Source organism: uncultured Roseobacter sp. (genome assembly GCF_947499265.1).
Classification (GTDB): Bacteria; Pseudomonadota; Alphaproteobacteria; order Rhodobacterales; family Rhodobacteraceae; genus Roseobacter.
In genome coordinates, this window is sequence record NZ_CANMNK010000010.1 from 1 (window position 1) to 56,695 (window position 56,695).

General features: G+C 61.8%; 55 protein-coding genes (1 of these 55 cut by a window edge). 16 read left to right on the plus strand and 39 right to left on the minus strand.

The features are described 5' to 3' along the window. From dxs to Q1A63_RS22495, 14 genes are all read right to left on the minus strand, one after another. Window positions 1-1,520: 1-deoxy-D-xylulose-5-phosphate synthase (dxs, locus tag Q1A63_RS22430; protein ID WP_299632504.1), on the minus strand; the 1,520-nt coding region annotated here is incomplete at its 3' end. Window positions 1,521-1,748: 228 nt separating this feature from the next. Then, window positions 1,749-2,864, minus strand: a complete 1,116-nt coding sequence (gene pufC, locus Q1A63_RS22435) for a photosynthetic reaction center cytochrome PufC (RefSeq protein WP_298975299.1) — start codon at window positions 2,862-2,864, stop codon at window positions 1,749-1,751. A gap of 3 nt (window positions 2,865-2,867) precedes the next feature. Then, complete coding sequence (gene pufM, locus Q1A63_RS22440) at window positions 2,868-3,860, minus strand: photosynthetic reaction center subunit M (RefSeq protein ID WP_298975300.1); 993 nt, start codon at window positions 3,858-3,860, stop codon at window positions 2,868-2,870. A gap of 2 nt (window positions 3,861-3,862) precedes the next feature. Next, on the minus strand, window positions 3,863-4,711 hold the full coding sequence (gene pufL / locus Q1A63_RS22445) for a photosynthetic reaction center subunit L (RefSeq protein ID WP_298975301.1): 849 nt from the start codon (window positions 4,709-4,711) through the stop codon (window positions 3,863-3,865). Between the two features lie 260 nt (window positions 4,712-4,971). After that, entirely contained in the window at window positions 4,972-5,130 is a 159-nt protein-coding gene (gene pufA / locus Q1A63_RS22450; protein ID WP_013984575.1) for a light-harvesting antenna LH1, alpha subunit, read from the minus strand. A gap of 12 nt (window positions 5,131-5,142) precedes the next feature. Further along, window positions 5,143-5,295 (minus strand): light-harvesting antenna LH1, beta subunit, encoded by a 153-nt coding sequence (gene pufB, locus Q1A63_RS22455; RefSeq protein WP_195822146.1) that lies wholly within the window; start codon window positions 5,293-5,295, stop codon window positions 5,143-5,145. A gap of 182 nt (window positions 5,296-5,477) precedes the next feature. Continuing rightward, a complete protein-coding gene (gene pufQ / locus Q1A63_RS22460; RefSeq protein ID WP_366142092.1) occupies window positions 5,478-5,723 on the minus strand; it encodes a cytochrome PufQ in 246 nt (81 codons plus the stop codon). After that, window positions 5,720-7,195: a chlorophyllide a reductase subunit Z gene (gene bchZ / locus Q1A63_RS22465; protein ID WP_298975302.1), complete on the minus strand. Its 1,476-nt coding sequence runs from the start codon at window positions 7,193-7,195 to the stop codon at window positions 5,720-5,722. Before bchZ ends, pufQ begins: the two co-directional genes overlap by 4 nt. 193 nt (window positions 7,196-7,388) lie before the next feature. Next, window positions 7,389-8,969: a chlorophyllide a reductase subunit Y gene (bchY, locus tag Q1A63_RS22470; RefSeq protein ID WP_298975304.1), complete on the minus strand. Its 1,581-nt coding sequence runs from the start codon at window positions 8,967-8,969 to the stop codon at window positions 7,389-7,391. A gap of 72 nt (window positions 8,970-9,041) precedes the next feature. Then, entirely contained in the window at window positions 9,042-9,173 is a 132-nt protein-coding gene (locus Q1A63_RS22475; RefSeq protein WP_298975305.1) for a hypothetical protein, read from the minus strand. Between the two features lie 16 nt (window positions 9,174-9,189). Next, window positions 9,190-10,224: a chlorophyllide a reductase iron protein subunit X gene (locus Q1A63_RS22480; RefSeq protein ID WP_298975306.1), complete on the minus strand. Its 1,035-nt coding sequence runs from the start codon at window positions 10,222-10,224 to the stop codon at window positions 9,190-9,192. After that, on the minus strand, window positions 10,221-11,162 hold the full coding sequence (gene bchC / locus Q1A63_RS22485; protein ID WP_298975307.1) for a chlorophyll synthesis pathway protein BchC: 942 nt from the start codon (window positions 11,160-11,162) through the stop codon (window positions 10,221-10,223). Before bchC ends, Q1A63_RS22480 begins: the two co-directional genes overlap by 4 nt. A 133-nt stretch (window positions 11,163-11,295) precedes the next feature. After that, a complete protein-coding gene (locus tag Q1A63_RS22490; protein ID WP_298975308.1) occupies window positions 11,296-12,417 on the minus strand; it encodes a methyltransferase in 1,122 nt (373 codons plus the stop codon). Beyond that, window positions 12,410-13,294: a polyprenyl synthetase family protein gene (locus tag Q1A63_RS22495; RefSeq protein ID WP_298975309.1), complete on the minus strand. Its 885-nt coding sequence runs from the start codon at window positions 13,292-13,294 to the stop codon at window positions 12,410-12,412. The genes Q1A63_RS22490 and Q1A63_RS22495 overlap by 8 nt, the downstream gene beginning before the upstream one ends. Window positions 13,295-13,388: 94 nt before the next feature. Between Q1A63_RS22495 and crtD the strand changes: the two genes are divergently transcribed. Together crtD and crtC are read left to right on the plus strand one after the other, a co-directional pair. Further along, window positions 13,389-14,939: a 1-hydroxycarotenoid 3,4-desaturase CrtD gene (crtD, locus tag Q1A63_RS22500; protein WP_298975311.1), complete on the plus strand. Its 1,551-nt coding sequence runs from the start codon at window positions 13,389-13,391 to the stop codon at window positions 14,937-14,939. Further along, window positions 14,936-15,808 carry a carotenoid 1,2-hydratase gene (gene crtC / locus Q1A63_RS22505; protein ID WP_298975455.1) on the plus strand — a complete coding sequence of 291 codons (873 nt, stop codon included), beginning with the start codon at window positions 14,936-14,938 and terminating at the stop codon, window positions 15,806-15,808. The genes crtD and crtC overlap by 4 nt, the downstream gene beginning before the upstream one ends. 1 nt (window position 15,809) lies before the next feature. On the opposite strand, the gene Q1A63_RS22510 is transcribed toward crtC, so the two are convergent. Genes Q1A63_RS22510 through Q1A63_RS22520 form a run of 3 tightly spaced genes read right to left on the minus strand, consistent with a single transcriptional unit; the run spans window position 15,810 to window position 18,876 of the window. Next, window positions 15,810-16,298, minus strand: coding sequence for a TspO/MBR family protein (locus tag Q1A63_RS22510; RefSeq protein WP_298975457.1), 489 nt, complete (start codon window positions 16,296-16,298; stop codon window positions 15,810-15,812). Next, window positions 16,298-17,335: a 15-cis-phytoene synthase gene (gene crtB / locus Q1A63_RS22515; RefSeq protein ID WP_298975313.1), complete on the minus strand. Its 1,038-nt coding sequence runs from the start codon at window positions 17,333-17,335 to the stop codon at window positions 16,298-16,300. The genes Q1A63_RS22510 and crtB overlap by 1 nt, the downstream gene beginning before the upstream one ends. Continuing rightward, on the minus strand, window positions 17,332-18,876 hold the full coding sequence (locus Q1A63_RS22520) for a phytoene desaturase (protein ID WP_299632559.1): 1,545 nt from the start codon (window positions 18,874-18,876) through the stop codon (window positions 17,332-17,334). Before Q1A63_RS22520 ends, crtB begins: the two co-directional genes overlap by 4 nt. A 106-nt stretch (window positions 18,877-18,982) precedes the next feature. Between Q1A63_RS22520 and crtA the strand changes: the two genes are divergently transcribed. Genes crtA through bchO form a run of 4 tightly spaced genes read left to right on the plus strand, consistent with a single transcriptional unit; the run spans window position 18,983 to window position 23,218 of the window. Further along, complete coding sequence (gene crtA, locus Q1A63_RS22525) at window positions 18,983-19,699, plus strand: spheroidene monooxygenase (RefSeq protein ID WP_298975314.1); 717 nt, start codon at window positions 18,983-18,985, stop codon at window positions 19,697-19,699. Then, window positions 19,696-20,700, plus strand: coding sequence for a magnesium chelatase ATPase subunit I (bchI, locus tag Q1A63_RS22530; protein ID WP_298975315.1), 1,005 nt, complete (start codon window positions 19,696-19,698; stop codon window positions 20,698-20,700). Before crtA ends, bchI begins: the two co-directional genes overlap by 4 nt. Further along, the gene (locus tag Q1A63_RS22535; protein WP_298975316.1) at window positions 20,697-22,349 is read left to right on the plus strand and encodes a magnesium chelatase subunit D; all 1,653 of its coding nucleotides are present in this window, start codon (window positions 20,697-20,699) and stop codon (window positions 22,347-22,349) included. Before bchI ends, Q1A63_RS22535 begins: the two co-directional genes overlap by 4 nt. A gap of 5 nt (window positions 22,350-22,354) precedes the next feature. Beyond that, window positions 22,355-23,218 (plus strand): alpha/beta fold hydrolase BchO, encoded by an 864-nt coding sequence (gene bchO / locus Q1A63_RS22540; RefSeq protein WP_298975317.1) that lies wholly within the window; start codon window positions 22,355-22,357, stop codon window positions 23,216-23,218. Here bchO and Q1A63_RS22545 read toward each other — a convergent pair. Together Q1A63_RS22545 and Q1A63_RS22550 are read right to left on the minus strand one after the other, a co-directional pair. Further along, a complete protein-coding gene (locus Q1A63_RS22545) occupies window positions 23,215-24,273 on the minus strand; it encodes a ParB N-terminal domain-containing protein (protein WP_298975318.1) in 1,059 nt (352 codons plus the stop codon). The genes bchO and Q1A63_RS22545 overlap by 4 nt on opposite strands. After that, window positions 24,270-25,574, minus strand: coding sequence for an AAA family ATPase (locus Q1A63_RS22550; RefSeq protein WP_298975319.1), 1,305 nt, complete (start codon window positions 25,572-25,574; stop codon window positions 24,270-24,272). The genes Q1A63_RS22545 and Q1A63_RS22550 overlap by 4 nt, the downstream gene beginning before the upstream one ends. Window positions 25,575-26,090: 516 nt before the next feature. Between Q1A63_RS22550 and Q1A63_RS22555 the strand changes: the two genes are divergently transcribed. Continuing rightward, entirely contained in the window at window positions 26,091-26,771 is a 681-nt protein-coding gene (locus tag Q1A63_RS22555) for a hypothetical protein (protein WP_298975321.1), read from the plus strand. A gap of 255 nt (window positions 26,772-27,026) precedes the next feature. Next, the gene (locus Q1A63_RS22560) at window positions 27,027-27,485 is read left to right on the plus strand and encodes a type II toxin-antitoxin system death-on-curing family toxin (RefSeq protein ID WP_299632506.1); all 459 of its coding nucleotides are present in this window, start codon (window positions 27,027-27,029) and stop codon (window positions 27,483-27,485) included. 167 nt (window positions 27,486-27,652) lie between these two features. Here the strand turns inward: Q1A63_RS22560 and Q1A63_RS22565 are convergent, their stop codons facing one another. The 15 genes from Q1A63_RS22565 to bchF all read right to left on the minus strand — a co-directional run bounded on the left by Q1A63_RS22565 (window position 27,653) and on the right by bchF (window position 43,742). Next, a complete protein-coding gene (locus Q1A63_RS22565) occupies window positions 27,653-28,066 on the minus strand; it encodes a c-type cytochrome (RefSeq protein ID WP_298975325.1) in 414 nt (137 codons plus the stop codon). 73 nt (window positions 28,067-28,139) lie between these two features. Further along, entirely contained in the window at window positions 28,140-29,354 is a 1,215-nt protein-coding gene (gene hemA / locus Q1A63_RS22570; protein WP_298975327.1) for a 5-aminolevulinate synthase, read from the minus strand. After that, window positions 29,344-30,165 (minus strand): putative photosynthetic complex assembly protein PuhE, encoded by an 822-nt coding sequence (puhE, locus tag Q1A63_RS22575; protein WP_298975329.1) that lies wholly within the window; start codon window positions 30,163-30,165, stop codon window positions 29,344-29,346. The genes hemA and puhE overlap by 11 nt, the downstream gene beginning before the upstream one ends. After that, window positions 30,165-31,313, minus strand: a complete 1,149-nt coding sequence (gene acsF / locus Q1A63_RS22580) for a magnesium-protoporphyrin IX monomethyl ester (oxidative) cyclase (protein WP_298975330.1) — start codon at window positions 31,311-31,313, stop codon at window positions 30,165-30,167. The genes puhE and acsF overlap by 1 nt, the downstream gene beginning before the upstream one ends. After that, window positions 31,310-31,606: a hypothetical protein gene (locus Q1A63_RS22585; protein ID WP_298975331.1), complete on the minus strand. Its 297-nt coding sequence runs from the start codon at window positions 31,604-31,606 to the stop codon at window positions 31,310-31,312. Before Q1A63_RS22585 ends, acsF begins: the two co-directional genes overlap by 4 nt. 19 nt (window positions 31,607-31,625) lie before the next feature. Then, the gene (gene puhC, locus Q1A63_RS22590; RefSeq protein ID WP_298975332.1) at window positions 31,626-32,093 is read right to left on the minus strand and encodes a photosynthetic complex assembly protein PuhC; all 468 of its coding nucleotides are present in this window, start codon (window positions 32,091-32,093) and stop codon (window positions 31,626-31,628) included. A gap of 6 nt (window positions 32,094-32,099) precedes the next feature. Next, window positions 32,100-32,786, minus strand: a complete 687-nt coding sequence (gene puhB / locus Q1A63_RS22595; protein ID WP_299632507.1) for a photosynthetic complex putative assembly protein PuhB — start codon at window positions 32,784-32,786, stop codon at window positions 32,100-32,102. A 73-nt stretch (window positions 32,787-32,859) separates the two neighbouring features. Continuing rightward, the gene (gene puhA, locus Q1A63_RS22600) at window positions 32,860-33,627 is read right to left on the minus strand and encodes a photosynthetic reaction center subunit H (RefSeq protein ID WP_298975335.1); all 768 of its coding nucleotides are present in this window, start codon (window positions 33,625-33,627) and stop codon (window positions 32,860-32,862) included. Between the two features lie 22 nt (window positions 33,628-33,649). Next, window positions 33,650-35,092, minus strand: a complete 1,443-nt coding sequence (locus Q1A63_RS22605; protein WP_298975337.1) for a PucC family protein — start codon at window positions 35,090-35,092, stop codon at window positions 33,650-33,652. Further along, a complete protein-coding gene (gene bchM / locus Q1A63_RS22610) occupies window positions 35,089-35,832 on the minus strand; it encodes a magnesium protoporphyrin IX methyltransferase (RefSeq protein WP_298975339.1) in 744 nt (247 codons plus the stop codon). The genes Q1A63_RS22605 and bchM overlap by 4 nt, the downstream gene beginning before the upstream one ends. Next, window positions 35,832-36,731 carry a ferredoxin:protochlorophyllide reductase (ATP-dependent) iron-sulfur ATP-binding protein gene (bchL, locus tag Q1A63_RS22615; protein ID WP_298975341.1) on the minus strand — a complete coding sequence of 300 codons (900 nt, stop codon included), beginning with the start codon at window positions 36,729-36,731 and terminating at the stop codon, window positions 35,832-35,834. Before bchL ends, bchM begins: the two co-directional genes overlap by 1 nt. Before the next feature lie 94 nt (window positions 36,732-36,825). Beyond that, window positions 36,826-40,398 carry a magnesium chelatase subunit H gene (locus Q1A63_RS22620; protein WP_298975343.1) on the minus strand — a complete coding sequence of 1,191 codons (3,573 nt, stop codon included), beginning with the start codon at window positions 40,396-40,398 and terminating at the stop codon, window positions 36,826-36,828. Next, entirely contained in the window at window positions 40,388-41,950 is a 1,563-nt protein-coding gene (gene bchB / locus Q1A63_RS22625) for a ferredoxin:protochlorophyllide reductase (ATP-dependent) subunit B (protein WP_298975344.1), read from the minus strand. The genes Q1A63_RS22620 and bchB overlap by 11 nt, the downstream gene beginning before the upstream one ends. After that, window positions 41,947-43,233, minus strand: a complete 1,287-nt coding sequence (locus Q1A63_RS22630; RefSeq protein WP_299632509.1) for a ferredoxin:protochlorophyllide reductase (ATP-dependent) subunit N — start codon at window positions 43,231-43,233, stop codon at window positions 41,947-41,949. Before Q1A63_RS22630 ends, bchB begins: the two co-directional genes overlap by 4 nt. After that, window positions 43,230-43,742 carry a 2-vinyl bacteriochlorophyllide hydratase gene (bchF, locus tag Q1A63_RS22635; protein ID WP_299632510.1) on the minus strand — a complete coding sequence of 171 codons (513 nt, stop codon included), beginning with the start codon at window positions 43,740-43,742 and terminating at the stop codon, window positions 43,230-43,232. Before bchF ends, Q1A63_RS22630 begins: the two co-directional genes overlap by 4 nt. Before the next feature lie 315 nt (window positions 43,743-44,057). Here bchF and Q1A63_RS22640 point away from each other — a divergent pair, with 315 nt between their 5' ends. The 7 genes from Q1A63_RS22640 (at window position 44,058) to Q1A63_RS22670 (ending at window position 50,847) form a co-directional block, all read left to right on the plus strand. Beyond that, window positions 44,058-44,837, plus strand: a complete 780-nt coding sequence (locus tag Q1A63_RS22640; RefSeq protein ID WP_299632511.1) for a B12-binding domain-containing protein — start codon at window positions 44,058-44,060, stop codon at window positions 44,835-44,837. 59 nt (window positions 44,838-44,896) lie between these two features. Continuing rightward, on the plus strand, window positions 44,897-46,255 hold the full coding sequence (ppsR, locus tag Q1A63_RS22645; RefSeq protein ID WP_298975349.1) for a transcriptional regulator PpsR: 1,359 nt from the start codon (window positions 44,897-44,899) through the stop codon (window positions 46,253-46,255). Between the two features lie 63 nt (window positions 46,256-46,318). Next, window positions 46,319-47,227: a chlorophyll synthase ChlG gene (chlG, locus tag Q1A63_RS22650; protein WP_299410093.1), complete on the plus strand. Its 909-nt coding sequence runs from the start codon at window positions 46,319-46,321 to the stop codon at window positions 47,225-47,227. Beyond that, the gene (locus Q1A63_RS22655) at window positions 47,224-48,513 is read left to right on the plus strand and encodes a BCD family MFS transporter (protein WP_299632512.1); all 1,290 of its coding nucleotides are present in this window, start codon (window positions 47,224-47,226) and stop codon (window positions 48,511-48,513) included. Before chlG ends, Q1A63_RS22655 begins: the two co-directional genes overlap by 4 nt. 3 nt (window positions 48,514-48,516) lie before the next feature. Then, window positions 48,517-49,695 (plus strand): geranylgeranyl diphosphate reductase, encoded by a 1,179-nt coding sequence (locus Q1A63_RS22660; protein WP_298975353.1) that lies wholly within the window; start codon window positions 48,517-48,519, stop codon window positions 49,693-49,695. Continuing rightward, complete coding sequence (gene idi, locus Q1A63_RS22665; RefSeq protein WP_298975354.1) at window positions 49,692-50,231, plus strand: isopentenyl-diphosphate Delta-isomerase; 540 nt, start codon at window positions 49,692-49,694, stop codon at window positions 50,229-50,231. The genes Q1A63_RS22660 and idi overlap by 4 nt, the downstream gene beginning before the upstream one ends. Window positions 50,232-50,547: 316 nt before the next feature. Beyond that, the gene (locus Q1A63_RS22670) at window positions 50,548-50,847 is read left to right on the plus strand and encodes a chaperone modulator CbpM (protein WP_298975356.1); all 300 of its coding nucleotides are present in this window, start codon (window positions 50,548-50,550) and stop codon (window positions 50,845-50,847) included. Between the two features lie 14 nt (window positions 50,848-50,861). Here the strand turns inward: Q1A63_RS22670 and arcC are convergent, their stop codons facing one another. The 5 genes from arcC to Q1A63_RS22695 all read right to left on the minus strand — a co-directional run bounded on the left by arcC (window position 50,862) and on the right by Q1A63_RS22695 (window position 56,232). Continuing rightward, complete coding sequence (arcC, locus tag Q1A63_RS22675; protein WP_298975358.1) at window positions 50,862-51,806, minus strand: carbamate kinase; 945 nt, start codon at window positions 51,804-51,806, stop codon at window positions 50,862-50,864. Further along, on the minus strand, window positions 51,807-52,808 hold the full coding sequence (argF, locus tag Q1A63_RS22680; protein WP_298975359.1) for an ornithine carbamoyltransferase: 1,002 nt from the start codon (window positions 52,806-52,808) through the stop codon (window positions 51,807-51,809). It lies immediately after the preceding gene. Between the two features lie 4 nt (window positions 52,809-52,812). Beyond that, window positions 52,813-54,036, minus strand: coding sequence for an arginine deiminase (locus tag Q1A63_RS22685; protein WP_298975361.1), 1,224 nt, complete (start codon window positions 54,034-54,036; stop codon window positions 52,813-52,815). Beyond that, a complete protein-coding gene (locus tag Q1A63_RS22690) occupies window positions 54,033-55,475 on the minus strand; it encodes a YfcC family protein (RefSeq protein WP_298975363.1) in 1,443 nt (480 codons plus the stop codon). The genes Q1A63_RS22685 and Q1A63_RS22690 overlap by 4 nt, the downstream gene beginning before the upstream one ends. A 100-nt stretch (window positions 55,476-55,575) precedes the next feature. Continuing rightward, window positions 55,576-56,232 carry a hypothetical protein gene (locus Q1A63_RS22695; RefSeq protein WP_299632513.1) on the minus strand — a complete coding sequence of 219 codons (657 nt, stop codon included), beginning with the start codon at window positions 56,230-56,232 and terminating at the stop codon, window positions 55,576-55,578. Window positions 56,233-56,285: 53 nt separating this feature from the next. Between Q1A63_RS22695 and Q1A63_RS22700 the strand changes: the two genes are divergently transcribed. Beyond that, window positions 56,286-56,695: the 5' portion of an endonuclease/exonuclease/phosphatase family protein gene (locus Q1A63_RS22700; protein WP_298975365.1), read on the plus strand. The gene runs 301 nt beyond the window's last position; 410 of the gene's 711 nt are visible here — the first part of the coding sequence; it begins with the start codon at window positions 56,286-56,288; its stop codon lies off the right edge, out of view.

A 56,695-nucleotide genomic window follows, 5' to 3' on the forward strand; every position in this document is an offset into this window, starting at 1 on the left:
CCTTCGCGAATGATCCGGCCCTTGCCGATCTCCAACACCTCGCCGCGCTCGGGCAAGGCCACGCCTGTGCCATTGCCGCGCGGGTAGCGGAAGGCAATCGGACCGGTGTCATGCGCCGCTGCCGTAGCGACCATATGCACTAGTTCCGCCTCATCCGCTGCGGCCATCACCACCATGCCCGGTAGGGCGCTCAGATAGCCAATGTCGAAGGCCCCGGCATGGGTGGCCCCATCGGCCCCCACCAGACCGGCCCGGTCGATGGCAAAGCGTACGGGCAGCCCTTGCAGCGCCACATCATGCACCACCTGATCGTAGCCGCGCTGCAGGAAGGTCGAATAGATCGCGCAGAAGGGTTTGAGCCCGCTGGCCGCCATCCCGGCGGCAAAGGTCACGCCGTGCTGTTCGGCAATGCCCACATCGAAGACGCGAGACGGGAACCGTTTGGCCATGCGGTCCACGCCCGTCCCGCTGGGCATCGCGGCAGTGACCGCAACGATATTGGGGTCTTCGGCAGCCAGCGCCGTCAGCGCATCGCCAAAAACGCCCGTGTAGGAGGGGGCATTCGCCTTGGCCTTGGCCTGCACCCCGGTGCCGACGTCAAACTTGCTGACCCCGTGGTACTTGTCGGCGGAGCCTTCGGCGGGCGCATAGCCCTTGCCCTTGACCGTACAGCAATGGATCAGCACCGGGCCGGTGGCCCGTGTCCGCGCGCTGCGCAAGACGCTGAGCAATTGGCCCATGTCGTGACCGTCGATGGGGCCGATGTAGTCAAACCCAAGCTCTTCGAAGAAGGTGCCCTTGCTTTCCAGCCCGGTGACCATCTCACGCGCCCGGCGCGCCCCTTCGCGCACCGGTTTTGGGGCCAGCTGTTCCATGCCCTCGGCAACTGCTGCCAGACCGCCAAACGGCCCGATGCGCGATAGATCGGCCAAGCCGGAGAGATAGGACGACATCGCGCCTACCGGAGGGGCAATCGACATCTCGTTATCATTGAGAATGACAAAGAGACGCCGCCCTTCGGCGCCGGCGTTGTTCATCGCCTCATAGGCCATGCCCGCGCTGATCGATCCGTCGCCGATCACCGCGACAGCATCGCCCGTGGGCCGCCCCATATCGCGCCCGACGGTGAACCCCAGGGCGGCGGAGATGGAGGTGCTGGAATGTGCCGCGCCAAAAGGATCGAATTCGGATTCGCTGCGTTTGGTAAAGCCGCTGAGGCCCCCACCCTGTCGCAGAGTGTGCATCCGGTTACGACGGCCGGTCAGGATCTTGTGCGGGTAACACTGGTGCCCCACATCCCAGATCAGCTTGTCTCGGGGCGTGTCAAAAACCGCGTGAATGGCAACCGACAGCTCCACCACCCCAAGCGAGGATCCCAGATGCCCCCCGGTCTGGCTGACGGCTTCGATCACTTCCGCGCGCAGCTCATCGGCAACGGAGCAAAGCTCCCGGTCGGACATCTCTCGCAGGTCCGCAGGTCCTGCCACGCGGTCAAGGGTCGGGGTCACTGGTTTGGTCATGGCGCACATCTCCGATTTGTCGAAGGGTGCGAAGCTCTTGCCAAAACCTCGGGATCACCCCCCGGAAAAAGAAAGGCGTCGCATCCGGCCTGAACCGGTTGCGACGCCAGGTTCCTGTAGCCAACAGGAAGGGAACCGGGGTGCCTAAGACCCCGCTGCCCGGATCAAGGAAGCCAATGATCCGTGCACGGCTGTGCCTTAGGGCAACGCATCACGCTGCCCAAAGGCTCATTCATAGACCGGCGCCTCAGTCGTCGCGAGCTCAGGCCAGTCTGCGATCACATTCAGACCCTGCATCGGCTGCTGGTATCCTTTGTGACAGGTCTTGCATGCTGCTTTCGGCGCATCGGCATAGATCGGGCCGAGACGTTCAGCAGGATAGGTATCTTTGAGCGGCACCAGATAGTCGGTGTTCAGCTCTTGTACCATCAGGATGCCCAGCGAGGCGGTGCCCCACTGCGGTGTGTTCTCCGTGCCGTCATAAAAGGCGCGGCTGTTGTGACAGAAGACACAGTTCACCCCGAGGCTGTTGGCGAAGTAGTTCATCAGCGAATAGGTGCGCTCGGTATCCTGGATGGAGGCGTAATCCTCGCCGCCCGGCACCCCCGCCTCGCGGCTTTCCAGCGAGTGCACAGCGATTGTTTCGCCGTCCAGCAGGTATTTTTCAAGCGCGTCCGATGGCAGGGAAGTGGATTGGCTCAGCGAGGTGACGCGGTTCTGATTGGATGACCAACCCGCTGATGCCTGGTTTACCGGGCTGATCTTGAACCAGACCTCGGAAGGCACATGTTCGCCGCGGTGGCAGGTATAGCAATTCACGCCGACCTGCTTTTCAGCGTTCACATGGCCGTCCCAGTTTTCGTTGATGTTCTGGGTCATCTGGATCATCCGGCGCGCGACCACTTTGGTATAAAGCGTGTCTTCACCGTAGGTCTCAAGGTCACCCTCGCCGTGGCAGTAAACGCAACCTTCCTCGGGCGAAACCCATTGGGTCATGGCGTTCATCACCCGGTTGAAGTTGTCTTCGGTCAGATCGCCCAGCACCTGGACATTTTCGTAGATGTCCTTGGCCAGATCCTCGCCCCCTTCGGGCACATAGGGCTCCTCGGTGTAGTAATCCTCAATTGTTGGGTCGGGCACCGTGCGCACAACGTCGAACTCGGGCACCGACATGCCGGTGCCCCGCGGCCCGGTCTGCAGCGAGGTCGTTTGCGCCGGGTTGCCCGCGGTCACGATCAGCGCAGCGGCAAAGACCGCCCCGCCGATGGCGCCAACCAGGATCGCCGGGCCAAAGATATTGGTCGGGTTATCCGCATTCCATTTGTCAAACCACTTGGGAAACATGGGTTACTCCTCCTTCCCAATAAAGGCTTCGTAGGAACCGTAATCCGCGTAGCCATATGATCCATCATACATCGGCGCGAAGTTGTGCTCCTGTGCCCAGATGAACCAGTTGTCGACCACGGTGCCGGTCAGCAGAATTCCGATGCCGCCCGTGATCGGGGTCAGCACCGCGAACCACCAGGCCCATCGGTGGATGCCCTCCATCGTGGCGTTAAAGCCCATGGTCCAGCGCCAGAAGAGCGCGGCGCGTTCCGTGGCGGTGCCGCGGTCATAGATCTGTTCCAGCTCGCGGTCGCCGCCGTAACGGGTGACCGCCAGGATGGTGCCGCCATGCATACAGAAGAGCAGCACAGAACCATAAAGGAACACGATCGAGAGACAGTGGAAGGGGTTGTAGTAGAGATTGCCGTAGCGGATCGAAAACGCCGTGGTCCAGTCAAGGTGCGGGAAGATGCCATAGGGCACCGCTTCTGACCACGATCCCATCAGGATCGGGCGGAAAAGACCCAGCACCAGGAACAACCAGACGGCGGCAGCAAAGCCCCAGAAGATATGCTTGCCCATCTTGTGCTGCTGCGCCAGCAGGTAGGCGCGCAGGAGCCATGTCAGCACCGACACCAGCAGAAAGAAACTGGCGATGATGTACCAGCCGCCGTCGTTCAGCGGCGGCATGGTCAGCCCGTATTCCGGCGAGGGCGGCTCCAGCGCCAACCAGAAGAGTTGCCGGATGAACTGCGGGATCGACCAGCCGACCTGCGCCAGCATGTTGAAACCCACGATCACGAACCACGCGATCCCGGTGGCAAAGGCGACCATGCTGGTCCAGCCCCAGTAGTAGGGGCCGATCTGACCATTGCCCACCAGACCGGCAAGCGTGTTGAAGAAGGGCTTGCCGACACGCTCGTCGATCATGTTGTTTTCGTTGTCCATGCCCCATTCAGGCGTGCCCTGGACCTGCACTTGGGTGAAGATGTTCTGATACTCAGGTGTCCACATGATCACATCCCTCCCACGGCGATGGGTTCACCCCAGATCGGCAGGTCAAGCCACCAGTTCCACCATTCGGGCCAGCCCGCCGTCCAGACCGGACCGGAGATGATGATGCAGACGGCAGAGAAGAAGACCGCGTTGATCGCCAACAGATACCCCAGACGGTGAATGCCCAGCGTCCCGATGGAATAGCCGATGAAATCGCGAAAGAATGTGTCTTCGTCGTCCGGCGTCTTGGCCTCTTCGCCTTTCTCGGGATTGGCCGCCGACAGGATCAGCCCGCCGTGCAACGCCAGCGCCAGCGTGGTGGTGAAAAAGAGCGTCACCGCCAGCATATGGGCCGGGTTGTAGTGGAAGTGCAGATAGGCGTAGCCGGTGTTGCTGACCCAATCGAGGTGGCTGAAGATCCCATACGGGAACCCATGCCCCCAGGCCCCCATCAGCAGCGGGCGGAAAATGACCAGCGTCACGTAAGCCAGAATCGCAAAGGCAAAACCGACGGGCACGTGATAGCCCATGCCCAGCTTGCGGCAGATCTCAACCTCGCGCAGCGCCCAGGAGATGAACGCGCCCGTCGCGCAGATCGTGATGATCTGCCACAGGCCACCCTCCAGCAGCGGTGCGAGGCCAAGCCCATAGCTCAGGTCCGGCGGGGCGATGTTGATCAGCCAGGGATTGAAGGTTCCCTGCTGGCTGGCGCCCCAGAATATCAGAATTGTCCCTAACAGGGCGAAGAACGCTGTCGTGACACCGAAGAAGCCGACGTAAAAAGGCCCCACCCAGAAGTCGAACAGATCGCCCCCAACCAGCGTCCCTCCGCGGACGCGATATTTTCTTTCGAAGCTGAGCAATGCCATCTTCATTCTCCGCGTATGTGCGGCGCACCCGTCATCGGGCGGCGGCCGTCAGATTTAAGCGTTTCTCGGAATATCTGATAAATCCATTGTCGCTTAACGTGTTGAAATCTTTGATTTCAGGCGACGTTAAGTGCTGCAGATCTTTCCGAAAACGCTATCCTTTGTTCTGGGTTCGCCGCGGGCAGGCACGCACATCTTTCCGCCCGCAGCCTTTTCTTCGTCGGTCTGCCAAAGACGCGCCTTGCCGCACGCCTTTTGGGTTATTGACCGCCAGCGGCAGCTGCCGCTTCGAACCAGTTCAGCCCGCTGCTCAGAACCACCAGGTGGATCATTGCAGCCAGCAGGAAGAGGAAAACGCCCTGCGCCACAAAAACGCGACGTGGGTCGAAGATCAGCCAGATCTTGTAGAACTTTGCCATCTCTATCTCTCCCTAACCGAACCAGGGACGCCAGATGTAAGTCGCCAAATGTGCGACCACAGCAACTGCCGAAAACAGCCAGAGGCCGCTCATGTAGACAGAATGCAGTTCTTGCGCCTGTTCGTCTGTAAGACCTGTGAAGGACAGGTCGGTGTTATCAGCCATAAATATTCCTCCGGAACGTTATGCTGACGCCGCGCACCCCGCGGCCGGGTCCTTTGGGGGTTGCCCCCCTCGGGGGTCTGTCCGCCTTTTTGAGGGGCGGTCAGTCTTTCACCTCGACAGGCGCACAACAGTCGAGAGGTCGGGTCGCACACTCGGCCTTGCCGCCTCATGTGCGATAGGGTTCATGCCGAGAAGATCATCGGGGTGATGATGCGGGCCTGGGTCCAGGCGCGGGCCATGGGGCCTTTCTCGGTAAAGCTGCGGGTCCGGATCGCCGACAGCGCCCAGGTCAGGGTCGCCAGCGGCAAAGTCGCCAGAAAGATGATCGCGAAATAGACCATGAACTCGGTCTTCACGGCCTTCCGGCTCGGGCCCTCGTGTGGTGTCTCCACCGCTGTTTCAATCATGTCAGATGTCATGTCGCTCATGTCTGATCCTCCTGGTTCATGCCGGCAATTGCCGGGTCCAGCGCGCGGATGGTATCCAGCACCACCCTCTCGTCGCCCGCAGCCAAAGCTGCTTTCTCTGCCGCGTCACGCAATGTTTTCGCGGCTGAAATTCGTGTCAGTATCGGATGTGTCTCGACAATCCGGTCGAGCATCGCCTGCGCATCTGCATCCCATGGGAAATCCCGGCGCAGCGGCGTCAGGGTCGCATCGGTCGCATCCATCTCCGTGCCCAGCGGCAAGATGTGGAAGAGCGCGTCAAAGAGCCCGTTGCAAATCTCCTGCACCAGATAGGTCGCCCCCGCATAGCCCATGAACGGCGTGCCGGTGTGCCTGCGGATCGCTGCACCCGGGAAGCTCGCCGGGATGAACGCAGGCGACGGCCCATGCCCACCCTTAAGTTCCGCGAGATACATTTTCTCGTTGATCGAGCCCATCACGATCAGGGGCCGCTTCTGCCCCATCAGGGCGCGCACTTCTTCGTTGTTGGTCTTCTTGCCCGCCACCCGCGCCACCGCAAAGGCGCAGGGCAGGCCCAGATCGTCTTCCAGGAAAAGGCGGATGCCGCGGGAATAGGTTTCATTCGCCACAATCGCAAAGCTGGCGGTAGCAAAGAAATCCTGCGTGACGGAGCGCCAGAGATCCCAGACCGGCTTGATGGTCGAGTGTTTCTCACGGCGGATAAAAGGTTCGGGATCGAGGCCCACCAAATTCCCCAGTGCGCGCAGGAATTTGGTCGTGCTCTCGATCCCTATCGGGGCTTGTAGATACGGCTTGGCAAGAAGCTCGCTCAACCCGCGCCCGAACTCGCGGTACATGCAGATGTTCACATCCGCATTTACCAGATTACGCATTTCGGCCACATGGGCACCCAGGGGCAGCACCATGTTGACCTCGCAGCCGATCCCTTCGACCAGCCTGCGGATCTCGGCCAGATCGGATGGCATGTTGAAAGTGCCATACATCGGACCGAGGATATTGACGCGAGGACGCGCACCTTCCTCGCGTTTCTTCTCGGGCGGCATCCGCCCTTTGGTCATGCCAAACTCGGTAAAGATCCAGGTCATCGCCCGGTCGGCGGCCTCCCACTGATCCTCATCAATCGTCCGTGGCAGGAACCGCTGAATATTCGTGCCCTGCGGCGTGACGCCCCCGCCGATCATCTCGGCAATGGATCCCGTCACAACCACCGCGGGCAGCGCCGGGTCGAGCGTATCCCACGCCCGCTTCATCGACTCTTCGGTGCCCGCGCCCATCTCGCCTTCGCCAAGGCCGGTCACCACAATCGGTAGCTCATGCGGCGGCAGCGCGTCGGTGTAATGCAGCACAGACGTTACTGGCAGGTTCTCGCAGCCCACCGGCCCGTCGATCACCACCTGCAAACCCTTCACCGCGCAGAAGGCATAGACCGCCCCCCAATAGCCGCCCGCGCGATCATGATCGGTGACTAGCATCAGCAGAACCCCCGCTGCTTCTTCTGGCCACAAATATCCCGGGGGGTGAGGGCCGTCTCGGAAACGCTCCGGCGGAGCGTTTCAGGCCCGAACGGGGCAGAGCCCCATGCCGCAGACAGCAACCGAGCGCGAACGCAGTTGGCTGTGCCAACCGCTGCCGCGCGCTGTGCGCACTTATGAAAATAAATGCGCACTATACCATCTGCGCGGCTTTCGCCGCCCTTGCTTGCTTTTCGAGTTTCTTCTGATGTTGCGCGCGGAAGTCGGGGCGCAGATTTGGACTGCCTTCCCAAACACCCGCGGTGTCGCCTTCACCCACATCTTCGAAGAAGGCTTTCATATGCGCCATGCGATCCTTGTTGCCGATGGCGGCATTGATCACCTCGGCCAGCGATCCCGCACCGGCAACACCCATCAGGGGCCGCGCTGAAATCAGGTTGGTGAAATAGAGGCCGGGAATGCCCAGCTCCTTAGCCTTCTGTACCACCGGGGTTGTGCCAATGGCCAGATCCGGCTGCACCGCTTCCATCGCCGCACAATCATCTTCCAATGAGGCTCTGAACTGCACCTTGGTGCCTTTTGCCGCCAGCCATTCTGCATCCGCTTCGGACCAGGGCGACTTCGCACAGGCTGTCCCCACATAGGGCACCGTTGCACCGCTTTCGATCAGCAGACGCGCCACCAGCAACTCGGAGCCCTCATAGCCCGAGAGCGTGATCGTGCCCGCGATGGGCTTGCCCGCAAGCGCGCCCTTGATGGCTGGCAGGACCGCGTTTTGCGCCGCTGCAATCTTCTCAGATGAAACACCGTAGGCCGCGCCGATCCCCGCCAACCAGTCCGCCGTTCCGTCATGCCCCACAGGGGCGGAGCCAACGACCGTCCGGCCCGCCGCCTGAAACTGGCGCACGGCATCGGTGTAGAAAGGATGGATCGCCGCCACGACGCCACAATCGAGCGCCGCGTAAAGCTCGCGCCACTCACGACACGGCACAACCGGTCCAGCAGCCAACCCCATGGGGGCCAGCATCTGGCCAATCATCATCGGATCCGCCGGGAACATCTCGCCCAGCATGGCAACCGTCGGGCGATCATGCTTGCCCCCCTGCGGCCGCGCCACAGGCCCGGCCTCGATCTCCTTGCGGGCGTATTCCAGCATCGCCCCGGCCAATACGTCCTTGGCCTCGGCATGGGTCGGCACACCGAACCCCGGCACGTCGATGCCGACAATGCGCACGCCGTTGATCTCTTCCGGCAGCAACCGCAGCGGCACGCCGGAGGCGGTCGGCACACAGAGGTTGGTGACCACAATCGCATCATAGCGATCCGGATCCGCCAACTCATGCACGCTTTCGCGAATATCCTCAAAGAGCTTGCCGGTGACCAGCGTCTCGGAATTGAACGGCACATAGCCCACCGACCGGCGCGCACCATAGAAATGCGACACGAAGGTCAGCCCATAGACGCAGCAGGCCGAGCCCGACAACATCGTCGCCACCCGCTTCATCCGCAGGCCCACCCGCAGGGAGCCAAAGGCCGGGCACATCGATTGGGGTTTGTCATGCGGACCCATCGGATAGTCGGCCTTGAACTTGTCGAGCAGGTCAGACCCGCCCGCAATGCGAGCCGCCTCCGCCATATCGCCGCCGGAATGACATCCCATGCCGTCCTGCGCGATATCGGGTACCTCGCCTGCCACACGTGACACGTCGCCATGGGGGTGACCCTTGATCACCTCCACCTCGGCGGCATCGTCATATGTGACTTCCTTGTTCACGCCGTCATGCTCCAGAAAAGCGCGCCACTGAAATGGCCGCGCTTGATCGCAGGTTGCGAGATGGCAAACGGATCAATGCTCTTCATTCGGATTCCCCACCGTGCTGGGCTCCGCCGTCCGCGGCAGGAAACCGATATCTTTCAGCAGCCGCTTGATCTGATCGGCCCGCGCCGTGCGCAATTTCTGATCGATCTCGCTTTTCAAGAAATGGTCCTGATGCTCATGCTTCATCGTAGACAACCTCCAGTGACGGCTTGGGCGCTGCATTCTTGCCGCGCATGTCCATGTCGGTCGCCGGTTCCAGCACGATGTCGCCCCCCGTCTCGGAGGCATCGAACAGACCCAGCAGACCATCCTGATCCAGCGGCGTGGGCCGCATCGGCGGCGCTTCCGCGACGTTCTCTCCCAGCTCGGCAAAGAGCGATCCCCATTGGGATTTGTCGGTGCCGACAATCTGATAGTTTGCGGATTTCTTGCGCAGGTCATCATCCTGCGGGATCGCCGCAAGGATCGGGATATCGACCGCCTTGGCAAAGGCTGCCGCCTCGCCGGTGCCGTCGTCCTTGTTGATGACCAGACCGGCCACGCCCACATTGCCGCCGAGCTTGCGGAAGTATTCCACCGCCGAGCAGACGTTGTTGGCCACATAGAGCGACTGCAAATCGTTGCTCGCCACAAGGATCACCTTCTGCGCCATGTCGCGGGCAATCGGCAGGCCAAACCCGCCGCAGACCACGTCGCCCAGGAAATCGAGCAGCACATAGTCGAAGTCCCAATCATGAAAGCCCAGCTTCTCCAGCAGCTCAAACCCGTGGATGATGCCACGTCCGCCACAGCCACGTCCGACCTCCGGCCCGCCAAGCTCCATTGCAAAGACTCCACCGCGTTTGAAACAGACATCGCCGATCTTCACCTCTTCGCCTGCAAGTTTCTTGCGGGTCGAGGTTTCGATGATCGTCGGGCAGGCCTTGCCGCCAAAGAGCAGCGAGGTGGTATCGGACTTCGGGTCGCAGCCGATCAGCAGCACGCGTTTGCCCTGCTCCGCCATCATGTGGCTGAGGTTGGCCAGCGTGAAAGATTTGCCGATCCCGCCCTTGCCGTAGATCGCGATGATCTGGGTCTTGGACGTGGGCTCGCCCTGCGGCACTTCCAGCGTCGGCTCCGCCGATGCCTCGTCGCGCAGGCGTTTGTCGAACTCCTTCAGATTTGGCACATCGCCCGACGCCGGGCGCTTTTCGTCAATACCATCTTTCACGCCGCGTCCTTCCAGTTCAGAATCATTTTCAGGCAGGCCGGATCAGAGAAGGCCTGCGCGTAGGCCGCCGGGGCCTCCGAGGCAGGAGAGGTATGGGTGATCAGCCCGTCCAGGCTGAGCGTGCCACTCTCCACCAGAGCGCGGGTCGCCGCGAGATCTTCGCGCGTCCATTCCGCGGCAACGCGGAACCGCGCCTCTTTCATGAAGGCGGGCGGAAAGGCGAAGCTGATCGGGGTCGTGTAGAAACCGGCCAGCACGATCTCGCCGCCCTTGCCGATACGTCCGACCAGATCATTCAACACCTCGACACTGCCGGAAGCGTCATAGATCGACATGTAGTCGCGCCGCGCGTCCTCCTCGGGGGACATCACCGTGTATCCTTGTGCGCCATCCCGGCGGGTCGGATCGATTTCCCAGACCGTGGGGGCGGGTGCGCCGGCGGCAATTGTCAGCCGCGCCAGCAGGCGCCCCAAGACGCCGTGACCGACGATGAGGTCTGGCATGCATTTGTTCAGACCGGCCATCGTGTGGCGCGCGGTTGCGGCCAGCGCCAGCAAGGCACCCTGCGCACCGAGGCCCGCATCGATTCGCGTGACCCGGTCCGGGGCTGTCACAACCCGGGAAGCCGCGCCGCCAAACAGTCCAAACGCGCCATCATAGCAATTCGCCCCGGGAACAAAGACATGATCGCCCGGGCGATAGCCTGATGTGGGTGCCGCTTCGATCACTTCGCCCACGGCTTCATAGCCGGGCACCAGCGGATATCCCATGCCGGGGAAGGGTGGCATTTCACCGGACCAGAAGAGTTTTTCGGTGCCCGTGGAAATCCCGGAATGCTGAATGTCGACCACCAGATCATCCGGCCCCGGCGCTGTCAGCGTGAGGCAATCTACGTCCAGATCACGCGGACCTTTCAGAAGAACTGCGGTGGTATCCAAGTCTCTCTCCTCACCTGCGCTGCGGACCCCGATCAGTGTCAGAGACTCATTACACAGACTGTTATCTCTCTGTCAGTTTAAGCTGACATATTTTTGTGTCAACTAGATTAGACACTTTTTGGAGGTCTGGAGATCAGGGCTTGCGCGCGGTCAGAACCCGCGTGACGTAATTGCGCGCGGGGGCCGGGCTTTGGATGCCTTCAAACCCAGCCGCCGCGCAGAGATTGCCAATCTCATCCGCCGACCGCGCGCGACCCGTCTGCATCGCCAGCGTGTAGAAGGCAAAGTAGACATCGCCGGCGGCATCCGGCCTGGCACCGCCGCCCATGGGTTCGGAAATGATCAGGCGTCCGCCCTTGGGCAATGCCGCGTAGACCGCGCTCAGCAGACCCGCCACGGTCTCATCCGCGTGATCATAAAGCACACGGATCAGGGAAATTGCATCGGCCCCCTCGGGCAGTGCATCATCGCGAAACGAGCCGGGGTGGATCGTCACGCGATCACCCATCCCCGCCGCCGCAAAACGTGCCTGCGCCGAGGGCGTAACTTGTGGCAAATCAAAAAGGGTCATGCGCAACCCCGGTGTCGCCCGGCCCACCGCCTCCAGAAACGCGCCGGTGCCGCCCCCGATGTCCATCAGCTGGTGCACATCCTTGAACGAGACTGCGCGCAGCGTATCTTCGGCCACCAACCGCTGGCTCTGCGCCATCAGGTCGGAATAGGTTTCCGCCACACCCGGATCAATCTCGCCGCGCGCGCCAAACACATAGGGCCAGAATTCAGAGAGTTCGGTCCGCGCCGGTCCGCGCAGCAATCCAACCGGATCAGCCAGATCCGCATAAAACGCGCGGTGATGCCGGATCATCGCCTCCAGCCCCGGCACACCCATCAAAGCGGCCCCCTTGCGCGCAAGGCCAAAGCGTCCCAAGCGGTCCCGCTTGAGGAGTTTCAGCGCCGCCGCCGCCTGCAGCAGGACCTGCATCCGCTCTGCCGGGACATCCGTGGCTCGCTCGAGTGTTTCCGCCGATTGAGGACCGGCCCGCAGGCGTCGGAAAATGTCGAGCTCGACCAAAGCCATCAGCACCTGGCTCTGCACGAAGCCCTGCACCACATCAAAAAGTGCGGCGCCATCCTTGCGGGCCTGACCGCGTGTGAGGGGGAATTTGCTGGCCCAGCTTTGGAAACCGGGGCGCGCGACCAACTGGTTCAGCCAGCCACCGCGCCATTTCGACACCTCGCTGGTGGCGTCAGACATTGCTGCGGGTCGCGCTGACATTTGGCGCAACGGGGGTCAGACGTTCGGCGTAGGTGCGCACCATCGCGGCGAGCTGTGCCTCGCCCGGACAGGACGGGATCGAGGCAATCGCGCCGCCCAGAATGTCCTTGAGCCGGGAAATCGCCCCCTGCACACCCAGCAGCGACACCGCATTGGGCCGCCCGTGCAGATCGTCCTGACCCACCGGCTTGCCCAGCGTTTCGGCGTCATAGAGCGCATCGCGCAGATCGTCGGCCACCTGAAAGGCCTCGCCAATGCGCGCGCCCAGTTCAAACCAAGGCTCGGCCTCCTGGCCCGCCGATACCGCGCCCATCTGCGTGGCGGCGATAAAGAGCGCGCCGGTCTTGGCCTGATGGTAGGCGGAAAGATCGATCTCCGTTTCGCTTTCCCAGCCTTGCCCGGCGCAGATCCCACCGGGCATGCCGGTGCGTTGCGCCAGAATCATAATCAGCTGCGCCACCCGCTCGGGTGCGATGGCGGAGTGCCGCGCCAGGGTTTCAAAGGCCAGCACAATCAGGCTGTCCCCCGTCAATACGGCCAATGGCTCAGAGTAAGCTCGGTGCACGGAAGGCTTGCCGCGCCTGATCTCGGCGTCGTCAAAACAGGGCAGATCGTCATGGACGAGGCTGGCGCAGTGGATCATCTCCAGCGCCGAGGCCGCCGCATCCGACAGCTTCGGCTGGTCATCACGGCACGCCATGGCGACCGACATCAGGATGGTGGGGCGAATGCGGGCACCGCCCGGGGCGGTTGCGTAACCCAGTGCCGAGGCCAGCCGCGGCGGCACAGCACCTCTGCCCTGCCCGACGGCCACTGCCGATGAAATTGCTGTCTCAATTCGGGTGCTCATGCCCATGCGAGGCTCCTTTCACCAGCAATGTGTCATTAATTTCCGACACCAAAGTGTAAATCATACTGGACAGTTTGCCGCTTCGAGTCAACAATCCCATATGGCGATTGCAAACCCTGCACATAGACCTCGGCGACCCTCCGCCATCGTGATTGGCGCAGGCATTGCCGGGCTGGCCGCTGCCCTGCGGTTGGCGCGGGGCGGTATGAAAGTGACCGTGCTGGAACGCCACGCCCACACCGGTGGCAAGATCAGAACCGTCGCCAGCCCAGCAGGACCAGTCGACGCGGGGCCGACCGTCCTGACCATGCGGCATGTTTTCGATGATCTCTTTGCAGCCGCCGGCGCGCGGCTCGACGATCATGTCACGTTGATCAAGCAGGACATTCTCGCGCGGCACTTCTGGTCTGAGGGCGGGCAACTGGACCTCTATGCAGATCTCGAGGCCAGCGTAGCGGCCATTTCCGATTTCGCCGGTAACAAAGCAGCGGATGAATTCCGCCAGTTCAACGCGCGCACAGATCGGTTGTTTCGCGCCTTTGACGCACCCATGATGCAGGCCGCAACGCCGCGGATGATGGAGCTGGTGGGCCATGTGCTGCGTCAGCCCGGCCTGATCCCCGCCATGGCCCCCCTCTCAACCCTGTCGCGCATGTTGGAACGGCAGTTCAGCGATCCCCGGCTGGCGCAGCTCTTTGGCCGCTATGCCACCTATGTCGGCGGGGCGCCTCACCTCAGCCCGGCACTCCTGTCGCTGATCTGGCAGGCCGAAGCCGCCGGGGTATGGGTGGTGAAGGGCGGGATGCATAAGCTGACCGAAGCGCTCACACAGCTCGCCATGGATCAGGGCGTTTCCCTGCGCACCAACACACATGTCGATAGGATCATCGTCAAAAATGGTACGGCGGCTGGTGTTGAGATGGACCATGGCACCACGATATCGGCGGATACGATCCTATATGCGGGCGATCCCTGCGCGCTGGCCACCGGCAGCATGGGCGACGATCTGAAGATCGTGGCACCGCAAACGGCGACGCTGCCCCGCTCGTTCTCCGCCCGCGTCCATAGCTTCGCAGCGACCCCATCCGGGCCGGAACTGGCGCATCACAACGTGTTTTTCGCTGATGCACAGCGCTCTGAATTCGACGATCTTGTGGCAGGTCGCATGCCGCGAGATCCCACCTTGTATCTTTGTGCCGAGGACCGCGGACAAGGCACCCCGACACCCAAACTGGAACGCTTCGAGATCATCTCGAACGCACCCCCAACCGAAACCCACACCCCCCCAATGGATTTGGACAGATGGCATCATCAGATCATGCAGAGGATGGCGGATTTCCGGGTGACTATGTCGCCGACCCCCACCCTCTCGACAATAACGACACCGCAACACTTCGCCGCGATGTTTCCCGAAACCCAGGGCGCGCTCTACGGCCAAAGCCCGCACGGGCTGACGGCCTCTCTCAAGCGGCCAACGGCGCGGACCCCGATAAAGGGCCTGTGGCTGGCGGGCGGCGGAACGCATCCGGGAGCGGGCGTGCCGATGGCGACCCTCTCCGCCCGGCACGCGGCAGAGGCGATCTTGAGCGGCCAAACTTCGACATCCACGTCGGCCCGAACGGCTATGCGTGGTGGTATGTCGACGGCCTGAGCGATTGCGGCACCCGCGCGGTTTCCGTCATCGGGTTCATCGGCTCAGTGTTCTCCCCCTGGTACCGCTGGTCCGGGCGCAAGAACCCGCAGGACCATGTGTGCATCAACGTGGCCACCTATGGCCCCGGCGGGCGGTTCACCATGACCGACCGGGGGGCCTCCGCGCTGCGCCAGACCAATTCGCGGTTTGAGGTCGGTCCTTCGATGATGCGATGGGACGGCGCAAATCTGATTGTCGACATCGACGAGGTGTCCGGGCCACCGCTGATCAACCGCATCCGGGGGCAGATCAGGGTCATCCCCTCCGCGCTGACCAATGTCGAACTGCCCCTGACCGAAGACAATGCGCATATCTGGCGCCCCTTCGCGCCGACCTCCCGGATCGAGGTCGCCATCGACCGGCCGGGATGGCAATGGGAGGGCACGGGCTATTTTGACGCCAATTTCGGCACGCGCGCGCTGGAAGAAGACTTCAGCTATTGGACCTGGGGGCGGTTTCATACCAAATCGGGCGCAACCTGTTTCTACGACGCCACGCGGCTGGATGGTTCGGAGCTTGCCGCGGCCTTCCAGTTTGACGCGCAGGGACATGCGCGTGCGATCCCCCTGCCCCCAAAGGCACGGCTGCCCCGCAGCCTCTGGGCGGTGAAGCGGGAAACGCGGGCTGATGCGGGCTTCAGGCCCCGCCAAAAGCTCAACATGCTGGACGCGCCATTCTATTCCAGGTCCGCGGTGGAAACTCAGTTGAACGGTGAAAAGGTCACCGGCGTGCACGAAGCATTGGACCTGCGCCGCTTCCGCAATCCGCTGTTGAAACCGATGTTGGCCGTGCGGGTGCCGCGGCGCAAGACCTGGCAATTCGACTGATCTAGGACGGTGCCGGGGGCGGGTGCCGCGCCACGTCGGGGTTCAACCACCAGACGCCCGCATTCAGCGCCGCCGCAATCGTGACCCAGAGCAGATAGGGCGCAAAGAGCAGGCCTGCGAGCCAGTCCAGCTGCCACATCGACAGCATTGCGCTGAGTACGGCGAGCCAGAGGAATGATACCACGGCCATGCCGAGCCGGATATTTTTCAGACCAAAGAAAACCGGGGTCCACAGGCCGTTCAGCGAAATCTGGAACGCCCAGAAGGCCATGGCGATGCCGTTGCCCGCCAGCATGGCAATCCGGGCCCCGGCGATGGACATGCATACGTAAAGCACCATCCATGTGACCGGAAACACCCAGTCCGGCGGCGTGAACCAGGGCTTGTTGAGCGCGCGGTACCAGGACCCCGGCGCGAAAAGGCCGCCCGTGACACCCGCCGCGAGGCAGGCGGCCAAAAACACACAGAATAAGAGCCAGAAAGTAGGCATCATGACATCTCCACGCGTTGCCCGGTGCGGTGTGCCCGCTGCGCCTGCCGCCGCTGCTCCAACGTGCTTAGAACCGAAATCAGCGCATCACTACGCGAGGATTTCACAGGGCCGGCAGCGGCGGCATCGACCAGAAACCGCACCTCCGCCAAGGGCTGCGCATAAAGGACCGCAGAGCGCGGCATGATCATGCTGGCCGCGCTCAGCAGCATCGATTGCCCCAGCCATCCGATCTTTTGCACCTTGCTGGTGCGCGCGCGGGCGGAAATGGAATCGTATCCCATCGCCGTCAGTTGCCCGCCAATCCCTGCATAAATGAAACGCGCGCCATAGATGCCGGGACGGCAGCGGCGCGGCAAGGCGCCGACACCGGCCTCGGACCGGATGTAAAGCCTATTGGCCTCCATCACCAGGCGTTTGACCATCATGCGGATGGCCTTGGCCGGTTTCGGATTATCCAGAAACGCCTCGACATCGATGCCTGCCGCCTCCAGCCAATCCGTCGGCAGATAGATGCGTTTTTCCAAGGCGTCCTCGCCGACATCCCGCGCAATATTGGTCAGCTGCATGGCAACCCCAAGATCACAGGCCCGCGCCAGCGCATCCGCATCGCGGACCCGCATCAGGACACACATCATCGCGCCCACCGCCGAGGCAACGCGCGCGGAATAATCCCGCACGCCTGAAAGCGTCTGATAGCGCCGCCCCTCGGCGTCCCAGGCGAGCCCCTCCAGCAAAGCATCCGGCAGGGCGCGGGGCATCTCGAAATCCTCGACAATGGCGGCAAAGGCCCGGTCTGGCGCCGCGTCATTGGGACGTCCGGCATAGACCGCATCCAGCCGGTCGCGCAGGCGCAGCACCGCCTCCGCCTTTTCGGCTTTCAGATCCACTTCGTCATCCGCCAGACGGCAAAATGCATAAAGCGCCAGCGCCGGGTCACGCACCCGCGCGGGCAGCAGCTTTGACGCCGCATGAAAGGACAGGGAGCCATGACGGATCGCCTCGCGGCAATGCTCCAGATCATCCGCGGCTATCATCTCACGCCCTCCACGTCCGGCACCAGCGTGCTCAGAACTTCCGCCGTTGAAATCACCCCCGGCACGCCCGCCCCGGGATGGGTGCCCGCCCCCACAAGATAAAGGCCCTTCGCCTCTTCGGAGACATTATGCGGCCGGAACCACGCACTTTGCAGAATGCGCGGTTCGATGGAAAATCCAGACCCATAGGGGCTAAGGTACCGGTCGCGGAAGGTTTCAGGCGTAAACACGACCTCGGTGCTGATTTTCTCGCCCAATCCGGGCAGCAGCTGATCCTCCAGCACCTGTAGCATCTTGGCTTTGTAGCGCGGCTCTTCCACCGCCCAATCGACCCCGTTGTCGTGACCCAGATGCGGCACCGGGCTCAGCACGTAGAAACTGTCATCCCCCGCCGGCGCGACGGAGGGGTCCGTGACGGAGGGCCGGTGCACATAGAGGCTCATATCGTCACACAGCTTGCCCTTGATGAAGATATCCTTGAGCAATCCGGTGTAGCGCGGCCCGTTCAGGATGGTGTGATGACCCACGTCCGGCCACTCGTGCGCTGTGCCCTTGGTGCCGAAATACCAGACAAAGAGACTCATCGAATACCGTGTGCGTGCCAGTCTTTTGGGCGTCCAGCGTCGCCGCTGGTGGTTGCGCAGCAGGGTGTTGTAGGTATGGCCCGAATCCGCATTGGACACGACCACATCCGCGCCCATCTCCAGACCGGAGGCCAGTTTTACACCGGTCACGGCCCCCTTATGCACGACGATTTCATCCACTTCCGTGTCCATCAAAAGCGCACCACCCTGATCCTCGATCACATCCGCCATCGCGCGCGCCATGCCGGCCAGACCGCCCATGGCGTAGTGCACGCCGAATTCCTTTTCGAGATAGGCGACCAGGATATACATCGAGGTCACGTGCAGCGGGTCACCGCCAATGAACAGCGGGTGAAAGCTCAGCGCCATCCGCAGTTTTTCGTCTTTCACACGGGCCGCGGCATGGGCATAGACCGACCGGTCCGCGCGCAGCATCGCAAAGGTCGGCAGCACCTTGATCAGCTCCCAGAGCTGATGCATTGACCGCCGCCCCAGATCCTCGAACCCGAACCAGTAGCGTTTGGCACTGTCGTCGAGGAACTTTTCAAAGCCCGCCACGTCGCCCGGCGCCAGCCTGGCCACCTCCGCGCGCAGTTTCTCGGTGTCCTGCTGGGCCACGAACCGCGTGCCATCCAGCCATCGGATTTCGTAGAAGGGATCAAGCGCTTTCAGCGTCACATCCGCATCAAAATCACGCCCGCAGGCGGCCCAAAGCTCCCGGTAAAGCTGCGGCACCGTCACAATTGTGGGCCCCAGATCGAAACGGTGGCCGTCCTGCCAGATGGCTGATCCCCGCCCGCCGGGCACGTCAAGCTTGTCGATCACGGTCACCCGGTAGCCCTTCACGCCCAGCCGCATCGCGGCCGCCAGACCCCCCAGCCCGGCGCCGATTACGATCGCCCGGTTGCGCGGCCCGTCGCCGGTGCCGACAGATTCGATAGGATCCACACGTGTCATCACTTTCGTACAGTAGATGTGTCCAGTTCACTTGACAATTGTGTTCTTTCCATTCGGTGATTTGCATGTCAGACTTAGTTGACACTTCAGAACACATCCGTGCGCAATGACCGAGACACCCGTTGTATCTTTGAGCTTTTTTCGCTTTGCCCGGCCCACGGCGCGGCTGTGGGCTTTGGCGATGATGGGCGCGGCGCGTTTCGCCCTGCCAAAGGTGCCCGGCATCGGCTTCTGGAAGCTTTGCGGCTCCGGCACGGGCGAGGGCTTCACCCCCCTGCCCAATACCGGCGTCTATGCGATCCTGGCAAGCTGGCCCGATGAACCAACGGCGCGACAGCAAACCACCCAGGCCAGCATATACAACCGCTACCGCGCGCGGGCCGTCGAAGATTGGACGATCTATCTGGAAACAACATCCGCACGCGGCAACTGGTCCGGGCGGATGCCTTTCCATGCCACCGACAAGTCACCGCAGGGGCCCCTCGCCGCCCTGACACGCGCGACGGTCAAACCATCCGTCACCGTCAAATTCTGGAAACGTGTGCCGGACATCAGCCGCATGATCGGATCGGATCGAAATGTGGCGTTCAAAATCGGCATCGGCGAGGTGCCCCTGCTGCACCAGATCACGTTTTCGATCTGGCCAAATGCCGCCGCGATGGCCGGATTTGCCCGCACCAACGGCCCGCATGCCGCCGCCATTCAGGCAGTGCGCGAGGGCAACTGGTTTTCCGAAGAACTCTACGCCCGTTTCGCCATTCTGGGAGAATCGGGATCCTGGGGCGGAAAGAGCCCCCTCGACGCATTGGATCTGACTGCATGAAGACCCCCTTCCCTTTCTCCGCCATCGTCGGTCAACACGCGATGAAGCAGGCGATGATCCTGACGGCTGTGGACCCCGGCATCGGTGGCGTTCTGGTCTTTGGCGATCGTGGCACGGGCAAATCCACCGCCGTGCGTGCGCTCGCCGCCCTGCTGCCGCCCATTCGCATGGTTGAAACCTGCCCGGTGAACTCCCCCAAAAGCACAGAATGCCCCGATTGGGCCGAGTTAGGCTCGAAAAAACTGGTCTCGCGCCCTACCCCGGTGATCGATCTGCCGCTGGGGGCGACCGAAGACCGGGTTGTGGGCGCTTTGGACATCGAACGCGCGCTGACACGGGGCGAAAAGGCGTTTGAGCCAGGGCTGCTGGCGCGCGCCAACCGCGGCTACCTCTACATCGATGAGGTCAACCTGCTGGAAGATCACATCGTAGATCTGCTGCTGGACGTCGCGCAATCCGGGGAAAATGTCGTGGAACGCGAGGGCCTCTCGATCCGGCACCCGGCGCGTTTTGTGCTGGTCGGTTCTGGCAACCCCGAAGAAGGCGAATTGCGCCCACAACTGCTCGACCGTTTCGGGCTTTCCGTGGAGGTGCGCTCGCCAAATGACGTGGCCGAGCGGGTCGAGGTGATCAAACGGCGCGATGCGTTCGAGAGCGATCACGCGGCCTTCATGGCGCATTATGAGGCCGAGGATACCAAGGTGCGGGAGACCATTCTGAAAGCCCGCAAGCGCCTGCCGAAAATCAGCACACCCGCTTCCATTCTGGAAGACTGCGCCACGCTCTGCATTGCGCTCGGCTCCGACGGATTGCGCGGCGAATTGACCCTGTTGCGCACCGCGCGCGCGCTGGCCGCCTATCAAGGCAAAAGAAAACTCAGCCGGGATCATCTGCGGGAGGTTGCCCCCTCCGCCCTCTCACACCGCCTGCGCCGGGACCCGCTGGACGAAGCAGGCTCCGGCACCCGCGTGATGCGCACGGTGGCGGAGGTGCTGGGGTGAGCGCACAGACCGACAGCTGGGATCGTGCCGCGCTGTGCATCGCCCTGCTGCGTTTCGCGCCCGGATACCTCGGCGGCAGCATTATCCGAATGCGCGCGAGCCCTCAGCGGGACGCGGTGATTTCATCCCTCGAACCGCTTCGAATGCGACGCCTCCACCCGACCATATCCGATGAGCAATTGTTTGGCGGGTTGGACCTTGCCGCGACGCTGAACTCAAGTCAAGTTATTGAAAATAAAGGTATATTTGAGACCTCTTGCTCCGCCGTTCTGGCGATGGCAGAACGATGCCCCTCTGACCTTGCGGCCAAATTGGCGCATCAGCTGGACCGCGACATCGGCCATTGCATCGTCGCATTGGATGAGGGCGCTGAGCAGGACGAGGCCACGCCCCCTGCCCTTTCCGAACGCCTTCCCTTTCACATCGCCCCCGAGGGCCGGATACCTGCGGATTGGGCGCCTGTCCCCGCGGGGACATCCACGGTTGATCCCGCAACCGTGACCAGCGACCCGGATGATTTGACCGCCTTGACCATCCTCGCCGCGCACTTCGGCATCGACAGCCTACGCGCACCGCTCCTCGCGTTGCGCGTCGCGCGCACCCATGCAGCCTTTCACGCCCGCACGATCCTTGCGCGTGACGACCTGGAAACAGCGGCCAGCCTGGTTTTCCCCCACCGGGCGACGCGGGTTCCGCAGGAAGCTGAAACCGAAAGCACGCCCCCGCCGCCAGAACCGGAAACCGAGACAGACAGCGGTGCACAGGAGTCGCTGGAATTGCCTGACGGTGATATGTTGGTCGATGCCGTCCGCGCCTTGCTTCCTCCCGACATCTTGGCAGGCCTTGTCCCCGCGGGGACATCGCGCCGAACAGGCGGTGACGGGGCCGGTCAAAAGCGCAAGGGCAACCGGCGCGGACGGCCCCTGCCCTCGCGTCCCGGACGTCTCGATGGTCGCAGCCGCATTGATCTTGTCGCCACTCTGCGCGCAGCCGCTCCCTGGCAGCCGATCCGCAGGCAGGCACAGCCCGACACCAGCGGCCTGCTGATCCGACCCGCCGACATTCGCCTCAAGCGCTATCAGGAGCAGTCTGATCGCTTGCTGATTTTTGCTGTGGACGCCTCGGGCTCCGCCGCCGTGTCGCGCCTGAACGAGGCGAAGGGTGCGGTAGAGCTGCTGCTCGCCGAAGCTTACGCCGCGCGGGATCACGTGGCGCTGATTTCATTCCGGGGCGCCGAGAGCGAAATCCTGCTGCCACCAACGCGCTCGCTGGTGCAAACCAAGCGGCGTCTGGCCAGCCTGCCCGGCGGCGGCGGCACGCCCCTTGCGACCGGGCTGCAGCAAGCAGCCCTGCTGGCCACGCAAAGCCAGAGCAAAGGCCTGACGCCAACGATTGTTGTGTTGACGGACGGACGCGCCAATGTGGCGCTCGACGGCAGCACAGATCGCACCCGCGCCGCCGAAGATGCCGATAAAATGGCGCGCCTGATCCGGTCACAAGGGTTTCTGACGCTGGTCATCGACATGTCCGCACGGCCACAGGCAAGCCTCAAGACGCTGGCAGGCCATTTTGACGGGCCTTACCTGGCGTTGCCCCGCGCGGACGCACAGGCCCTCACAGGCGCTGTGAGCGCCGCTCTGAGCGTCTGAGCGGTATGCGCTGGCCGCCCCCTTCGGATTGGCCCAATGTGGCGCTCTCGCGGCAAGTGCTGGCAGCCCCACATCGCTGGCACGTACAAGAGACCGGACAGGGCCCGACGCTGCTGCTGCTGCATGGCGCCGGGGGCAGCACGCATTCCTTTCGGGCGATACTCCCGATCCTTGCCGAAACCCACCACGTCGTTGCGATTGATCTGCCCGGACAGGGCTTTACTCAGCTGGGTGCACGCCATCGTTGCGGGCTGGATACGATGGCGAAAGACATTGAAACCCTCTGCCAGCGCGAAGGCTGGCACCCTGCGGCCATCGTCGGTCATTCCGCAGGCAGCGCTCTTGCCCTGCAACTGTCCCAGACAGTGCTGTCCCCGCGGGGACAAGCCCCGCAGATCGTTGGCATCAACCCGGCGCTGGACATGTTCGACGGCATTGCCGGGGTTCTGTTTCCCGCCATCGCGAAGATGCTGGCGGCCATCCCGTTCAGCGCCACCATCTTCTCGGCCACTTCCGCGACACCGAGCCGAATACAGGCCCTAATAAGGGGTACAGGCTCTATTCTCGATCCGGAAGGGCTGGAATTGTATCGACGCCTTGTTGCGGATCGCGACCATGTGGATGCAACGCTTTTGATGATGGCGCAATGGTCTTTGGAAGAACTGACCCGGGACCTCCCAGAGCTGACCGCCGAAATACTGTTCATCACCGGTGACCAGGACAGCGCCGTACCGCCCAAAGTGGCAAGGGTCGCTGCTGAGCGCATTCGCAACGCCAAACTCATCGAGATCGCGGGCAAGGGTCATTTGGTCCATGAGGAAATTCCCCAGGAAATCGCAGAGACAATACTGGATTGCCTAAGCGATTAGTCCTTCAACCGATCCAGAAAGGCCCGCGCCGCCGCTTCGAGTTTGCGCGGTTCGATGGCGCCGAAATCATGATCCAGCGTGACCTCGAATTTCCCCGCAGACGCCGTGCACTTGGCGACACCTTCGGGCCGGTTCAGCTTGATTGTCGTCCGGGCAGAGGTCTTTGCCGGTGTCGGTTTGCTTGATTTTGGTTTGGCCTGGCCACCGGTCACGGCGCTGCGCAACAGCGACAGCTCCAGGGCGGCGTCACGCGCGGGTTGACTGTTCAAAACGGCGCGCACCTGTCCGGCAAAACGCGGGTTTTCCTCCAGCAGCTTCACCAGGCTCAACCCGGTTGCACGCGGGATCGCTTCGGGGAATTTCAGATCAGACCCCAACACGGTCAAGAGCTGCGCGAAATGCCGGATATAGCTGCGCTTCTGACGTCCGGCGGAGGCATAAAGCGCCTCGATCGCGGCGGCAACGCTCTGACGGCTGCGACTGGCGTAGGACATCGCCAGCTGCGCCATCTCGGCAAAGGAAATGTCACGCCGCACAAGGTTTTCATCGACCATCCGACGGTAGAGATGATCCAGCTGCGCCCCCCGGGCCTGCAGCGTCGCCGGGATGTTGGTGAACCGCGCATCCCCGGTTTCCTTGCGCAACTCGCGGAACGCGCTGAGACGCCGAAATCCCTGGATCAGCTCATAACCGCCTTCGACCTCCTCGACATGGATCGGGTTGGACAGACCCACCGCCTGGATCGAGGCTTTCAACTCGTCCAGATCCGGATCACGGTCCGCCGCCCGGTCCCGCACCAGCTTGGTCATGCGGATATCATCCAGAGGCACCAGACCCACAATCTGGCCATTCTTTTTCAAGGCGACATATTCATGGGCGAGCCGGTCGTTTTCTGCTCTGATGTCGGCCTCGGCGGCCTGTCGCGCGCTCAGGGCCTCTGCATTCTCGGTGATCGCCGCCGCCATCGGGCCACGACGAGCAGGGGCCTCATTTTCTGTCCCCGCGGGGACAGCGTCATCATCAAAGTCGATATCAAAGACGCGCCGTTTGCTCATCTCTCATCCTCCAGCTGGTCCCATGCCGCGCAGAGGTGGGTTCGGAATTCCGCATAGGCCTGATCAAACGACGCGCGGGCGCGGCGCCAGGTTTCACGGGTCATGTCGCGGTAGTCGATCTCGTAAATCGAGGACAGGAAGCGCCCCGATTGCTCCACCGCGCGGGTCATCTCGATCGGGTGTTCGGTGACCCTATCGCCGAAAACTTTCAAAAAGGCCTGCTGCATCGCGCGGTGCAGGTCGTTGTTGGGTTCAAACCGGGTCAACAGGAACCGCAGATCCAGAAAGGCCTTGGGCAGGTTCATTGTCCCCGCGGGGACAAGCCCGTTGAAGCGACTGAGATCTTCCAGGGCCTCAGACAGCTGCCCGATGAAGGAGGTGGTGGAATCATATTCCCAATAGCCCGGACCGGAGGGGATATAGAGCATGTCAGCGGCAAAGACCGCGTTCATGGATTGATACCCGATGGCGGGGGGGCAATCGAACAGGATCAGGTCATAGGCATCGGCTGGCAGCTGATCAAGGAACCGCGACACTGCGGCAAAGAACGACCATTCCGGGTTGAGGTGCCGGTACTGGGCGGAGGCAAACTCCACAAAAGCGGCATTGGCACAGGACGGTACGATATCGATGGTCGGCCAGTTGGTGGGTTTGATGAAGTCAGCGGCGCGCAGATCGGCAAGCCCCATGTCGGTTATCGAGGCGGGCAGCCGCCGCTGGGGCAGGGAGGTGCCGCTTTCAGCCCCCTGCGACGCGCGATTCATCCGCTCGGTTTCGGCGGCCAGATCGCGGGCCATGATCCCCCAGACGGTGTATTCTTCGGCCACATCGCTGAGGCCCATGGAATGGCTGAGCGTGGCCTGCGGGTCAAAATCAACGCAAAGCACGCGGTAGCCATCGAGGGCGGCGGCATGGGCGAAGTGCAGCGCGACGGTGGATTTGCCGGCACCGCCTTTGAAATTCGCAATCGCCGCGCGCATCGCCCGTTTGCCAGCAGGCCGGTAAGGCATCAGCGATCTGCGGTTCACCTTGAGCCTGCGGCGCAACTCGTTGATCTCTTCCAGCGCATACCAATGCTGGCGGCCATCGGCCTCGACCGTGCCTTGCGGCAGGGTAGGGTCCGCCGCCAGGCGACCGCGCATTGTCGATTGGTTCACCTTGAAGATCAGCTCCGCCACTTCCCAGCTGGAAAACCGCCGCAGCGTCTTTTCATTTTGCGGGCTATAGGTCTGCTGTCGGATGAACCCCTGCATTTTGAGGGATTGCGCCTGCAGCCGTGCCAGATCGGTATGTGTAAACATGGAATGCCTGTCATGCTCATGTCCCCGCGGGGACGCTAATTCTTGTTTTTTCCAGATTTACGCGGATTTGGTAAAAAAGGCAAAAGAGAATATGCTTGGAATGCAAATATTCGCCAAGGCTGCAGATGTTGGAATTTCAAAGGCTTTCGCAGACGATGTACGATTCGCATTCAAAGCTGCGGTACACAGGGCTCCATACGCCAACGGTCTAAATATGGGTGTCATCTTTTTGCGCGCCACAGCCTATGGGGTGACAAAACAAGGCAATTAGGGGTCATCTAGAATGTCCCCCAATACCATTAAACCTATATTTTCTATTTTGATTTGGGTTTGATCGGGCGCAATTTCCACTGAAGGCTTGACAGAATCGGGTAATCGGACGCAAATCAGGGTACGTTACTGAAAAGCGGCTGAAACACTGATCCAAGCCGCCACAAGAGGTTGATCCATCAACCCAACTCCGAGGCAGCGTAACTCTCATCAGACTTACGCATCTATCACATGAGGGCAGGATATATGCTTTCCACGAAACCGGTGGGTCGTGGGGCGTCTGCACGTAAATATGATCTCTTGACCGCGTTGGGGGCATTTGCCCTTGCGCAGGGCAAACACGATCAACGCAGAGCACTTCGACTGATGACATTGATTACCGCGCGTTACAATTGGGCGCGTGATGAGCTGGCTGTCGGGCAACGCGAAATCGCGCGCCTGTGGTCGGTGGACGAACGCACGGTCAAACGCGAGATGGCGCTTCTGCGATCCAAGGGCTGGCTGGTCGTCAAGCGCCAGGGCGCGCGGGGCAGGGTGACGCAATACGGATTGGGCATCGACCGCATTCTGGCCGACAGCGCACCGACATGGGGCTGTGTCGGTTCTGATTTCGAGATTCGGATGGGGCAGGGGGATGCGCCGCCCGCCGTCGTGCCGCTGCCAGTGCGTGGGACGGTTGCCGCACCGGATGTCTCGACGGGTACGGAATGGGCGCTGGCACAAGCGCTGCTGCATGCGGAGGACGCCGGGACTTATGCCAGTTGGATCGCGGCGCTGGAACGCGTTGAAAGGGCAGGGGGGCGGTTGACGCTGCGCGCCCCCTCACGGTTTCATGCGGGCTACGTGCAGTCGCATCTGGAGCGCCGGGTGCTGGCAGCCTGTCAGGACGTGGATGCGGATGTTGCCGAAGTGCGCATTGTCACGTGAAGAGAGGGCGATATGGCCTCTGCGTCACAGGTACGTCGCCTATGCCTACTGCCTCGCGGCATCCGCTGGTATCGCATGATCAGAGCACAGTTGATTTACTAAAGCTTGATATATGCGGCGATGATGTGCATTTCTGACTGGGAAAGGAGACCGTCGCAATGCCGAAGAACAACAGCGCCACTGTCAAACGCAACGCCAGTGCTGGCAAATTCACCGTCCGCAAGGAAAGTGGCGACATCTCCGTGCATGCGTCTGGTGAGAAAACGCCAAGGACGGTCAGCTCCTCCATCAGCCGGAACAAGGACGCGCTCAAGCGGTTGGCAAATCGCTAAGCGGCACTATCGGATCAAGCTCGGTGACGTTCTCGAAGCGCATGAGCAATCGCTGGAAGCTTTTGGCGGTCTGCCCGGCATCTGCAATCTGGACAGCATTCTGGGCGCCATTGGTAGGCCATACCACGGCTATCACCACACGATCCATGCCAAGGCTGCGGCATTGCTGCATGGCATCGCGACCTCACACGGGTTCAATGACGCCAACAAACGCACCGCCTGGCTGGCGGCAGAGGTTCTGTGTTGGAACAGCGCATACCGCCTGGCCCTGCGCGCCGAGGACCGGATTGACGATGTGGTTGTCGATGTGGTGACAGGTGCCATGTCGCAGGCCGACCTGGAGAAATGGTTCAAAGCGCGTCTGTCGAGGGAGGGTGCCTAGGCCGGGCGTCAGTTTATATCCCTTGGCCCTGGATGCTGGCCCACCAGCTCTTGCCGGTCTTGCCCGCGCAGTCTGCTCATCCGGACAACGGTGGCCAAGACGAAAGACTGGACGTAGAAAAGCCGCCACCCCGTGACGGAGCAGCGGCCTGATCGCTTAGCGTCGGATCAGCTTTGTGGGCCGACGGAGGCCAGATAGGCCGCGACGTCTTCGCCACCTTTCTTCAGCTTGAACGACATCCGCGATTTGGCTTTGGAATCGTCCAGATAGGTGCGCAGGAAGGCGCGCGGGTCTGCGGTGTATTCAGCCAGGTTCGCTTCGTCCCAGACCAGCCCGGCTTCACCGGCCGCGGCCAGATCGTCACCGTATTTGAAGTCAGCAGTGCCTGCCGTGCGGCCGATGACACCGTAGAGATTGGGGCCGGTTTTGCCGCCCTTGACGATCTCCGTGCCATCATCCGCCACGATCATGTGGCAGGATTTGCACTTGTTGAATGTTTTCTCACCCTCTGCCGCATCGCCTTCCGCGAAGGCGGGTGCTGCGAAGCTGAGTGCTATGATGGCTGCAAAGGTACGTGTCATCGTTATCTCCTTAGTTGCTTGGGATACAACGTAGGAGATAGCGACAAGAGTCAACAGTCACATTGTCGCTAGTTTAGGCGACCGCGTGGGAAATCGCGCATTGCTTCCAGAGCTCTTTGAGCGCGAGCACCAGATGTTCAATGTCGTCGATGCTGTGCAGCGGCGAGGGCGTAAACCGCAGCCTTTCCGTGCCCTTTGGGACGGTCGGATAATTGATCGGCTGCACGTAGATGCCGTATTGCTGCATCAGGTAATCCGCGATCATCCGGCATTTGACCGGATCCTTGATCATCACCGGGATGATGTGGCTGGGATTGTCCATATGCGGGATCCCCTCCTGATCCAGCCGCTTGCGCAGATAGGCGACGCGTTCGCGTTGCAGCTTGCGCTCGACGCTGGACCCTTTGAGGTGCTGGATCGAGGTCTGCGCCGCAGCGGCCACAGCGGGCGGCAGGGCGGTGGTAAAGATAAATCCGGAGGCAAAGGAGCGGATGAAGTCGCAAAGCGCCTCAGAGCCCGTGATATAGCCGCCCACGACGCCGTAGGCCTTGCCCAGGGTCCCTTCGATCAGGGTGATGCGGTCCGCCAGCCCCTCACGCTCCGAAATACCGCCGCCACGGGGCCCGTAAAGGCCAACGGCGTGCACTTCGTCCAGATAGGTCATGGCGCCGTGCTTTTCGGCGACCTCGACGATCTCCTTCATCGGGCAGATGTCACCATCCATGGAATAGACGCTTTCGAAGGCGATGATCTTGGGCGCATTGGCGGGCAGGGCGGCCAGCTTGCGATCCAGGTCCTCGGGATCATTGTGCCGCCACAGCACCTTGTTGGCGCGGGAATGCCGGATGCCTTCGATCATCGAGGCGTGGTTCAGTTCATCCGACAAGATCACGCAATCGGGGATGCGGGCGCCCAGCGTGCTCAGCGCGGCCCAGTTGGACACATAGCCCGAGGTGAAGAGCAGCGCCTGCTCCTTGCCATGCAGGTCGGCCAGCTCCGCCTCCAGCAGCTTGTGATTGTGGTTGGTGCCGGAAATATTCCGCGTCCCGCCAGCCCCGGCGCCACAATTGTCGATCGCATCCTTCATGGCCTGCGTGACTGCGGGATGCTGACCCATGCCCAGATAGTCGTTCGAACACCAAACGGTGACCTGATCGGGGCTGTCTGCGTCATGGCATTTCGCGGCAGGGAAAGCCCCCGCCTTGCGCTCCAGTTCCGCAAAAATCCGGTAATTTCCGTCGTCCTTCAGCGCGTCGAGTTGCGATTGGAACAGTGCATCAAAGTCCATGATGTCCCCCTTGGTGGTGTTGTGGTGTTTTCTGTGTCGGTTTGGGCGCGGGAAGCATCCAGCGCCAGAGTTTTTCATCCGGGATCGGCAGCACCATCATCCAGTGCTCCAGCAAAGCCAGCGCGGTGATGGCGGTCAGCAGGGAAAAGCCCACAATCGCGCCGGGTCCGTCGGCGACATAAAGCCGTTCCAGCCAGCAGGCGGTGGCAAAGGTCAGCGCCGAGACGGAGACCGGGAACAGCCAGTTCATCGCGCGGTGGCGAAAGTGGCTGGGCAGATGCGACAGCGCTTCGGGCAGGAAGTCGATGTTGATCTTGGGCACCCCGAAAAACAGGTTCAGCTTGGCTGAGATGCGGGCAAAGAACAGCACCGCAAAGGTCCAGGTGGCGAATTGATTGGCGGCGCCGAGGTTCCAGTCGACCAGGAACATGATGATCAGCGTCGCCACCAGCAGCATCTCGTGATAGGCGAGCGTGCCCCAGGCGCGGATGAACCGCTCCCATTCAGGGACGAATTTCGGTAGCGGGTGCGCGTTCGGGCCGGTGATGATGCCGGTCAGAAACGCCAGTTCCACCCAGCCCCAGATGGCCAGCGCCGAGACAAAGCCCAGATAGGCGCCGAAGGTTGATGTGTCGTGCAGCGAGGCCCAGTAGCCCCAGACCCCCAGCCCCAGAAACGGCAGCGCGAAGAGGACAGCGCGTTTGCGCGCCGCCAGCCCGCCCCGGTCTGCCGATTTCACCACCCACAGGATCGCCCCGGTGGAAAACCACCAGATGAAAAGGGCGAAGAGGGCAGGGGTCCAGAAGCTCATCAGTATGCGGGCTCCAGTCTGGTGGAGGTGGGCACCTGATGCTTTTTCGCGGGGATCGTGATCAGCGAGACAAAGGCGCTGACCGCCCGCACCTGCGCGCCGATCTTGGCAAAGAAGCGACCCTCTTCTGTGGCTTTCGCCAGATCGGCATTGGCCTTTTGCATTTTCTCCAACCCGCGCTGCCAGCGCGGATGGTCGATGTCCAGCGTGATCGGGAAAATCTGTTCGCTGAGCTTGGAGGTCTTGGTGAAGACCTCATGCGCGTACCAGTCGGGATCAACGCCCAATGCGTCATGGAAGGCCGGGCGCTGGTGGTCGCGCACATACATCGTGGAATAGACCGCCGTGAGGAAGAATTTGATCCAGTAGACATTCATGCCCTGGGTCAGTTTGGGTTCCGTTTTCATCAGCAGCGCGAAGGCTTCGCCGTGGCTGAACTCATCATTGCACCATTCCTGGAACCACTTGAAGATCGGGTGGAACCGGTGTTCGGGGTGCTTCTCCAGATGCCGGAAGATGGTGATGTAACGCGCATAGCCGATCTTCTCAGAGAGGTAGGTGGCGTAGTAGATAAACTTTGGTCTGAAGTAGGTGTATTTCTTCTTCTGCGTCAGGAACCCGAGGTTCACCGCCACACCCGCTTCGCGCAGCGCATCGTTGATGAAACCGGCATGCCGCGCCTCATCCCGCGCCATCAGCTGGAAGAGTTGTGTGATGTCCTTGTTGTTGCCGCGCCGCTTCATCTCTTTGTACAAAACGCAGCCTGAAAACTCGGCCGTGCAGGAGCTGATCAGGAAGTCGATGAATTCCTTTTTCAGGCCGGGCTCCATGCCGTCCCAATCCACGTGGTCCCAGTCTTCGTTTTTCTTGAAGTGGCCCTTGTTGGGGTCAGAGACCATCTGGGCGATCAGCTTGTCCCAGTCCTCGCGGACCGGCGAGACGTCAATCGCATCCATCTCGTCAAAGTCGGTGGTGTAGAACCGCGGCGTCAGCAGCGTATTCTGCATTGCCACTTCGGTGGCCGATTTGCTGTCGAGAACGGATTGCGCTTCCTGCAGCTTCAGGCTCTCTTCGGCGTCCGTGATCTCGGAGGTATGTTTGGCGGTGGCTTTCGGCGCGTCGGCGGCGCGTGGGGTCTGGACGTTCATAGCGTGACCTCCTCGGAGAAGGAAAATTCACAAAGCTCCATGACCTCGAAATCGCCCGTCAGGCGGGTCCAGAGCTGCTCAAGCTTGCTGGCGCGGATGATCGTGGCTTCGCGCTCCTCGGTGACGATCTCGCCGAAGGGGGCCATGATTTCGCCGCCGTGCACCTGTACCTCGTCACCTGGATAGATGACGGCACCGTTGTTGAAACGGACATGTGCGTGCAGGCTTTCGAATTTGTGGCTGATTTCGACGGTGCAGGGGGCACGTTCGAAATCCTTTGTCAGTAGTCCCATGAGTGGCTTCCTCCTCGGGTTAGGGTTGGTCCAGCAGTCTGGCGAAGACGCGGGAATTGGATGCGCCGAAGCCCATGAGCTCGGCAGACCATCCGGTGACGGGGTCGAAAAGGGAGAGGCGATTGCCCTCCCGGAGTTGTAGCAGAACCGGCGCGCTCATATCCGCGCCGATCTTGCCGCGTTCGCGGGCGATGACACGTTCCACACCGGCAACAAACCCCCCCTTGTCGGAGGGGAAGTCGGCGATCATCGTGCCATGGGCATCCAGCACGCGGGCCGCCCCGGAGGCATCGCCCGACAGGTGAATGGCGCGTTCCTTGATGATGGCCGCGACGGGGGGCGTGTTCTGCACCGGGCGGCCGGTGAGGGTGGCCAGGCTGACGATCACCAGAACGCAGGCGACAAGGCCAAACATGACACGCACCAGGATGCGCGGGACCAATTCGTCCGGTTTGGCATGAATGCGGGGGTGGGTTTGTGTGTTCATGGCCCGCTACTCCGCCGCAACGGCCGTTTGGGGCAGGACCCGCGCCACTTTCGGCACGGCGATGCGTGCCTCCGCGGCCTCGGCCAGCAGGGCGGCGACCTTTTCAGCCTCCGGAATGCAGCGCAAGGCGGGCTGTGTGCGTTTGATATGCCAGGGGCGCACATGCGGCCAGCAGACCAGATAGCTGAGCCGGGTCTCCCCCATGGTTTCCAGCGCGATGGTGCCGGTGCCGCGCTTGCGCAGATCGAGCATCGCATTGCTGACCTGGGTGTAGGGCAGGTTCAGCGTGACCGTGAGGGCCGCCCCGATGCGCATGACCACGCGGGCATCGGTGACCGTGTACATGGTGGCGCGCGCCTGAACGTAGGCCACCAGCATCAGCAAGCCGCAGACCACGACCCCCAGCAGCAGGAAGGGCACGGCAGAGCCAATCGCCTGACCCATCGGCAGCAGATCCACCACCGAGGTGAAACGCCAGATCGCCAGCAGGGCGAAGTACCCGGCCACCCATTTGAGGCTCAGAGATTCGATGCTCAGCGCCCACCAGTCGGGACGACCCTGCCAAAGGATTTGCTCCCCCTTGGGCGGCTCCTCGGGTAGCCCCTCGATGGGTTCGATCTCGAAATCGTCGTGCCCTTGGACACGCGGTAAATCGTCGTGCCCCTGGGCGGGCGATGATGGCGTATGAGACATGGCGAGTATCTCCTTGATGCGGTTTCGGTCAGCGCGCGGGGCAAGGCAAGCCCCAGGCGCGGTTCAACGTGGTTCAGAGCTTGGGCTCGGCGCGGTCGCCGGCAAAGAGCTTGCCGCCGCCATAGTAGCCGGAGATCTTGTCTTCCTCGAGCAGCGTCACCTGACGCGGGCTGGCAATCGTCGGGATTGTGGCGAAGTGCTTGCCGTAAAGCGCGTGCACCGCGACGCGGTTGGATTTGATCTTGGCAAAAGTGATTGGCATCAGACGATTGCCGGACCCCCATTTGCTATCAAGTTCCATTTCCAGATAGCGGACGAGCTGCTCCGGCTCATCCAGCCACATGTCGACGATCTTACCGACGATCTCCCCGTCCCCGGCAACAACCGGCAATCCGCGCGGATCGCGCCCGGCAGCGACGTGGAAGCCCTCGGCGCCGGACATTGGCACGATTTTCGGATGACCGTGGCCGTCGAGCTCAGGATGATCCTTGCGCGGTGCCCAGGATGCGGGGCCGACCCCATCCAGCATCGGATCACCGGTAGGCTCCAGCGGGTAGCCATTGCCGGGACCGGTGCGTTTCAGCGCAATATCCTCACGCTCCGGCGCCTGTCCGCTGGGTACGGTCACCTCACCGCGGCCATGCGGCAGTTTGAAGGTCTTGTCCTCGGGCAGGGGCCACATGCTGGGGTTGGACGACTTGTTGCCCTCATCGTCTTCCAGAGGATAGCCTTCACGCATGTTTTCACGCTGGATCCAGATGATCAGGATCGCGAAGAAGATGTAAAAGAGCCAGAGCGACAGGCTCGCCAGATCAAATTCGCCAAAGAATGTTCCAGTCATGTTTTTTCCTCCTGAAACGGGGTCATGTTGGGAAATCGGCAAGGCCCAGGGGGCGTTGCGCGGGTTCTGGTTGGGTCAGGGGGCCGCTGCGGCGGACAAGCGGTCCCAGGATCACGAGGGTGACGAACAAAAGGCCGATCTCGACGTGGTACACAAAGGAATAACCGGTGGCGGGGGACACCAGGCCTTCGCCCAGGACGCCGGACATGGCGATGGAATCGATCCAGTCACGCAATGACCCGCCGATGGCGATAGAGAGCCCTGCGGCGGTGGCCTGTGCGGCACCCCAAGCCCCGAGCGCCAATCCGCGCCCCGAGGTCCCGGTTTCGGGCAGGGTCATGCAGGCGGTCAGCGTGGCAACGGCAAAGAGCCCGCCGCCAAAGCCAATGAGCCCCGCGCCCGCGAAAAAGAGCTCTGGCGAGTTCATCGGGGCCGCGAAAATGACGATGGAGAAGGCCCAGATGCCCGCCAGGATGCCAGCGCCTGCAAGCCGGAAGGAATTGGACCCTGCGGCCAGACGTTTGCCCGCCAGCGCAAAGCCCGCCAGCGCGCCCAGCGACCACATGGCGGTCAGGAGGGTCGTGGAAGATACTGATAATCCGAGGATTTCTCCGCCGTAGGGTTCCAGTAGCACGTCCTGCATGTTGAAGGCCATGGTGCCGACAAAGATGCAGGCGAGCAGGCGACCAGCCTGTCCGCCACTGATGAAATCGGTCCAGGCATCGGAGAACTTGGGGCGCGGGGCCGCGCGTTCTTCGCGGCTCATCGGTTGCAGGCTCTCCTGCTTCCAGAGGGCGATCAGGTTCAGCACGATGGTGACCACCGCGGTGGCCTGCACCACCTGAATGAGCTTGATCGATGTGAAATCGCGCAACAGAAACCCAATGATCAGGGAGGAGATGCCCATGCCCACCAGGAACATGACATAGAGCAGCGCCACGACCCGCGGCCGCGTTTCATCCGTTGCCCGGTCGGAGGCCAGCGCCAGACCCGCCGTTTGGGTCATATGCATGCCCAGGCCGGTCATCAGGAAGGCGAGCGCGGCGAGCACTTCGCCTGCGAAGGGCACCTCGATGTAGACATCACCGCCCAACACCAGCAGCGCGGACGGCATGATCGCCAGCCCCCCGAACTGCCACAGCGAGCCGAACCAGATGTAGGGCACGCGTTTCCACCCGATGGCAGAGCGGTAGGTATCCGAGCGGAACCCCAGCAACGTGCGGAACGGGGCAATCAGAACCGGCAGGGCGATCATCACGGCGACGATCATCGCCGCGACGTTCAACTCGACAATCATCACCCGGTTGAGGGTGCCTAGCAGCAGCACCGCAGCCATGCCGACGGAAATCTGAAACAGGGACAGGCGCAGCAGTTGGCCCAACGGCAGATCGGCACTCGCGACGTCAGAAAACGGCAGCGCGTTCAGCGACAGTTGCTTCAGCCGAGGGGCGACGCTGCCCTTCATGCCCGCACCTCCATCGCCTGAGAGATGTAAAATCCGGAGGAGACCCGCTCCACCGGGCGGACCAAGCCGCGCACGCCCTGCGCTCTGGCGGCCTGCGCCAGCGGCTGATGCGCGTGCGGGACCATCACCGGGCTGCGATCCGACCGCGGGAAGAGCTTGCCCGCATACCACATCGCCATCAGCATCCGTGTGCGCGGGGCGACGGTAAAGACAATCGTGCGGTTGGTGCGTTTTTCCAACCCGGCCAGCGCCGTACCGATGTCGGCTGCATCGTAGTAGATCAGGCTGTCCATCGCGACCACGTGATCGAAGCGGCCCAGCGAGGCGCTCAGCATATCACCCGAGGTGAAGGTCACCTGTTTGCGATACTCCGGCGGCAGGCGCAGCTCTGCAATGTCCACCAGCTGTGGTGAGATGTCGATTGCCGTCACCTCGGCCCCCCGCGCGGCCAATTCCGCGGTCATCTGCCCGGCACCGCATCCCGCATCCAGCACCCGCTGGCCGGAGAGGTCCGCTGGCAACCGGCTCAGCATCAGCGCGCGCATCTGGTCGCGCCCACGCCGCACGGTTTCGCGGATTTTCGACACTGGCGCGTCCGAGGTCAGCCGCTCCCAGGTCTTGGTCGCGGTCTTGTCAAAATAGGTCTCTACCCGGTCACGTGTCGCATCATAGCCGGGCCGTGCGTTTGTGGCGGGCTCGGGTGCAGTAGGCTGTGACGGGAAGGGAGCGAGGTCGCGCATCAATCAAATCCCAGCAGTTCAAAGATATCGCGATCCGGCAGCGGGGCAGGGGCCAGCGGCTCGGTGCCGTTCCAGAGTGTTTCGGCAAGCCGGATATATTCCTTGCGGACCTGCACGATTTCCTCGTCATCCGGCATCTCGAAGAGGGTCTTCTTCTTCAGCCGCGAGCGGCGGATCGCATCGAGGTCCGGCATATGCGCGATCCGGTTGAAGCCCACGGTCTTGCAATAACGATCTACCTCGTCAGTCTCGCGGGACCGGTTGGCGACACAGCCCGCCAGCCGCACCTTGTAGTTGGCCGATTTCGCCTGCACGGCGGCAATGATCCGGTTCATGGCGTAGATGCTGTCAAAATCATTCGCCGTGACGATCAGCGCCCGATCAGCGTGCTGCAAGGGGGCTGCAAAGCCACCGCAAACCACATCGCCCAGCACGTCGAAGATCACCACATCGGTGTCTTCCAGCAGATGATGTTGTTTCAGCAGCTTGACCGTCTGGCCAACCACATAGCCGCCACAGCCGGTACCTGCGGGTGGCCCCCCGGCCTCGACGCATTTCACACCGTTGAACCCGTCAAAGACGAAATCCTCCGCCCGCAGCTCTTCGGGGTGGAAATCCACCTCCTTGAGAATATCGATCACCGTCGGCACCAGCGATCCGGTCAGGGTGAACGTGCTGTCATGCTTCGGGTCACACCCGATCTGCAACACCCGCTTGCCCAGCATCGAGAACGCCGCCGACAGGTTCGAAGAAGTTGTCGATTTGCCGATCCCGCCCTTGCCATAGACGGAAAAGACCTTGGCACCCTCGATCTTGGCGCTTTCGTCCTGATGCACCTGCACCGACCCTTCGCCATCCTGACCCCGCAGGTTGGGCGGTGTTCTATCCAGTGGGCTCATGTCCATGTCCTTTCAAAGGGGCGCGCACCCCCTGCTTCTTCTGGCTTAAAATATCCCCGCCGGAGGCTCCGACGGTTGATTTTCCAAGAATCGCTCATTGCGCAGCGATCCCTTCGAGTTGGTCCTCCAGCGCGTCAGCCGCGTCTTGCAGCGCGGCCAGCGTTTCGGCATCCGGGGACCAGTAATTGCGGTCGTGGGCTTCCAGCAGGCGGTTGGCCATGCGGCTGGAGGCGGTGGGGTTCAGATCGGCAAGCCGCTGGCGCATCTCGGCATCCAGCACGAAGGTTTCTGAAATCCGCTGGTAAACCCAATCATCCACCTGCCCGGTGGTGGCGGACCAGCCCAACGTATTGGTCACATGCGCCTCGATCTGGCGCACGCCTTCCGGTCCGTGTTTCAGCAGCCCCTCAAAGAACTTCGGATTGAGGCTGCGCGCGCGGGTTTCCAGCGCGACCTGATCTTTCAGCGTGCGGACCTTGCCCGCGCCACGGGTCTGATCCCCGATATAGACGGCAGCATCCGACCCTTTGGCGCGTTTCACCGCGCGGGCGATCCCGCCAAGCGTGTCGAAGTAGTGATCGACCGTGGTGACCCCCAACTCGACCGATTCGAGGTTCTGATAGGCCACATCCACTTCCGCGAGGGTCGATTGCAGTAGTGCCGCATTCGCCGCTGCCTTACCGTCGGTGCCATAGGCAAAACTCTTGCGCGCCTCATAGGCATCGGCCAATTCGTCCTCATCGCCAAAGGCTGAGCTGTCCACCAGCCCGTTCACGTTCGAGCCATAAGCCCCTTCGGCGTTGGAGAAGACGCGCAGGGCGGCCTCTTCCATCGCGCAGCCGGTTTTCTCTGCGTAGGCCAGCGCGTGGGCGCGGATGTAATTCTGCTCCAGCGGCTCCTCGGCGCAAGCGCATTTCAGCGCCGCTTCGGCCAGCATGCGCGTCTGCAAGGGCAGCAGATCGCGGAAGATGCCCGAGAGGGTCATGATCACGTCAATGCGCGGGCGCCCGAGGTCTTCCAGCGGAATGAGATCAGCGCCGGAAATCCGCCCGAAGCTGTCAAAACGCGGCGTGCACCCCATCAATGCCAACGCCTGCGCAATCGGGCCGCCGTCGGATTTGATGTTGTCGCTGCCCCAGAGCACCAACGCCACCGTGCGCGGCAGGCTGTCATGGGTCTCCAGCAGCAGTTGCGCCTGCTTTGCGCCGTCCTGACAGGCAAAGGCGGTGGGCATCCGGAAGGGATCAAAAGCGTGGATATTGCGGCCCGTGGGCAGGATTTCAGGCGACCGGATCAGATCACCGCCCGCCACAGGCGCCGTGAAATGCCCGGCGAGCGCTGCCATCAGCGCGTCAAGCTCGGTTTCCTGCTGCAACAGGTGATCAACGCGTGCCCGCGTCTCCTCATCCACATCCGGCAGAATGCGCAGATACTCAGCCCGTTCCGTATCGCTGAGCCGCTCGCCCACCACATGCAGGCCCTCGGGGATCAGCGCGTCCTCGGTTTCCAGCAGCTTGATCCAGAGTGTCTCGGCAGGCACCCCACCCATATCGACGGCGGCGGCCTGCTCAGCGATCAGCGCTTCCAACTCGTCGCGTTCGGCCGCATCGGGTGCCGTGCTGCGCCAGCGGGTCAGGCTGTCCTTGAGTTCCGCAAGCCCTTTATAAAGCCCCGCCGTCGCCAGCGGCGGCGTCAGGTGGCTGATGGTCACCGCATTGCTGCGCCGCTTGGCCAGCGTCGCCTCAGACGGGTTGTTGGCCGCATAAAGATAGACGTTCGGCAGATCGCCGATCAGCCGGTCCGGCCAATCCGCACCCGAGGGCCCCGCCTGCTTGCCGGGCATGAATTCTAGTGCGCCATGCATCCCGAAATGCAGCAGCACATCGGCCTTCAGCGTGTTTTTCAGCCAGAGATAGAAGCTCGCAAAGGCATGTGTCGGCGCAAAGCCTCGCTCGAAGAGCAACCGCATCGGGTCACCTTCATAGCCAAACCCGGGCTGCAGCCCGACAAAGACCTTGCCGAACTGCTTGCCAAGGACAAAAACCCCACGCCCGTCCGATTGCACACGGCCCGGCGCGGGCCCCCATTGTGCTTCGATCTCGTTCAGCCAGGGGGTGTTTGCGACAATCTCATCGGCGCTCACATGGGCCTCAACATTGGCCTCCTGCCCGTATTGCGCCGCGGTGCCTTCCAGAACCTCGGCGCGCAGGGCATCAACAGAAGCCGGCACTTCGACATCGTATCCTTCGGCTTTCAACCGGTTTAACGTATTGAAAAGGCTTTCAAAAACGCTGAGGTAGGCCGCGGTGCCAGCAGCCCCCGCATTGGGCGGGAAGCCAAAGAGCACGATCCCGACGGTGCGATCAAAGGCCTCCGACCGACGCAGCTTGGCCTGACGTTCCGTGCGCGCGACCAAAGCCTCAACCCGCTCCGGACAGGGGGCCATCGCCTTGGCCTGCTCGGTGCAATCGCAACTCCGATTACAACCGTGGCATCCGTTCTGACCATGGCGCCCGGCGAAGACGGTGGGCGTCGTGGCCCCGTCGAGCTCGGGCAGCGCGATCAGCATGGTGGTCTCGATCGGTCCCAGCCCCTGGGCCGAAGCTGACCATTGATCAAGGGTCTGAAATTCCAGCGGGTGTGCGGCGATGTAGGGCACGTCCAGCGCTTTGAGCACGTCAATTGCCGCCACATTGTCATTGTAGGCCGGCCCGCCGACCAGCGAGAAACCCGTCAGGGACACCAGCGCGTCAATTTTCACGCCCTGCGCATCGCGGAAATAGGCGTCAATCGCCGGACGTCCGTCCAGACCGCCCGCAAAGGCGGCCAGAACCCGGATACCCCGCGCCTCGAAACCCCGGATCACCGCGTCATAATGGGCGGTATCAGAGGACAGCACGTAAGAGCGCATCATCAGCAACCCAACCGTCATCTGCGCGGCTTTCGGGGCCGGAACGGCAGCGGCATCCGTGGTGATGCGCCTGGGCAGGTCGGGATGGTAGAGACCGGCATCCGGGTATTCGATGGGCGCTGCGGCATCGGGTGCCGCTTTCCAACCGGTGTCTTTTGCATAGCGCCCCAGCAGAAAACGCACCATCGCCTCGACGTTATCGTCTGACCCGCCCAGCCAGTATTGCATGGTCAGGAACCACGCGCGCAGATCCTGGCTCTTGCCCGGGATGTACTTGAGGATTTTCGGCAGGCGGCGCAGCAGCGCCATCTTTTGCGCGCCCGACGAACTCGACGGTTTGGACGATCCGCGCAACCGTTTCATCAGCTTCATGGTGCCCGATTGCGGTGCCATCATATCGAGCGCGCCCATCCGGGTGAGCTTCACAATCGCCGCATCGGCAATCACGCCGATCATCGCATCACAGTGATCGCGCCGGGCTTGCAGACTGGGCAGGATGCGCGAAATATGTTCTTCGAGAAAGAGCAGGTTGGCGATGATGATATCCCCGGTCTCCACCGCTTCTCTCGCCGCTTCAAACGCGCCGGGCGTCTCACCCCATTCCGCCGCTGCATGGATCGACAGCGACAGCCCGGGGTAATCCGTGCTCAGCCGGTCCATCGCGCGCATCGCCGGACCCGCCGCATGGCTGTCCAGCGTCAGGATCACGACGCGATACCCGGGCAGACGCCCGTTTATGCCCCGGTCATCGCGCATAATGGGCCTTTGCCTCGTAAAGCGTGTCGATGCTGATCTCGGATACGCCGCGTTCCGTGGCAAAGGCCTCGGTATTCCGGCGCGCCTTGCCGCGCACGAAGAAAGGGATCTTCTTCAGCTCCCGTTCCGCATCGTCCAGCCAGATCACGTTTGACCCCGGCGTTGCATTCTCTTGGCCGGAAATATCCCGGGGGGCAGGCGCAGCCTGGGGGGTTGGCCCCCCCGCCACATCCGGTTTCGGCGCATGGCCACCGTGGTGTGACGGTCCCGCCGCATCGTGGAATTCGAAATCATCCCGAAACATGTGCAGCAGATGCTCTTCCAGTCCCATGACCAGCGGATGCACCCAGGTGTCAAAGATCACATTGGCGCCTTCGATCCCCATCTGCGGCGAATAGCGCGCCGGGAAGTCCTGCACGTGCACCGGCGCGGAGATGACGGCGCAGGGAATGCCCAGACGCTTGCCGATATGGCGCTCCATCTGGGTGCCGAGGATCATTTCGGGCTGCATCGCTTCGATCACGCGCTCGACCTCGAGATAGTCGTCGGTGATCGTGGCTTCGACGCCATATTCCTTGGCCAACGCACGGATCGGTCGGGCCATTTCGCGGTTGTAACAGCCCATGCCCACCACTTCGAAACCCATCTCATCCCGCGCGATGCGGGCAGCGGCGGCCACATGGGTGCCATCGCCGAAAAGGAACACGCGTTTGCCGGTCAGATAGGTGCTGTCCACGGATTTCGAATACCAGGGCAGACGCAGGCGGCTGTCATCCAGATAGGGCTTCACGCCGGTGATTTCGGCCACCTCCGCCACGAAATCGCGGGTGGCACCGACCCCGATGGGCACGATCTTGGTATAGGGCTGATCCAGCTCCCGCTCCATCCAACGGGCCGCGGCCTCGGCCGTTTCGGGATACATCAGCACGTTGAAATGCGCCGCCCCCATCCGGGCAATATCAGATGGCGAGGAGGTCATCGGGGCCACCACATTCACGCTGATGCCCATATCGGAGAGCAGCGAGGTGATTTCGGTGATGTCGTCGCGGTGCCGGAATCCCAGCGCCGTTGGTCCGATTAGATTGCAGCTGATCTGCGCCGTGCGGTCCATCGGTTTGGCCAGCGCCCGCACGATCTGGAAAAATGTCTCATCGGCGCCAAAGTTCTCCTTGCGCTGGTAGCTGGGCAGCTCCAGCGGGATGACAGGCACCGGGATGTCCATGGTTTCGGCCATGCCACCCGGGTCGTCCTGAATAAGTTCGGCGGTGCAGGAGGCACCGACAATCAGGGCTTCGGGTTCGAACCGGGCATAAGCGTCCTGCAGCGAGGTCTTGAAGAGATTGGCCGTGTCAGACCCCAGATCACGCGCCTGAAAGGTCGTATAGGTGACGGGCGGGCGGTGATCGCGCCGTTCGATCATGGTAAAGAGCAGATCGGCATAGGTATCGCCCTGCGGCGCGTGCAAAACGTAGTGCAGACCTTTCATGCCGGTTGCCACGCGCATCGCGCCAACATGCGGCGGACCCTCGTATGTCCAGACCGTCAGCTTCATGCACTGGCCTCCAGCTTCAGGAGGTCCGCACGGCGCACCGGGCGGGAGAAGAGGCCTGCGAGATCACCAGCCTGTTCGTAGAAGTGCACCGGAGTGAACACCAACTCGATGGCCCATTTCGTGGCCAGCCCGTCCGCTTCCAGCGGATTGGCAAGACCAAGGCCGCAGACCGTGAGGTCGGGGCGGGCGTTCCGGCAACGGTCAAGCTGCAGATCAACGTCCTGCCCTTCGGAAAGGGTGGGGCCTTGCGCCAGCATATCGAGATCGGGGCCAACGATGCCCTTGTGAATGAAGGGCGCGCCAACCTCCAACGCCTCCATCCCGCACTCGCGGGTCAGGAAACGGGCGAGGGGGATTTCCAGCTGGCTGTCGGGGAAGAAAAAGATCGACTTGCCGCGCAGCGCTTCCGAGGCTTGCGCGATGGCCTTGCGGGCCCGCGCGCGGGGCGCGGCTGTGACCCGATCGAAGGTCTCCGCATCCACACCGAATTCATCGGCGATCACGCGCAGCCAGGCCGTTGTGCCTTCTTCGCCGAAGGGGAAGGGTGCGGCCAAATGGCGGGCGCCCCGGCGCTCAAGCGCGGCGTGGGTATCCCCGAGGAAGGGCTGCGTGAGGGCGAAAACGGTGTTGTCGCTAACGCCCAGATCGGTATCGGCGCGGGGGGCCGGCAGCACCTTGATCGGGCCGATGCCCATCTCTGACAGCAGGGAGACGGCCTGTTCTTCGACCACATCAGGCAGCGCCCCGACGAGCAGCAACTGTCGCGTTTCCGTCTTGGGCAGCACCGGGACCATGGAGGCCAGACAGGCGTCTTCGCCCTGGGTGAAGGTCGTCTCGATGCCGGAGCCGGAGAAATTCAGCACCCGCACGGAAGGTGCATATTTCTCGGTCATGCGCTCCGCAGCGCGGGCAAGATCCAGCTTGATCACCTCCGAGGGGCAGGAGCCGACAAGGAAAAGTTGCTTGATATCGGTGCGGCGGGCCAGCAACTGATCCACCACCTTGTCAAGCTCGGTCTGCGCATCGGCGAGGCCTGCAAGGTCGGTTTCTTCGAGAATCGCTGTGCCAAAGCGCGGTTCGGCGAAAATCATCACACCGGCGGCGGATTGCAGCAAATGGGCGCAGGTTCTGCTGCCCACAACGAGAAAAAAAGCGTCCTGCATCTTGCGATGCAGCCAGATGATTCCCGTCAGGCCGCAGAAAACCTCACGCTGACCCCGCTGCTTCAGAATCGGTTCGTCACGGCATCCACCAGAGGCGGCGAGGCGTGGCAGTTCCGTCATGCGCTCACCTCCTGCGGCCGGTTAAGGTCGGATTGTGCCTGCAATCTGGCCGCCCGCAGCTTCAGCAGAAACTGTGCCGCATTGATGACGTAGGCGGCATAGGCCGCGAGCGCCAGGAACATGAGCGATACAGGGGGCAGCGCGTCCGCGAACAGCGCCCAGAGGTAGCCGGTATGCAGCGCAATCACGGCAAAGGAAAACACGTCTTCCCAGAAGAATGCGGGGGCGAAAAGGTATTGACCGAAAACGATTTTTTCCCAAATCGCGCCGGTGATCATGATCAGGTAAAGAACGGCGGTTTTCAGCACGATCGAGAGGGTCGCGGCCTCATACCCCAGACCACTCCACAGATACCGCACCACAAGCACAAGAGAGACCAGAAAAACGACAAACTGAAGCGGCGCCAGGATGCCCTGGATCACCGTCCAAACCGTCTCATCACGCCGTATGCGCTCTTCTGCCGTGTACAGACCTGCCGGTGCGGATTTTGGAGCCTTGTGGCTTTGCATCGCGCGGATCACCTCTCCCGTTTTCTACCCTCAACGGTAGCTTTTTTGTCGGAAAAGTGTCAACTATAACTTACACATGTGACGCGTCTGATTTACACATTGCTCAGACGGTCTTTCGGCACAAATATGCGTATAGGCCTTTAAATCTTAACGAAATAGCTGGATTTACCCTATATTTATGGTCCAAATCCAAGGTGAAAATGTCAATTTGATTTGACATTATGGTGTTCAGGGCAGAGATTTGATGCCAATAGCGACTTCAATTGGGCTTTTGCTCTTTCAAATCCAAATTATACTGTTCGCTCAGGTGGTACTATGTCGCAAGATGACCAGTCAGACACGCGAGGCCTGCAACAGAGCCGGCCAAATGAAGTGGGCGTTTTTGCGACCCGCGTCATCTCGGCGTTGCGCGAACGTCAGGTTGTCTGCAGCGATGGGGTCCGCCAATTCGTGCTGGATCATCTGGTCCGCGCCATTCTGACCCCCGGTGACTGTGATCCGGCGCAGCTGTTTGAAGAGTTGCGCGGCCATCGTCTGAGCGTTGATGCCGTCATAGACCTTTATATTCCGCGCGCGGCCTGCTGCCTGGGTCAAAGCTGGGTCGATGATGACATTACCTTTGCCGATGTCACAGTTGGGGCCTTGCGGTTGCAGGCGTTTTTGGAGGAAGCCTCCGCGCAGTCACGGCTGGAGCTTGTCACCAATGATGCACGCCTGCGCGCCATTGTGGTTCTGCCGCGCGGGGAGCAGCATTTTCTGGGGGTGAGCGTTGTGGCGGCCCAACTGCGCCGCATGGGCTGCGAGGTGTCGGTTTCCTTTGATGAATGCCTGGACGCGCTCAGCGCGCGGGTGATCGAAGAGCAGCCCGATATGGTGTTGATCTCCTGTTCGCGCCGCGAGACCCTTGAAACCATCAAGGAGACGGTGCAAGTAATCCGGCAGGTGCCAATGGGGCCGATGATCGCTTTGGGCGGCGCGGTGATGTTGGATGCCGACGATTTGAAGGAACGTACGGGCGTTGACATAGTGACTGGTACTGCGAAGGACGCTGTTGCGTTCTGTTCAAAACGCGCGCATGCGCTCTCCCGATTATGACAACCGACGGAAATACGTTCTGGAGCAGCGGCGCTGTTCCCTTGATAGAGCCGGAGTTCTTGAGCAGCATCATCGGGGCTGCCTCGGACATCGCGCTTGTCGTTTCCGCCGAGGGTATCATCCTTTCCGTTGTTCTGAACGCTCAGAGCGACTCTTTCGGCAATCTCAAGCATTGGGAAGGGCGCCCGGTCGTCGACTTTCTGACGCGTGAATGTGTACCGAAATTCGAAACCGCTCACGAAGCCTATATGGCGGGCGAGGTGCCGCGCAAACCGTTGGAGCTGAACCACAGCGACAATGCTGTCTGGCAATATCCCGTGCGCTATACGTTCCACCGCTTCGGGCAGGAAAATGCCGCGCTGTTGCTGGGCCGCGATCTGCGACCCATCGCGGAGACGCAGCAACAATTGGTGCAGGCGCAGATTGCGCTGGAGCAGGGCTATGAAGCGCGGCGGGAATTCGATGCGCGATTTCGCGTGCTGCTGGCCAATTCCGATGAGGCCACCGTTTTTGTCTCGGTCCGGTCGGGTCGGGTAGATGATGCCAATGAAGCGGCTGCACATCTACTTGGCGTCAAACTGGAGTCGTTGAAGGGCAGCAGTTTTGCACAGCACTTCGCGGATCGCTCCAACGTGGAACTGACCGAGAGCCTGATGAACGCGACCCTGTCCGAAGAGGGCGGGCGCGTGACCTTGAAGGCCAGCCGGGGCCGCCAGACGCTTGTTGTCAAGCCGGTGGTGTTCCGCGCGGGCGGTCAGCGCGTTCTGCTTTGCCGTATTGCCAGCGACGAGGGGACAGAGAAGTCGCCCGATGTCGCGGCGGCCCAGGCGCTGGATCTGTTCCGCACGGGCAGTGATGCAATGATCTTCATGACCGGCAAGGGCGTCATCACCTCGGTGAATGAAAGCTTCCTGGATGTCATTGGTGCTGCCCATCTGTCTGATGTGGTGGGGCGCAGTTTTGCCGATTTTCTCGGGCGCGGTCAGATTGACCTGAGCGTTTTGACAGATCACCCGAAAAAGGGCGGGCAGATGCGGATCTACGCGACCAAGTTGATCAATGATCTGGGCGCGCGTCTGACGGTCGAGATTTCAGCGACCCATCTGGAAGAGGCCAATGACGTTGTGATCGGCTGTGTGATCCGCGATGTCAGCCGCGTCGAAGCCGCCCGTCCGCAGTCCAGCGTTCCCAGTCCCATGGCCCCTGAATCCGCGCGCAATGTGATGGATCTTGTCGGGTCGGCCTCGCTCAAGGATATCGTGGCCGAAACCACGGATGTGGTTGAGAAAATGTGCATCGAAACCGCAGTCGAACTGACCGGCAACAACCGGGTGGCGGCGGCCGAGATGTTGGGGCTGTCTCGGCAAAGCCTCTATGTGAAACTCCGCAAATACGGGTTGCTCAGCAAAAACGGCTAAATCTGTCTGCGCAGCCTTTCGGTCCCTCTTGCGCCGACTCAAAGTGTCAGCCATAGTTTACACATGTCTGTCACTCAGGTCATACAGTCGCGCCGTTATCCTGAACCAGCAGCCGCGCTGCGACTCATCAAACCCATCACGTGGTTCCCGCCGATGTGGGCCTATATCTGTGGCGTGATTTCGTCAGGTGTCGCGCCCGCCGGGCACTGGGGCGTCGTCATTCTGGGCGTTATCCTTGCGGGCCCGATTGTTTGCGGCATGAGCCAGGCGGCCAATGACTGGTGCGACCGGCACGTGGACGCCATCAATGAACCTGACCGTCCAATCCCCTCCGGGCGCATTCCCGGCAAATGGGGCTTATGGATCGCTTTGGCGATGTCCGTTCTGTCCCTTTTTGTCGGCTGGCAATTGGGCCCTTGGGGTTTTGGCGCCACCGTCGTGGGCGTGCTGGCGGCCTGGGCCTATTCCGCGGAGCCGGTGCGGCTCAAACGGTCGGGCATCTGGGGGCCGGGGCTCGTTGGTCTGAGCTATGAAAGCCTGCCTTGGTTTACTGGTGCCGCCGTATTGAGCGCGGGCGCGCCATCGATTTACGTGATCACAGTGGCACTGCTCTATGGCATTGGCGCGCATGGGATCATGACGCTGAATGATTTCAAGGCCCTCGAAGGTGACCGGCAAACCGGCGTGCAATCCCTGCCAGTGACGCTTGGCCCCGAGCGCGCGGCCAAGGTGGCCTGCACCGTCATGGCGGTGCCACAAGTCATTGTCGTGGCGCTGTTGCTCTTCTGGGACAAGCCGCTGCACGCTTTGGGTGTTGCCGCTGTGCTTTGCGCGCAGTTCTGGGCCATGACCGTGATGTTCAAGGATCCCAAGGCCAAGGCACCCTGGTACAACGGTACCGGCGTCTTGCTATATGTCAGCGGCATGATGATCACGGCATTTGCCGTGCGCAGCCTTGGGGGTGCACTATGAGGCTCAGCTGGATCGCGATTGTCAGGTTGGGACTGGTGCAGATGTGCCTCGGGGCGATTGTGGTGCTGACCACCTCGACCTTGAACCGCCTGATGGTGGTGGAACTGGCTTTGCCCGCGGTGCTGCCCGGCCTTCTGGTGGCGCTGCATTACGGCATCCAGATCACCCGCCCGAACTGGGGGTTTCTCTCCGACACGGGCGGCAATCGTACCCGCTGGATCATCCGTGGCATGGCGGCGCTGGCCCTTGGGGCGATGCTGGCGGCCTATGGTGTCGCGGTGATGGAGGCGCAGTTCGCCTTTGGTTTGCTGCTCTCGGTCGTCGCTTATGCTCTCATTGGTCTGGGGGTCGGCGCGTCGGGCACATCGCTTCTGGCGCTGCTTGCAACGGCGACGGCGCCCGCGCGCCGGGCAGCTGCGGCAACCATCACCTGGCTGATGATGATCGCGGGCATCGCTGTCACGGCGGGCGTGATCGGCGCGCTGCTTGACCCCTATTCGGTGAGCTTGCTTTTGAAGATCGTGGCCGTGGTGACGGGGGGTGCCTTCCTGCTGACCTGTCTGGCGGTCTGGGGCATTGAAGCGCGGGTGGAGGCGGCACCGGTTGCCACACCGATGCCCTTCCGCGAGGGGCTGGCCGAGGTCTGGGCCGAACGCAAGGCGCGCAATTTCACCCTGTTCGTTTTTCTGTCGATGACTGCCTATTTCATGCAGGAGCTGATCCTGGAACCCTATGCGGGTCTGGTCTTCGGCTTCACGCCGGGTCAATCCACCTCGCTTTCGGGCGCGCAAAACGGGGGTGTCTTTCTGGGCATGGTGCTGGTTGGCATCATGTGCACCGGTTTCAAACTGGGCAGCCTGCGCGCTTGGGTGATCGGCGGCTGCATCGGGTCGGCCGCGATGCTGGTCGGGTTGACTCTGATGGGTCAGATCGGCGTGGGCGCGCCGCTGATGCCCGCCGTTGTGGGCCTTGGATTTTTCAACGGCGTCTTTGCCGTTGCCGCCATCGGATCGATGATGGCTCTGGCCGGGCAGGGCCGCGAGGCGCGCGAGGGGACCCGCATGGGCCTTTGGGGTGCTGCACAAGCGCTGGCCGCCGGGTTTGGCGGGTTGCTGGGGGCCGCATTGGTTGACGTGATGCGGGCGGCGGTCACGGGCACGGACGCCACAGCCTTCGGCACGGTATTTCTGATCGAAGCAGCGCTCTTTGTGGCGGCTGCATATATGGCACTGCGGGTGATGGAACGCCCCGCCGTGCCGAACGGGTCTTTGGTTCCGGGAGAATGAGCCATGTATGACGTAGTGATCGTAGGCGGCGGCCCCTCGGGCGCCACGGCAGCGCTGGATCTGGTACAGTCGGGCCACAAGGTGGCGCTGCTGGACCGGGAAGGGCGGATCAAACCCTGTGGCGGCGCAATCCCACCCCGCCTGATGCAGGATTTTCACATCACCGAGGATCAACTGCTGGCCAAGGTGAACACCGCGCGGATGATTTCGCCCACTGGGCGCCATGTGGATATTCCGATTGAAAACGGCTTTGTCGGCATGGTGGACCGCAAGGATTTTGACCCCTTCCTGCGGTCCCGGGCGGCGGCGGCTGGTGCGGATTATATCACGGGCACCTTCGTGCGGATCGAGCGGGATGCGCAGGGACCATCGGTGATTTACCGCGACAAGGTGGACGGATCCGAGCATGCCCTGGCCTGCAAGCTGGTGATCGGTGCGGATGGCGCGCGCTCCAAAGTGGGGCGCGCGGAAGTGCCCGGCGGCGACACAATCCCCTATGTGCTGGCCTATCATGAGATCATCAAGGCGCCGCCGAAATCCGATGTCTATGACCCCATGCGCTGTGACGTGATTTATGATGGGGAGATTTCGCCCGATTTTTACGGCTGGATTTTCCCGCACGGCGACAGCGCGAGTGTCGGCATGGGTACTGAGATTTCTTCTGTCGATCTCAAGCAGGCCACTGCCGCACTGCGTGACAGCGCCGGTTTGACCGATTGCGAGACCCTGCGCCGGGAAGGGGCCCCCATTCCGCTGAAACCCCTCGACCGCTGGGACAACGGCAAGGATGTCGTGCTGGCCGGGGATGCCGCCGGCGTTGTCGCCCCGTCATCTGGCGAAGGGATTTATTATGCGATGGTGGGGGGCCGCGTGGCCGCCACCGCCTGTGCCGCAACACTGGCCTCGGGCCGGGTGAAGGACCTGCGGCTGGCGCGCAGCCTCTTCATGAAGGAGCATAAAACGGTATTCCGCGTGCTGGGCTCGATGCAGAACGCCTATTACCGCAGTGACGAACGGCGCGAGCGGTTTGTGTCCCTTTGCCATGACATTGACGTGCAGCGGCTGACCTTTGAGGCCTATATGAACAAGAAGCTGGTCAAGGCACGGCCCATGGCGCACCTGAAAATCGGCATCAAGAACCTTGCGCATCTGACCGGACTTGTGGCACCGACGCGCGTATGACGATCATGATCCCGGCCTGGGTAGACGGCACATTGACACCGGTGGAAAAGCTTGAGGCGCACCTGAAGGGGCTGCGCCACAAAGCGGTGTCGGTCTTTGTGCTCGATGGCGACGCGGTGCTGATGCAGCAGCGTGCGATGTGTAAATATCATACGCCCGGGCTGTGGACGAATACCTGCTGTACGCATCCCGAGTGGGACGAAACGCCGCTGGACTGCGCCGTGCGCCGCTTGAACGAAGAGATCGGCGTGACCGGCGTACAGCCCGAGCACCGCCACCACCTGGAATATCGCGCGGATGTCGGCGGTGGATTGACCGAGCACGAAGTCGTCGATGTTTACGTAGCACAAGCGGATGCCGATCTGTCAGTTACGTGCAATCCGGATGAGGTCATGGCCGTGGAGTGGGTGCGCTTTGCCGATCTCAAGCGTCAGGTGGACGAGACCCCGGAACGGTTCACGCCGTGGCTGCGCATTTACCTGCGGGATCATGGGCAGACGATTTTTGGCGATTTGGCTCTGGCATCCGCGTCCTGAGACGAACATATCGTGGGATTTGTGACGGCGCGTGGCCGACTGACATGAATCAATAATACCCCATCGATTTTGATTATTTTTCCGGCCAGTGAAAACACGGAAAAAGACTCGATGGACTTCAAGACAGACAATGGCGCTGCGGGCGATATGCGCGCTGGTAGATTTCTGACAGACCCAGATGCACCCGAGAGTGCCGCCAAACTGCGCCTTGAGCGGCGACAGGGTTGGGGATACGGCGCCTGCCCAGACGTGCCGCCTCTGAACAGGGCAAGCGAGATATCCTTTGCCCTTGGCGATGATCTCGGAGGATAGCGCGATGAAAAAGGCAACCCTGCGCAACGACTTTGTCGATACCCTTTCCCTCGCGGATCTATGCCGGTTTTGCCGGGCGGATGAAGCCTGGGTGGTTGATCTGGTGGAACACGGTGTTCTGGCCCCCCAGGGGTCCTCGGTTGAAAACTGGCAATTCTGCTCCGTCAGCATCGTGCGTGCGAAAAAGGCGCGGCGGTTGAACCGCGACCACGGGATCAACACCGCCGGTGTGGCGATGGTTCTGGATTTGCTCGAAGAACGGGCGAAGATCCTGCGGGAGCTTGCACGCAGCAATGTGCTTTGATCGATAAGCTGGTTTCAGGCCCGCTGATACGCCGCTGATTGATCGGGTGCGCTTGTCTCGGCGTCTTCTGCAAGACTGACCCGGGTGCCGGTGGTCCCGTCGATCAGTTGCATGGTATCCGCCAGATTGCCAATGGCCGCAAACCCACCGGTTGCCCGGGCGAATTCGCAGGCCGCATCGACCTTTGGCCCCATCGACCCGTTCGGAAATGAGAATGCCGCCATTTGGTCCGGGGTTGCATGGGTGATGAGGGCCTGCTCCGGCGTGCCCCAACCGGTAAAGACACCTTTCACATCCGTCAGCATCAGAAATGCATCCGCCTCCAGATCGCGGGCCAGAAGCCCACTGGCGTGATCCTTGTCGATCACCGCCTCCACGCCGATCATCGTCCCATCATTCTTCTGAACCACCGGAATGCCGCCACCGCCCGCGCAGATGATCACCACGCCCTGATCCAGCAAGATCCGGATCACGTCGATTTCCAGAATACGTTTGGGACGCGGCGAGGGCACGGTGCGGCGAAAGTGGGGCCCGTCCTGACCAATGGTCCAGCCCCGCTCGGCGCCAAGCTGGGTCGCTTCCTCTTCGGTGTAGATGGCGCCGATAAACTTGGTCGGGGTCTGAAAGGCGGGATCGTCCGGATCAACCTCGATCTGGGTGAGCAAGGTCGCGTATTTGGCCTCCGGCCTATAGGCATTGTCCAACTCCTGCTGCAGGACATAGCCGATCATGCCATCCGTTTCGGCCCCGAGCACATCGAGCGGAAAGGCCGCGCCCTGCAAGGCCAGATAGCCGACCTGCGGGCCGTTCCCGTGGGTGATCACCACCTCATGCCCGGCCTCCAGGAGCTGTGCCAGCGCTTTGGCGGCGACGCGGATGCTGGCGCGCTGGCTGTCGCCGGTCAGTGTTTCGCCGCGGATGGAAAGGGCGTTTCCGCCCAAAGCAACAACAATACGCATTCAGGACCCCAAAGTTGCGACGAGAACCGCCTTTATCGTGTGCATGCGGTTTTCGGCCTGATCAAAAACGATGGACGCGGCACTTTCAAACACGTCCTCGGTCACTTCCATCGCGTCCAGACCGAAGACCTCGCGAATATGTGCACCGATCTCCGTGTCACAATTATGAAACGCCGGCAGACAATGCATGAATTTTGTCTGGGGGTTGCCAGTCATCGCCATGACGTCCGGGGTCACCTGATAGGGCATCAACAGCTTGATCCTGTTGGCCCAGGCGCTTTCCGGCTCCCCCATGGAAACCCAGACGTCGGTATATAGAACATCGCATTCGCTGACACCCTGCTGCACGTCTTCGGTCAGCAAAATGCGCGCGCCGGTGCTCTTGGCCTCCGCCAGTGCCAGAGTGACGATGGCTTTGTCTGGCCAGAGCGATTTCGGTCCGCACAACCGCACGTCCATCCCCAGTTTCGCGGCTCCGATCAGCAGGCTGTCGCCCATGTTGTTGCCAGCGTCCCCCAGAAAACAGAACGCAATCTGGCCGAGCGGTTTGTCGACCTGCTCGGTCATGGTCAGCACATCCGCCAGGATCTGTGTCGGGTGGAATTCATCCGTCAGACCATTATAGACCGGCACGCCGGACCATGCCGCCAGCGTTTCGACAATGACCTGACCAAAACCGCGGTATTCGATGGCGTCATACATCCGCCCCAGAACCCGCGCGGTGTCCTTGATGCTTTCCTTCTTGCCGATGTGGCTGCCGGTGGGGCCCAGATAGGTGACATGGGCCCCCTGATCATGGGCGGCCACTTCGAAGCCGACGCGGGTGCGGGTCGAGTTTTTCTCGAAGATCAGCGCGATCTCGCGCCCCTTCAGTATCTGCTGTTCGGTTCCGGCGTATTTTGCGGCTTTCAGGTCGGCGGCAAGCTTCAGCAGAAACCGGATTTCCGTGCCGCTGAAATCCCGCAGGCTCAGGAACGAACGGTTTTTGAGGTTATATGCCATAGGTCTACTCCACAGGATCACGGGCGATGGGGCAGGTCATGCAATGGCCACCGCCGCGCCCCCGGCCCAGTTCTGCACCCCGAATGGTGATAACCTCGACGCCCGCCTTGCGCAGGAGGGTGTTGGTATGCACGTTGCGGTCATAGGCCAGCACGACACCGGGCTCCAAGGCGACGACGTTGTTGCCGTCGTCCCACTGTTCCCGTTCCTGTTCAAAGCGATCACCGCCGGTGGCAATGGTACGCAGCGATTTGAGCCCCAGTGCCTCTTCGACCATGTCGAAGATGTTGCCGGGGTCTTCCTTGACGCGCAGCCCGCGTTTGTCGTCGGGGTAGAGGGCATAGCACCTGATCTTGTCGGCTACCCGGGTGAAACTCGTCACCAGATCGCGGTCACAGAAGGAGAAAACCGTATCAAGGTGCATGGCAGCCCGGGATGCGGGCATCTGGCAGGCGATGACCTGCTCTGCCACCTCGTGTTTGAAAAGTGACACCGCCAGCTGGCCGACCGCCTGTGGGGTGGTGCGTTCCCCCATGCCGATCAGCACGCATTTGTTGCCGATGGGCATGACGTCGCCGCCTTCAAGGGTGGCGGGCCCGTAGTCCTGATCGGGATTGCCCCACCAGATGTTTGTCTTGCCGGCAAAACGGGGATGGAACCTGTAGATGGCCGCGGCAATGAGGGTTTCCTGCTGGCGCGCGGGCCAGTGCATCGGATTCAGCGTGACGCCGTCATAGATCCAGCTGCTGGTGTCGCGGGTGAAGATGAGGTTGGGCAGGGGCGGCAGCACAAAACCATCCGGCCCCAGAAACCTGCCAAACATGCTTGTGGGCTCAAATGGCAGCTCATGCACAGCAATGCCGCCAGTCAGGAACCGCGTCAGCCCAAGCGCGGGCATCTCGTCCAGCCAGGCACGCAGATCATCCAACATGCCGACGCCAATGTGATCCTCGGTGATCTTGCGATCCAGCAGCCAGCGGCGCGCTTCGGGGTCGCTCAGAATATCGGTGAGCAGATCGTGCTGGTCGAGCACCTCGATGTCACGATCCCGCATCTTGTCGCAGAGGGTAAAGTGGTCTTTGCGCGCTTCTTCGACCCAGAACACATCGTCAAAGAGCAGCGCGTCGCAATTGCTGGGCGTGAGCCTTTCATGCGCAAGACCGGGCCGTGACACCATTACGGTGCGCAATTTTCCAACCTCCGAGTGGACACCAAGGGGGACAATCACAGCAGCACTGCCGCGCTGAGCAGTCCGGTTGAAATGAGCGACAGGATGATCAGAAGCGGCCAGATGAACCGCAGCCACTTGTTGTAGGGCACCCGCCCGATGGCCAGCCCGCCAACAACAACCGCATAGGTGGGGGCCACAAGGTTCGTGATCCCGATGGCCGTCTGAAAGGCGGTGACGGCAAGGTCACGGCTGACCCCGGCGAAATCCGACAGCGGGGCCAGGATCGGCATCGTGAGCACGGCGAGGCCGGAGGTCGAGGGCACCAGAAAGCTCATCAGAGCTTCGATGCCAAAGAGGGCGGTGATGAAAGTGACCTCGGACATGCCCGAAATCCAGCCCTCAAAGGTATGCAGAAACGTATCCGTGATATGGCCCTGATGCATGATGATCACGATGCCGCGCGCGAGGCCGATGATCAGGGCCACGCCCAGAAGATCGCGCGCGCCGTCGATGAAGGCGTTCACCACGGATTTTTCGCCCATCCAGGCCACTGTGCCGGTCACGATGGCCGCGCCCAGAAACAGGGCCGACATCTCCGCCATCCACCATCCTTGCGAAGCGACGCCCCAGACCATGGTTGCGAAGGTGGCCACAAAGAGCACAAGGACAATGATCTGAACCCCGGTCAGCTTGTCCGGTGCGGTGGCATCCCGGCGCTGCAGGAAATGCGCCTCATTCGCGGCTTTCATGTCTGCAACAAGTGATTGTGACGGGTCGCGCCGGACGCGTTCGGCATAGCGCATCACAAATGCGACCGCAGCCAGCCAGGACAGGCCGAGAATGGCAAAGCGCAGCAGGATGCCTTCGGTGAAGGCAACGCCCGCCGCATCAGAGGCGATTGCGGTTGAAAACGGGTTGATCGTGGAGCCGATCACACCCACACCGGCGCCCAGCATGATCACCGCCACACCGGTCAGCGCGTCATATCCGGCCGCGATCATGATCGGAATCAGCAACAGGTAAAAGGCCAGCGTTTCCTCGGCCATGCCATAGGTCGTACCGCCCGCTGCAAACAGCGCCATCATAATCGGGATCATCCATTTTTCGCGCCCTGCGAGCCTGCGCATGGCCAGGGAAATGCCGGTATCGATGGCACCGGTCGCCGTGACCACGCCCAGAAACCCGCCAACGATCAAGACAAAGAGCGAGACATCGATGGCATTGGCCTCATAGGTCGCGGGGTCATAAAAGCCGGCGATGGGGGCCATCACCACGCTGATGAGGTTTTGCGGTGCGGCTTCGACCAACTGATAGGTGCCCGGCACCGGCACGTCTTTTCCCAAAAGCGCGTTGGCGGCACGCTCATATTCGCCCGCAGGTACAATCCAGGTCAGCACCGCCATGACCCCGATCAGGGCAAAAAGGATCGTATAGGCGGTAGGAAACCAGCCGATGGACGGGTGTTCGGTTGAAGCGCTCTGCGAGGTCAGGGTCACATGAAAATCCTCTCGACGGTTGCCATTTCAACCTGTGAGGAGGATGGGTCAGACCCGCGCGAAGCGATTGAGATTGATCAATCCCGCACGCGGTTTCAGATCATTTTTTCATGCGGTCCCGGGATTTTCGATAGAGGCGTTTGTTAAGGTCGATGAATTGCCCAAGGCTGCGGCCCAGCAAGCCGGTGGGTTTGCGCAGCAGGTAGAGATAGCCGGTGATGCTGGCAATGGCGCTGCCCACGGCGTTGATCATCAGATCGCCCATGGTGTCATCCAGCCCGGATTTCTGCATGTTCAGGCCGAAGGTCTGGTCCATCAGATACTCGAAGATTTCCCAGACCGCGCCGATCATCATGGCAACGCAAAAGGTCACGAATGCAATGGCCGAGGGCGGGGCTGCAAACCGGTCGCCTTCAAACAGCATGAAAACAAAAAGGAACCCGGTCAGGCCAAACCCAATGGCGGAGAAGGCGTGCAAGGCCAGGTCCCACCACCATAGCCGTTCGTAGAAGTCAAACGCCTCCCCAAGGAAGATAGAGGCAAAGAAAAAGACGGTTGTCGCGAGCAGGAAGGGCACCGGCAGGGTCAACGACCACCGGGAGGCGAGCGTCGGTGGCACCAGCGACAGCGCCAGTGTTGCCAGGGTGACAAAGGCCAATGACCACCGCGCAAGGCCAAGGGCGACAAAGACTGCGAGCAGCAACATGGCCCAGATGGTCAGCATGACTGGCGTGAAATTTTTCCGGTCTCGTATCATGACCCTGCGTCCCCGACGTTAAAAATCCGTTCCCCGATCCCTATATATGCACGATGACGGAAACCGTAATACGCATCGCCAGCTACAATATTCGCAAGGCGCGTGGCCTCGACCAGAAGCGGTGCCCGGAGAGAACCCTCAGAGTGATCAACCAGCTGGATGCCGATATCGTCGTGCTGCAGGAAGCGGACCGGCGGATGGGCATGCGCAAACCGGCCATCCCCCGGGCGCTGATCGCGGCGGAAACGGATTTCACCATCGCAGAGGCCAGCACCAACGGCGTCAGCCTGGGCTGGCACGGCAATGCGGTTCTGGTGCGCGATGCCACAAAGGTGTTGAATGTCGCGCGGTTGTCCTTTCCCGGGTTGGAGCCGCGCGGGGCCGTCCGCGTGGATCTGGATGTCGGTTCCGGCGTCAGCATGATTGCCGCGCATCTAGGGCTGCGCCGCCGAGACCGTCGCGC

What these genes read in the sequence shown, in the direction of transcription:
- pufM (WP_298975300.1), bottom strand. Translation starts at nt 3,860, where the DNA reads ATGTGGACACCTGAGTATCAGAACATCTTCACCCAAGTGCAGGTCCAG.
- Q1A63_RS22660 (WP_298975353.1), top strand. Translation starts at nt 48,517, where the DNA reads ATGTATGACGTAGTGATCGTAGGCGGCGGCCCCTCGGGCGCCACGGCA.
- argF (WP_298975359.1), bottom strand. Translation starts at nt 52,808, where the DNA reads ATGGCATATAACCTCAAAAACCGTTCGTTCCTGAGCCTGCGGGATTTC.
- Q1A63_RS22565 (WP_298975325.1), bottom strand. Translation starts at nt 28,066, where the DNA reads ATGACACGTACCTTTGCAGCCATCATAGCACTCAGCTTCGCAGCACCC.
- crtD (WP_298975311.1), top strand. Translation starts at nt 13,389, where the DNA reads ATGGCGATTGCAAACCCTGCACATAGACCTCGGCGACCCTCCGCCATC.
- puhC (WP_298975332.1), bottom strand. Translation starts at nt 32,093, where the DNA reads ATGAACACACAAACCCACCCCCGCATTCATGCCAAACCGGACGAATTG.
- pufC (WP_298975299.1), bottom strand. Translation starts at nt 2,864, where the DNA reads ATGTTTCCCAAGTGGTTTGACAAATGGAATGCGGATAACCCGACCAAT.
- Q1A63_RS22670 (WP_298975356.1), top strand. Translation starts at nt 50,548, where the DNA reads ATGAAAAAGGCAACCCTGCGCAACGACTTTGTCGATACCCTTTCCCTC.
- Q1A63_RS22695 (WP_299632513.1), bottom strand. Translation starts at nt 56,232, where the DNA reads ATGATACGAGACCGGAAAAATTTCACGCCAGTCATGCTGACCATCTGG.
- crtA (WP_298975314.1), top strand. Translation starts at nt 18,983, where the DNA reads ATGACCGAGACACCCGTTGTATCTTTGAGCTTTTTTCGCTTTGCCCGG.
- Q1A63_RS22655 (WP_299632512.1), top strand. Translation starts at nt 47,224, where the DNA reads ATGAGGCTCAGCTGGATCGCGATTGTCAGGTTGGGACTGGTGCAGATG.
- puhB (WP_299632507.1), bottom strand. Translation starts at nt 32,786, where the DNA reads ATGTCTCATACGCCATCATCGCCCGCCCAGGGGCACGACGATTTACCG.
- Q1A63_RS22605 (WP_298975337.1), bottom strand. Translation starts at nt 35,092, where the DNA reads ATGAAGGGCAGCGTCGCCCCTCGGCTGAAGCAACTGTCGCTGAACGCG.
- Q1A63_RS22585 (WP_298975331.1), bottom strand. Translation starts at nt 31,606, where the DNA reads ATGGGACTACTGACAAAGGATTTCGAACGTGCCCCCTGCACCGTCGAA.
- puhE (WP_298975329.1), bottom strand. Translation starts at nt 30,165, where the DNA reads ATGAGCTTCTGGACCCCTGCCCTCTTCGCCCTTTTCATCTGGTGGTTT.
- Q1A63_RS22630 (WP_299632509.1), bottom strand. Translation starts at nt 43,233, where the DNA reads ATGACGGAACTGCCACGCCTCGCCGCCTCTGGTGGATGCCGTGACGAA.
- puhA (WP_298975335.1), bottom strand. Translation starts at nt 33,627, where the DNA reads ATGACTGGAACATTCTTTGGCGAATTTGATCTGGCGAGCCTGTCGCTC.
- pufQ (WP_366142092.1), bottom strand. Translation starts at nt 5,723, where the DNA reads ATGAGCGACATGACATCTGACATGATTGAAACAGCGGTGGAGACACCA.
- bchZ (WP_298975302.1), bottom strand. Translation starts at nt 7,195, where the DNA reads ATGCTAGTCACCGATCATGATCGCGCGGGCGGCTATTGGGGGGCGGTC.
- Q1A63_RS22640 (WP_299632511.1), top strand. Translation starts at nt 44,058, where the DNA reads ATGTCGCAAGATGACCAGTCAGACACGCGAGGCCTGCAACAGAGCCGG.
- Q1A63_RS22555 (WP_298975321.1), top strand. Translation starts at nt 26,091, where the DNA reads ATGCTTTCCACGAAACCGGTGGGTCGTGGGGCGTCTGCACGTAAATAT.
- Q1A63_RS22510 (WP_298975457.1), bottom strand. Translation starts at nt 16,298, where the DNA reads ATGCCTACTTTCTGGCTCTTATTCTGTGTGTTTTTGGCCGCCTGCCTC.
- hemA (WP_298975327.1), bottom strand. Translation starts at nt 29,354, where the DNA reads ATGGACTTTGATGCACTGTTCCAATCGCAACTCGACGCGCTGAAGGAC.
- pufB (WP_195822146.1), bottom strand. Translation starts at nt 5,295, where the DNA reads ATGGCTGATAACACCGACCTGTCCTTCACAGGTCTTACAGACGAACAG.
- bchI (WP_298975315.1), top strand. Translation starts at nt 19,696, where the DNA reads ATGAAGACCCCCTTCCCTTTCTCCGCCATCGTCGGTCAACACGCGATG.
- Q1A63_RS22495 (WP_298975309.1), bottom strand. Translation starts at nt 13,294, where the DNA reads ATGGGCATGAGCACCCGAATTGAGACAGCAATTTCATCGGCAGTGGCC.
- idi (WP_298975354.1), top strand. Translation starts at nt 49,692, where the DNA reads ATGACGATCATGATCCCGGCCTGGGTAGACGGCACATTGACACCGGTG.
- Q1A63_RS22490 (WP_298975308.1), bottom strand. Translation starts at nt 12,417, where the DNA reads ATGTCTGACGCCACCAGCGAGGTGTCGAAATGGCGCGGTGGCTGGCTG.
- arcC (WP_298975358.1), bottom strand. Translation starts at nt 51,806, where the DNA reads ATGCGTATTGTTGTTGCTTTGGGCGGAAACGCCCTTTCCATCCGCGGC.
- crtB (WP_298975313.1), bottom strand. Translation starts at nt 17,335, where the DNA reads ATGATAGCCGCGGATGATCTGGAGCATTGCCGCGAGGCGATCCGTCAT.
- bchF (WP_299632510.1), bottom strand. Translation starts at nt 43,742, where the DNA reads ATGCAAAGCCACAAGGCTCCAAAATCCGCACCGGCAGGTCTGTACACG.
- bchM (WP_298975339.1), bottom strand. Translation starts at nt 35,832, where the DNA reads ATGCGCGACCTCGCTCCCTTCCCGTCACAGCCTACTGCACCCGAGCCC.
- pufL (WP_298975301.1), bottom strand. Translation starts at nt 4,711, where the DNA reads ATGGCATTGCTCAGCTTCGAAAGAAAATATCGCGTCCGCGGAGGGACG.
- chlG (WP_299410093.1), top strand. Translation starts at nt 46,319, where the DNA reads ATGTCTGTCACTCAGGTCATACAGTCGCGCCGTTATCCTGAACCAGCA.
- Q1A63_RS22620 (WP_298975343.1), bottom strand. Translation starts at nt 40,398, where the DNA reads ATGCGCGATGACCGGGGCATAAACGGGCGTCTGCCCGGGTATCGCGTC.
- bchO (WP_298975317.1), top strand. Translation starts at nt 22,355, where the DNA reads ATGCGCTGGCCGCCCCCTTCGGATTGGCCCAATGTGGCGCTCTCGCGG.
- bchB (WP_298975344.1), bottom strand. Translation starts at nt 41,950, where the DNA reads ATGAAGCTGACGGTCTGGACATACGAGGGTCCGCCGCATGTTGGCGCG.
- Q1A63_RS22545 (WP_298975318.1), bottom strand. Translation starts at nt 24,273, where the DNA reads ATGAGCAAACGGCGCGTCTTTGATATCGACTTTGATGATGACGCTGTC.
- Q1A63_RS22520 (WP_299632559.1), bottom strand. Translation starts at nt 18,876, where the DNA reads ATGACACGTGTGGATCCTATCGAATCTGTCGGCACCGGCGACGGGCCG.
- Q1A63_RS22550 (WP_298975319.1), bottom strand. Translation starts at nt 25,574, where the DNA reads ATGTTTACACATACCGATCTGGCACGGCTGCAGGCGCAATCCCTCAAA.
- acsF (WP_298975330.1), bottom strand. Translation starts at nt 31,313, where the DNA reads ATGAACGTCCAGACCCCACGCGCCGCCGACGCGCCGAAAGCCACCGCC.
- bchL (WP_298975341.1), bottom strand. Translation starts at nt 36,731, where the DNA reads ATGAGCCCACTGGATAGAACACCGCCCAACCTGCGGGGTCAGGATGGC.
- pufA (WP_013984575.1), bottom strand. Translation starts at nt 5,130, where the DNA reads ATGGCAAAGTTCTACAAGATCTGGCTGATCTTCGACCCACGTCGCGTT.